The sequence below is a fragment of the Planctomycetota bacterium genome (assembly GCA_035384565.1).
Classification (GTDB): Bacteria; Planctomycetota; PUPC01; order DSUN01; family DSUN01; genus DAOOIT01.
Genome location: DAOOIT010000010.1, coordinates 1 through 57,671, shown reverse-complemented (window position 1 = coordinate 57,671; position 57,671 = coordinate 1). Strand labels below are relative to the sequence as shown.

Here is a 57,671-nt window from a genome sequence, read left to right as displayed (position 1 = left end):
CGCACCCAGCTCGGCGAGCCGCCCCCCTCCTTGTACGCCGGCTCCAGCGACACCACGCTCTGGCACTCGCTGCCCAGGTTGCAGTCGTACTGCTCGATCGGGTCGCTGCCCAGCATGCGGAAGACGGGGATGGGAATCTGCTCGGCCGCCGTCTGCGCCGGCATGAAGGCGTTGCGCCGGCTCGGGTAATACGCCTGATTCCAGTAGCCGCCCCAGGCCGTGTAGCCGTCGGTGCCTACCTGGTCCTTGCAGTTGCACGACGCCACCACACCGTAGCGGTCGGCCAGATAGCCCAGTGAGTGGGCGTCAATGAACCACGAGCCGACCGAACGCGGCAGCCGCCCGAATGTCGCCTTGAAGTCGCGCAGGAAAACGTCAATCAACCGCTCGCGTTCGGTCGGCGTGTAACCGAACGCGAAGTCAACCTCCGCGTGCCAGTCCCACGGAAATCGCCCGCGCCACTCGAGGCCGGCCGCCTCGACGAGGGGTTGGACGATCTCCAGCCACGCCCCGACCTCATGGCGTTCATCGAGCCCCTCCTTCAGCACCTTGACGAACCGCTCCTCCCGCATCGCATCGTATTGAATGAGGAAGGTCGCGGGCAGCCCGTGCTCGCGCACGAGGCGCACCTGGTTCACCACCGGCTCCAGCAGGTCGGGCGCAGGCTCCCGCGGCTCCACGGCCCGGATGAAGTTGATCACATTCACAATCCGCCGCCCATCGCCCACGGCATCGCTCCTCTCCTCCCGTCCGCATAGCGTATCTTCTGAGGGCGTCGTGTCAAGTTGGCCGGCGACCCTCGACCGTGCTGGCGGAGTCGGCCTCCTCGGCCCGGGCAGTGCGCTGCGCTCCCCCGCGGCAGAGGGTGGAGTCCCCGCGCCAACCGGTGCCGAGGGCACGGCGCCCAATGGCGGCGCCTGCGCCCCCATTGTCTTGGAAACCAGACACGCCGCCGCCATACTCGCTCATCTATGCCGCCGCCGGGCACTGAGCAAGTATGGCGCTTTGGCGATCCGGGCGGCTTTACGGCCTCTCCCGCCATACTTGCTCAATTTCCTCCCCCTCGAGGTTGAGCAAGTATGGCGCATGAGCAGCCGGGGCTCTCCATGGCCGTTCCTGTCCATCTGCATCGCTCTCGGTCGCATGGGGCTGATGCGGGCGAGGAGCGGGCAGGGCTCGCATGCCTCCCTGGCGAGGGCGGCCAGCGCCGGGGGCCATGCTCGGGGTCCACGCCTTGTTGCACGCGAGGGGCGCTTGTCGTACAATCAAGTGTCTTGTTGCGTGAATCCGCGGCCAGTCTCTTCCGCCAACGGGCCAGTGTGGCTCGCTGCACTCCGGCCGCGCACGCAGCGGGGCGCTCTCTTGAGGTAGGCCATCGTGAGGAAGCTCGTGGTCGCGTTGTCTGTCGCGGGGTGTCTGGCAGCCGCTGTGGCGGGGGAGGAGCTCCAGTTGGACAGCCTGAAGGACAAGGTGAGCTACGCCATCGGCCTGAGCATTGGCAAGAACATGAAGCAGGACAATGTGGAGCTGGACCCCGACCTCCTGCTTCGCGGGCTCAAGGACGCGCTGTCGGGCGCAAAGCCGCTCCTGACCGAGGCCCAGATTCAGGAGGCGATGGTGGCGTTCCAGAAGGAGATGCAGGCGAAGGCCGCCGAGGCCCGCAAGGCGTCGGGGGAGAAGTCCAAGAAGGAGGGTGAAGAGTTCCTCGCGGCCAATAAGAAGGCGGCGGGCGTGGTCACCCTGCCCAGCGGGCTCCAGTACAAGATCATCAAGAAGGGGAACGGCAAGGTGAGCCCCAAGGCCACCGACACGGTGGTCACCCACTACCGCGGCACGCTGCTCGACGGCACCGAGTTCGACAGCTCGATCAAGCGCGGCGAGCCGGCCGAGTTCGAGGTCGGCGGCGTCATCCCCGGGTGGACCGAGGCCCTTCAGCTCATGAAAGTGGGCGACAAGTGGGAGCTCTACGTTCCTGCCGAGTTGGCCTATGGCGAGCGCGGCGCGGGGCGCGCCATCGGCCCGAACGCCACGCTGGTCTTCGAGGTGGAACTCCTCGAGATCAAGCCCGCCGAGAAAGAAAAGTAACCCGCCCTCACACGTGCGCGCGGAATCCGGGGCCAGGCAGTCTCAGGCTGCCTGGCCCCTTTGCGATTCCCGCGCTCCTGCCCTCTGAACTCGGTGTAACTGCATTCGAGCTAAGCAGTTAGAATCCCACAGGAACATCTGGTCTGGACTACGTGACGATTTTCACAAATCTCTTGACAGCGTACTAGGAATCTGCTAGACTTTGCGCCGCTTTTGCATGGACTAGCGTGGTCGGGCGGACCACGGGACCAAGTTTCCCAGGCCGGAGGAACTGCCTGTGTCCAGAGCGCGCTTCTTCGTCTGCATGGCTGCCTTGCTCGCGTCGGCCCTCCTCGCTGCCGAGGCGCCCGCCGAGAAACCCCCAGAGAAGCCCGCCGCCAAGGCCGCCGCGCCCCCGCTCCCGCTTCACACGCTCGAAGGCCCCTCCGGCGTCTACCTCACCCAGACGGCCTACATCGCCAACCTGCCTGACGACGACAGCGTGATGGGCAAGCCGGCCTTCGCCTTCTCCGGCGTCAAGATCGGCCGCAAAGACCTCGAGTCGTTCACGATGAGCACGAACTTCGCCAAGCGGTTCGAGCTCTCCTACTCGTTCCAGCGTCTGGGCCTGGGCGACTTCCCCCGCGCGGTCAAGAACGCCACGGGCGTGCAGATTGACCACTCGTCGCTCCTCCACACGCTGGGCCTGCGGGCCATGGTCATCCGCGAGGGCGAGGGGATGCCCGGCATGCCCGCCGTCACGATCGGCGTCCTCGGCAAGAAGAACACCTTCGTTGACGAGGCCGATGATGACCTGGGCGGCGCCCTGAAGACCCTGGGCTACAACGAGGACGCCGGGGTGGACTTCACGATGATGGCCAGCAAGACCATTGTCGGCGTCCTGCCCAAGCCGTTCATCGTGTCGGCCGGCTTCCGCAACACCTCGGCCATCCACGGCGGCTTCGTGGGCTTCGGCAACGAGCGCCACACGGTGTTCGAGGGCAACGCCATCTTCTTCCTCACCGGCCGCCTTGTGTTCGCCGCCGAATACCGCCAGATGCCCAACGAGCTCAAGAAGCTCGGCAAAGTGGTGCGCGAGGAAGACGACTGGTGGTCCATGGCCTTCGCCTACGTGTTCAACAACAACCTCACCGGCACCCTGGGCTTCGCCCACCTGGGCAGCGTGCTCAACCACAACGAGGAGTTCTGCCCCCTCGCCCAGCTCAAGTGGGAGTTCTGAGGCCCCCGCCAAGGCCTGCCCGACACTTCGCGACGCCCTCGGCCTCGCACGGCCGGGGGCGTCGCCGTTCTGGCCCAGGCTTGATCGCCGCGTGGCTTTGCCTACACTACACGGTGAAGTGGCCGGGCGATGGCACCTCATGGCCGCGCGCACAGAGGGGGTGGCTCATGCACACAGCGAAGCGGGCGGGCCGCGCATTCGTCCTCCTGTTCCTCGGGCTTCTCGCCAGCGGCGCCCAGGCCCAGATGGCCACGCGGCGCTGGGGCAGGCCGCCCGCGGGCGAGCCCGCACGAGCGCAGGCGCAACGCGCCAAGCCCCCAACGGGCTATGTCGCCGAGACGCCCGCCGCACCCGTCCTTGACGGCAAGCTCGACGACGCTTGCTGGGCCAAGGCCCACCCGCTGGCTATCGCCAGCACCCTCGACGGCGGCAGCGCCGCCTCGGTGCCCACCGAGGTCCGCCTGCTCCACGACGCCTCGCATCTCTACCTCGCCATCAAGTGCGACGAGCCCTTCCTCGACCGCCTCAAGGGCGCGCCCCGCGGCCACGACGGCGATTTCTGGAACGACGACTCGGTCGAGGTCTTCCTCGGCGCGGCCGACACGGGCACGTACTTCCACTTCGGCTTCACCGCCTTCGGCAGCACCTACGACGGGCAGGTGAAGGACGGCTCGTGGAACTCGGGCGCCGCGGCGGCCGCGGGCAAGGGCAAGGAGTTCTGGGCCGTCGAGGCGGCCATCCCCTTCGAGCGCCTCGTCGGCAAGGGCAAGCCGCCGACGCGCTGGATCGCCAACTTCACCCGCAACCGCTACACGCGCGGCCGCTGGGAGGAACTGGCCTGGTCGCCCACCTTCAGCGGCGACAGCCACGTGCCCGCCCGCTTCGGCGTCCTCCTCTTCGGCGACCCGCCCGCGGGCGGGGCCTCCGCGCCCCGCGAACTGCCGGCGGCCAAGACCCCGCCCGAACTCGAGCTGCTTACGGTCGAGGGCGGCGAGGGGGTCGCCCGCTTCGACCTCTCGGCACTCAAGGGCGCCCGCATTTACCGCGCCGACCTCCTCCTCTTCCGCACCGCGGCGATCACAGGCGCGGATGAGCAGGCCCTCGTGGACATCGAGGTCTACCCGCTGGTGGCGGAGTTCGCTTCGGGGGCGAAGCCGCCGGCGGCGGAACGGCGCCTCGAGCTGCGCGCCCCGTGGTTCGACCGCTTCGACGCCACCGAGGCCGTGCGTGCCTGGGCCAGCGGCAAGCCCAACGGCGGCTTCTTCGTGAAGGTCTGCCCCCTCTGGAATGCCGCGGCCACCTGCCTGGATGTGGCCTACGAGGGGCGTCCCGAGAAGGTGCCCCTCCAGGCCAAAGGGGTCCAGGCCCTCCACCGCGCGGGCCAGACCTTCGTCACCTGGCACGAGATCGAGGACCGCGTGGGGAAGGACGAGGTGCGCTGGGCCGAGCTGAAGGCCATGCTCGACGGACTCGACCGCGACCGCGAGGTGCGCTACTGCGTCTATCGCAGCGAGGACGGCCCGATCACGGCGGAGACCTTGCCGCGGGCCGAGCTTCTCGCCGTCGTGAAGCCGCTCTCGTGCTGGAACACGAACGGCCGCAACATCGAGCGGCCGATTGACCACGTCATCGCCACCAGCGACGTGCTCCTGTGCGGCCAGTGGAACCCGTTCCGCGATGCGACGCCCGACGGCGACTACGGCCGCGACTGCCCCATTGACCGCCTGGTCATCCGCGACGGCGACCCGCCCCTCCCCCGCGGCACGGGGCTGTACGTGCACACACCGGTCGCCAACGCCCCCGTGGGCAGCAAGTCGCGGGCCTACTACACCGTCCTCACCTGCGTGGATGGCATTCAGAACACCCTCGAGGTCGAATCGGTAGGGCCGGTCGAGGAAAGCCTGGTTCCGCCCGAGCCCGTGCTCCAGCGCGAGTTGCCGAAGATGCCGCTCTTCAACTACGCCGAGAAACGCCTCCACTACGTGCAATGGGCGGCGCGCCCCATGGCGACCCACCTGCCGAACCAATACTACAACTGGTCGGTCGCCGTGCCAACGGGATTGGCGGAGGCGAAGATACGGCCTGAAGGCCGCACTACGAACCTTGTGCCATTGGAGTTGAGTCTGCACCGCGACGGCCATTCGTACTGGCGCACGCAGTACCGCATCGAGAGCGACAGCATCGTCGTCTCGCCCCACGACTTCCCCATCAAGTCGTGGTGGTACGGCTATCACGAATCGCTCGGCACCTTGCGCTCGTTCCGGCAGGGCCACGTGGCGCCGTTCACGGAGTTCCGCCTCCTCGCCTTCATCCAGTGGGCCTGCCGAAAGTGGCCGGTGGACCGCAATCGCCTCCTCGTGACCGGCTCGCGCGGCGGGGCGAGCGGCAGCGGCGCGCTCCACCTCGGCCTGCGCTACCCCGAGGTCTTCAGCCTGGTCCTCGCCGGCCACGGCATGCCCGCCTACGCCGGCTGGAGCCAGGCTGCCGAGGAACTCGAGCGGGTGTGGGGCAAGGTGGACTGGGCGCTCAAGACGCCCGAAGGCACGAACGTGTGGGAGGAGAACGACCTGCTCAAGCGTCTCGCCGCACTCCCCGCCAGCGCCGAGCTGCCGCTCGTGACCCTCACCGCCAGCTCGGGCACGGCGCAGACGCGCGACCTCTACCGGCGGATGCTCGAACGCGGCTGGCCCGTCATCGCCGAGTTCCAGTGGGGCGGCGGGCGCCTCATCCCTGTCTCGGTCACAGGCACCTACCAGAACAACGTCCGCCTCGACGTGCGGCGCAACCTCCCCATGCTCGCCTTCCGCACCCGCGAGGCCCTCGACATGATAGACGGGGGCAAGATGGGCGACTTCAATCGCGAACTCCTCTGGCGCGCCGACGACCTGGTGGACGAGGCCGACCGCTTCGAGGCTACGGTGCTCAACGTCGGGCGGCGCGACAAGGGGGCGAAGGCCGACATCACGCTCCGCCGCCTCCAGAAGTTCAAGGTCGAGGCCGGCAAGCCGTACGACTGGGAGGCCCGCGCGCCCGACGGCGGCGCGGTTCTCCAGAAGGGGCAGGCCACGCCGGCAGAAGGCGTCCTCACGCTCCAGGAGGTCCCCATCTCCCAGCCAGCCGTCCGCCTCGTCGTCCGGAGGGCCAACCCATGAGACTCCTCCTCCTCGCCATCGCTCTGGCTACAGTGGCGCGCGCCGAACTCGTCTCCGAGCGCTGGGGCGGGGCGGGCACCCCGTGCACCCACCCCGGCACGATGAAGGTGGACCGCGGGGAGCAGGCGCCCCGCCTCGTCTTCGACCTCGCCGCCCTCCCCAAGGAGGCGAAGGTGCACCACGCGTCGCTCTTCTGTTCGACGAGCGGAGGCGGTCAGCCGCGCGAGCCGATCCGCATCACGGCCCACGGCAAGCCGCTTGCCCTCGAGCCGCCCCTCTACTGCTCGTTCGACGCCACCAAGGCGGTCCGACGCTGGGCCGCCGAGCCCGCGGCCAATCAGGGCTTCGCCATCGAGCGCTTCGACCGCTTCGACGCGCCGAAGTCGTACCTCGAGATCCGCTACGAAGGCACCCCGAAGGACCTGCCGCCGCAGGTCACCGACCTGCGCGCCATTCACCGCGATGGCCAGACATTTCTTGTCTGGAAAGAAGTGCCCGACTACCGTCCGAAGCCCGGGAGCGTCGTGTGGGTGGACGAGTGGAGCGAGGCGGGCGACAAGCTGGCCGACGGCCCGGGCGTCTGCCCCAGCGGCCTGCCGCGCGTGCCGGCGATCCGCCTCCGCGACCTGCGCGAGCTTCAGGGCCTCGGCCTGCGCGACCAGCCCAGCGGCTTCCAGGGCATCAAGCCGCTCCAGCGCGTGAGGGAGCGGCCCGCCGTGGCCTATCGCGTCTACCGCCACACGAAGGCCATCACCGCCGCGAACCTGCACGAGGCCGAGTTCCTCGGCGAGGCGCGGCCGTTGTGCGCCTACGACGAGAAGATGATGAAGATCGACTTCAAGGGCGAGTACCTCGACCAGCGCGAGATCGGCGACTCCCTGATCCCGACCTACTGCATCGAGGCCGGCAAGGCCGTGGCCCCGGGCGAGGCCCTCTACGTCTACACCCCGCAGAAGGCCGGAACGTGGTTCTACGCCGTGACCACGGCGCTGGCGGGCACCGAGAACGCCGCGCAGGTCGGCGCGGCCAACAGCCTCGCCCAGCCGGTGAACGAGACGCCCGCGCCGCCGAAGCCCGTACTCCAGTTCATCCAGCGCGACCACTACGTGGCTGAGACGCCCGAGCTGTGGCATATCTACTGGTGCGCTCCGCCCTACTACCACGAGCAGAACGAGCCGCTGCACGTCACCGTGGGCGTGCCGAAGGGCTTTCAAGGCCCCGGCCCGATGATCGTCAACGCCCCCTCGATGGGCGGCAGCTTCAACCTGCGGGGCGACATGAACGTACCCTCGCGCACCGCCGTCACCCTGATGGTCGAGCAGCACATCCCGTGGGGCACCGACCTGTGCTACAACGAGGGGCGCGGCACCCTGCGCTCGTTCGAGGAGTGCAAGGTGGACTACTTTTCCGAGCGCTACATGCTCCACATGATCAACTGGGCGCTCGGCCAGTGGAGCATAGACCGCACGAAGATCAACGGCAGCCAGCTCCACTTCGGGCTTCGGCATCCCGAGATCTTCGCCAAGATGTCCTTCGGCGCCTACACGGCCAGCTACGACGCGCGCTGGGCGCCCGGCAGCGGCAGCCTTGCGACGCTGCTCGGCCCCAAGGGCGAGGTGAAGACCGCCGACGGCGACGACGCCTGGGAGGTCTTCTTCATCGGCCACTGGCTCAAGAAGCACCCCGCGCGCGATATCCCGTTCCTCATCTGCATCTCGGCCGTGGGCAAGGACAGCGGCCACACCAGCGAGTTCGGCTGGCAGGACGACCCGCGCGGCTGGCGCGCGCTGCTCGATGCGCGGCAGACCTTTGTCGCAAGCTGGGGCTCCGAGCAGGGCCGCGCTCACGCCCTCCCGCCCGAGATGAACGAGCGTTTTGCCGCCATGCGATGGGACATCCCGCTGCCCGCCTTCTCCAACTGCTCGCTCGACAACAATCCCGGCAACGGCGACCCCGCCGATGGCGACCCCTGCGGCCAGATCAACGGTTACCTGCTGTGGGACGACAAGGACGCGGTGGACGAGGCGGGCCGTTGGGAGATGACGCTCTACCTCGTCGGCGACGCGCCGCGGCAGGTGTGCACGGTGGATGTCACCCCGCGCCACTGCCGCAACTTCCAGCCCAGGCCGGGCGCGAAGCTCCACTGGGCGAATAGATCGATCGCTGATGGCACGGAGATTCAGACGGGCGATGCCATCGCCGACAAGTGGGGCGTCGTCACCATCGAGCGGGTCAGCGTCAGCAAAGGGAGGAACCGCCTGAGCATCCGGCGGTAATCACGGCGTCGCGGTCGCCGGCCGCGGGTCAGTATCCGCTTCCTCCTTAGGCGCCGGTGCCGCGGCCTCGGGGTTGGAGGGGACGCGGATCTTGCGCCCGACGCGCAGATTGCGCTCGTTGAGGCCCGGGTTGGCCTCCATCACGCGGCGCCAGTAGCGCGTGGTGCCGTAGAAGTGCAGCGAAATCGCGCTCAGCGTGTCGCCCGGCTGAATGATGTAGTCGCACGGCGTCGGCGGATGAATGCCGGCGGGCGTGGGACTCTGCGTGCCGATGCCCTCCGCTGGCGTCGCCCCGCCTGGAACTTTGCTGGTCGGCTGTGGAACGGAACTCTGCCCGCCAGGGTTGCCCGCAACGTCGGGCTTCAGCCCGCCCGGCAACTCGGTGGGAATGCGGGTGAACGACTGGAGCTGCCAGATGCCGTCAATACGCGCGAAGTGGTACTCGGCCTTGGCGCCGTTGTTTGGGTACTCCACCCGGTATCGGGCCACGGGCAGTTCGGGGCCTGTGCCGTCGGTCACCGTGGCCAGGCGTATCTCGGGCAGCTCGCCGCCACAGTCGGGGTCGGCCATTCTGTGGAACATGCCGGCGAACTCGCCGAGCAGCACCTTCTCGCGGAAGCTGTCTCTCAGTCCGTTGTAGGCCTTCTGAACGGCATCGCCCACGGTCGCCATGCTCGCGGGAGGCGGCGGCGCTTGCGTGCGGCGGAAAAACGTCTCGCGCGCCAGATAGAGGACCACGAAGACGAGCAAGACGAAGACCACGTAGCCCCAGCCCGAGCGTCGTTTGCCCGTCATCATGATGTCGCCACGACTCATGACAAACCTCCGAGTGGGTGGCACTGCCTGGCGCGGATTCTAACCGGCGGCAAGCCACCTGTCAACACAAAATGTTGGGGACGGGGTAGTCGTCTCGTGCAGCGGGTAGGGGTTTGTGCGTCGCTGCACCCGAGCCGCGCCCGCTTAAGCGCCCGTGGGGAACCGGGCATCTTGAGCGGGGTATTCCAGCCCTACATGAGAAAAGCCGGGTCTGCTGCCCGACTTTTCTCCCGGCCACCGACCCGATGACCGTCGCCCTGTAAGGGCCTTCTTCCAACCACCCGTAGTATACCAGAGCATTCTTAACCCGCTGTTAACCCAGAATTAAAGGTGATTAATCTTCACGATTTTTCTCGCGGCACGGCCAAGTGGGCGACTCGTCGCCGGGGAACTCGGCATCTCAGTCCGCATCGTCAGGGATGGCAATGGGGTACCTTGCCCACCTCTTGACGAAGCGGACGAGGTCGCAGATGCCCTCGGGCGAGACTCCCACATAGGTTTCGCCGCCGATGGCCAGATGGAACCCGCCGCCGGGAGCGGCTAAACGCATGGCATCTATGGCCTTACGTCGCGTCTCCGCCGTCATCTTGCCCGGGGAGTAGAAGTCCCAGCACCTCAGCCCGCCGTAGATGACCACCTTGCCCTTCATGTCGCGGACCGCGTTCTCGAGCCGGCTGTAGCCGCCGATGTCCATCGAGGTCAGCTTCACCTCGTCGGCGAGGAGCTTGAAGTGCTGGTCGTTTGGCCCGTCGGTGTGGAGGCTGAAGCCCTCGGCCTGGTGCCGCTCGCGGAGCTTGAGGTAGTAGGGCATTTCGAAGCGGCGAAACATCTCGGGCGAAATCTGCGAGATGTTGTCGTCGGCCAGGCCCACACTCTGGCGCTTCCGCGGACGCCCGTAGAGGCGGTCGAAATAGTCCGAGTAGGCGCAGTAGGCGTCCCAGCACTTGTCCAGGAACCGGTGCAACAGGTCTGGCTCCGTGTACATCATCTCGTAGACTCTTGTGGGGCTCATCAGCGCGCAGGCGCACGACAGCGGCGGGTGGATGCCCAGCGTGGGCTTGTCGCTGAGGGCGAGCTTCGCGCCCAGTTTGCGCGCCGCGGCGTTGAACCGCTCGTGACGGCGGAAGAAGTCCTTCAGCCGCGGGTTCCGCCGCGGCTCGATGTGCCGCAGCCGCTCGAGGTCGCGGGCGTCGTGAACCATGTGCTCGATGCGCGGCGAGGTGTCCTCGGGCCGCGCAATGTCGGCCCCGAACACGATGGCCTCGGCGAGCGGCCCAATGTCGCAACGGAGGCCCGTTGCCGTCGAACTGTCGGCCCGCAGCGTCTCGTACTCCCACTCGATGCCCTTGAGCTGCACCTCGGGCTGGAGTTCGGGCGTGGCGTAATACTCGTGGATGCGGGTGCCGAAGAGCCAGCAGTAGTAGCTGCCGCCGATGCCGAAGCACACGGGCACGCGGTCCGGCTCGCGGAACTCGGCCGCGATGCGCAGCCGTTCCCAGCGCTCCCTGCGATCGGCCTCGTACCGACTCACGTCGAGGAGCAGGTGGTCGCCTCCTACGGCTTCTGGCGCTTGAGGATGACGAGGAAGCTCGGGCGCTTGGTCTCGAACTCGGTGGGCCGCGGGTTGTTGGGCGTGGAGACACACCACTTGAGGGTGTCGCCAGTCAGCTCGGCGATGCCCAGGAAGGTCTGGGCGCGGCCCCGCTGGTTCACCGACGTGCCGTCCATCTGCATCGGCTTGCCGGGCGTGAGCTTCACGGTGCCTTCGTCCATCGGCAGCTTCTGGCCATCGAGGCGTTCGGCGTCCACGTGGTCGCCCTTGATCGTCAGCTTCAGGTGCACGGGCCCGCGGTCAGGCGTCTCGCCCTTGCCTTCCACGGTGAAGCCCGTCCACACCCCGTCCAGCTTCGGCACGGCTTCGTCTTTCCTCCCGGGCTCCTCGCCGCCGGCGGCCGGAACGGCCAGAAGGGCCATCACCAACGACCACTTCGCCACTCGTCCGATCGTGCGCATGCCAGTTCCTCCGATCCACGTTTCGGGCAGCGGCCCTCCGCATTCCCCACAAGTTTAGCGGACTTCGCCCCCAATATCCAGCGGATCTTCCCGGCGAGGGGGCAGGCCGGACCGGAGTAGGGGAAGGCCCGGTGCAAAGGTAGCCGCGAGCGTCCCGCTTGCGGCTCGCTTCATCCGTTCGACAAGCGGGACGCTTGTCGCTACGAGAGTCCGCAACGGAAACTACCTACAGAAATGGCTCACCCCCTTCCCGGCGACAGGCTACAGGCCGCCAATTCCTCCTCCGCTGAGGCCGGAATCCCTCGCGTGTCAGGCCAGCGCCGGCGCGAAGTCAAGCAGCTCTCAGGCCCTTCCCCCTCCCCGCCCACAACGCCATGTCTACCAGAGGCACAGGGGGCTCGGCGAAGCCGGCGAGGTGTCTTGCGTGCTGATCGGCCAGTTGCCACGCGAACGGGATGTACTCCTTCAGGACGGCGAGTTCCTGGTTCGCCCCCTTCTGCCACGCGCCAACTGCTTTCAGCACCATCTGGTCGAAGATCGGCACAACACTCGGATACAGGAAATGCAGGGATGTTATGCGCACTGGGAGGGCGGCACGGGATCCCATGCCGAGTATGCGGAATCGGTCAATGACCCGCATCGTCTCGACCACCCCTGCCAGATCGCGTTCCATCGAGGCAGGCAACTCCTTGACGAGGCCGTCTAGACGGCATGCTATCTGATCACCATCGGCGCCAATCCTGGCGAGCAGACGGCGAGCGGCCGGTTGCGAATAGAGTTTCCAGTACAACATGGCCTCGTAGTCTCCCACGGCCACATGCCGCGGTCTGCCTTGCAAGGAACGGTTCTGGCCGATGAGATGGTAGTAGAGAAAGCGGTCTGAGCGCACGTGCGGCGCCACCGCGCGCAGGTGCGGCGAGCATGAATCAAAGCCCTTGCACATCCCGTCGTAACGGTCGTACAGCATTGGCCAGTCAAACCCGACCAAGGGATCGCGCATGGACTGCCCACTCCTCATTCGGTTTCCGGCGGCACGGTGCCGTATTCCCAGCCCTTCTTGAAGGGCGGGGCCTTGGGCGGCTCGGGGACCGAGCCGGGGGTGAGGGTCTTGGCGAGGGCGATGCAGGCGGCGACGATCGTGGGGCCGCCTCTGGGCTCGAGGTTGCTGTAGGCGGTCAGCCGCGTCTCGTAGCCGCCGCCGTGATCGCCCAATGCTTCCTCGGTGGGCACGTACCCGACACAGCCGTTCGCCAGCTCGACGGGGCACGTGAGGGGAAACGGGCTGCCCTTCTTGATGTCCAGCCCAAGCTGGCAGAAGAACTCGGCGGGGTTGGCCAGGAAGACAACGGGCCCGACCTGGATGGCCTGGACCTCGACTTCGGCGACCGGCTCCTTCTGGAGCAGGGCGTCGAGGAGTACGGTCTCCTTGGCGAAGGTCCAAACCGTGTGGCCGACCTCTTTCGGGTCTTTGGCGACGGTCTCGAGGGCGGCCTTGACCTTGTCGGGGGAGGGCTTGCGGCGGGGGATGCGGAGGACGTCGGTCTTGGCGGCGGTGGGGCCGATGTCGCCGGGCATGGCGTTGGCCAGCACTTTGAGGGCCTCCGCGCCGACGGTCTGGCCGATCTTGATGCCGGCCCGCTCGCCGAACTCGCCGGTGTAAGGGCTGAGATTATCCACCTGCGTCACGTCGCCGCAGGCGCCGTTGAGAAAGACGACGATGGCGTCCTGGCCCATGACGCCTCGGATGGTGCGTTCGAGGTAGTAAATCCAGTCGGCCGAGGTGCCGGCCACGCCCGCGGTGCCGTGGCAGGCGAAGTTGACGACGCAGCCGAGGAACTGCTCCTTGAGGTCCCAGGCGCCGATGACGCCGACCTCGGGGTCGGTCGGCCCCGCGTAGCCGAGAATGTCGGGGTTGCCTTTGCCGGCGTGGGAGTAGGTGAGGCCGTTCTTCATCCGCTGGCGGCGATTGAAAGCCACGCCCTCGGCGCGGCCCGAGCCGACACAGGCCCTGACTTCGACTCGCCGCTGGTCAGCCTCGACGACCGCCTCGATGAGCGCCTTCTTCACAAGCTCCAGGTACTTGGCGTCGGCGCAGGAGGACATCCCGTAGGCCAGCTTCTTCACGAGGTCGGAGGCGTGGTCGAACTCGCCGGGCTGCACCATGCAGGTGGGGCCGCCCGAGTGGGTGTGCGACGCGCCGATCATCACGGCCTCGGGCCGGATGCCGCACTGCTTGGCGATGCCGTCGCGGGCCTCCACGACAAGCTTGCGGGGCACAGCCAACACGTCAATGCCCACGAGGGCGACACGGGTCGTCCCGTCGTCGAACACAGCGGCCCGCACCTTGCACGGGTCGTGGGCGGGGCCCTTGTGGAACGCCTTGCCGTAGCCACCGGGACGTTCCATGCCTTCGGCGGGTGTGATGTCGCGTTCGGCGAAGCCGGCTTTCATCTTTGTGCCCCTGGAAGAGGGTTCGCCACTGAGACACGGAGAACACAGAGAAAGCAGCAGGAGGACCACCACGGAGGGACACGGATGGACACGGATGGAGAAAGCGAACGTCAGCATGGTGGGTCTCCTGTCAGTGGTTCTGATCCGTGTGATCCGTGCAATCCGTGGTTGTCTTCTTCAGGTCTTCATCTTCTCTCCGCCTGCGGCGATGGAGTGGCGGGCCGCCTCGCAGATGCGGCACAGGTCGGCGCCGACCTGGGCATCGGCCGAAGGCGCCCCGCCCGTGCGCACGCACTCGACGAACGACGCGACGCTCTCGAGCGAGCCGGGGAAACCGAACACCTTGTCGGCGGCGCGCTTCAGCGTGTACTCCTGCGGCTCGCCCCGCCCGCGCCAGAGGGCGACCTTGCCGCCGATGATGTCGCCCGCGAGCCGCCCTTCGGTGCCGATGGCCTCGACGGCGATCTCGTCGCGTGCGCCGGCGGCGAAGAGGCACATGCCGAAGGCCGCCACGGCGCCGCCCTCGAAGCCGAGGGTCGTGATCGCGTAGTCGAGGTCGCGCCCCGTGGCCTTCGCCCCGCCGGTCGCGGCGACCCACTGGAGCGGCTTGCCCGCGAGGAAACACAAGAGATCAATGTAGTGAACGCCCAGCTCGTGGAAGAGTCCGCCGCTCTGGGCCACATCCACGCGCCACGAGCCCGGGGCGCCCCACTGGCGCCAGATGTCGGTGCGGAGCAGGGCGGGCTCCCCGATGGCGCCCTGGCGGATGAGACGGCGAAGCGTTTGCGCCATCTCGGAGTAGCGCAGCTCGACGCCCACCTGAACGGTGAGCCGGCGCTCGGCGGCCTCGGCCACGATGGGCTGGCATTCGGCGGGGTCGAGGCCCAGCGGCTTTTCGACGAGCACGTGTTTGCCCGCCCACAGGGCAGCCAGCGCCATCGGAGCGTGCAGGTGGTTCGGGGTCGAGATCACCACGGCGTCCACCGCGTCGGACCCGAGGAGCCTCTCGTAGTCGTCGAAAACGAGCGGCTCGGGGGCGCGGCCCGCGAGGGCCTTGCGGCCGCGCTCGATGCTCGCCGGCGAGCGGCTGCACAGCGCAGCAACCTGGGCGCCCTCCACCCTGAGCAGGTTCGGGATATGCGTCTCGCACGCCCACCAGCCCAGCCCTACGATGCCGATGCGCACGGGCTTCATGCGGCCTCCTTCGACCAGGTATCTCCCTCGCGCCATTGTAGCCCGGGCGATAGGTGGGTCAAGCTCTTTGTGTGATTGACTGGGCCGGGCTGAGCCGGCTAGAATACGTGGCGATTCCTCCACGGTCGCACGGCTTGACGGGGGCACGGTATGCGCGAGGTACTCGACTTCGTCGAACGGTTCTCGCCCGAGATTCACGAGCGGGCGCTGGAGCTCTGGCGGCAGGGCGTGGTGGAGATTGACCGCGCGGGGCAACGGGTGGTCCTGCGCCAAGGGGCCACGCCGCCGCCCGAGGCGAGGGCGTTGTATGAGCGGCTGGCCGCGGCGCTCGAGACGATTCGCTCGTTCCCCGAGCCCTCGGCCGCCGTGGACCCGGCCGGCCCCGTGTCCGTCATCCTCTGCGGCGGACGCGGCACGCGCATGCGGTCGCGGGATAAACATAAGGTCTGCTTCCCCGTAGCCGGCCGCGCGGCCATCAACCGCGCCATCGAGGTCTACGAGCAGTGCGGCGTCCGCCGCCACGTCATCGTCGTGGGCGTCCTGGGCGAACAGGTGGCCGCCGAGGTGCTGCGCGAGCATCCGAGCGGCGTGGACTTCGTCTACCAGCTCAATCCCCTCGGCACGGGCAACGCGGCCAAGCAGGCGGCCCACCTGCTGGAGCACCAGTACTACCAGGGCGACGTACTGGTAGTCGCCGGCGACAAGGTGATAGACCCGCGGGCGATCCGCAAGCTGGTGCGCGAGTTCCACGAGCGGAACGCCGATCTGGCGGTGACTGTGGCGCCGAAGTCGCGCTGGGGCGATAGCGGCCGCATCGTGCTGCGCCGCGACGGCTCGCTCTACGGCACCGTGGAGGCCCGCGACATCGCCCGCGCCCGCGTTCTCGGCCGCATCCTCCGCGAGAAGGAGGCGTCGCCCGACCTCTCGAACGGCTACTTCCTCCGCCTCCTGCACGAGGCCGAACCTCGGCCCGACAAGGCGCGTCTGATGTTCGGCGAGTTGCTGGCCCGCCTGGAGGCCGAGCCCGACACGCCCCTGCCCGCCCTCCGCGCCCTCATCCGCCCCGAGGACACCCGGTTCGTGATCCGCGAAACCGATGGCTCGCAAACCGTCCTCTCCGCCGACCAGCTCGAGGAGACGGCCTCGAAGGTCAACGTGTCGGTCTACATGTTCAAAGCCCGCGCCCTCTATGACGCGCTCCGCCAGATCACTGCCGACAACGCGCAGAAGGAGGAATACCTCACCGACGCCGTAGCCGTGCTGGCCAATGCGCGCAACGCTGACGGCACGCTGCGCTACAAGCTGATCACAGTGGATGTGGACGACCCGAACTGGGTGCTGGCCTTCAACAACCCCGAGGAGTTGCTCGACATCGAGGACTATCTGCGGCGGCAGGAGGCCCTCGCCAGGGGCATCGAGCTGCACGAGGCCGCGCCGCGTCCCCGCCGCACCGTGGAGGAGTGGCTGAAGCTCCTCGACGGCGACGACCCGCGCCTGGCCAGGCGCTTCGCCGAAGTCTACGGCAGCGACCCCGCCCTCCACGAGGAGCGCCGCCGCGCCTATCGCGACACCCTGCTGGAGTTCGCCCGCGTCTATGGCCTCGAGAGCCGCGTCCTCCTTATCCGCTCGCCGGGGCGCGTGAACCTGATGGGCCGGCACGTGGACCACCGCGGCGGCCACAACAACCTCGTGGCCATCAACAAGGAGGTCCTGATGGTCGTCGAAGAGCGCCGGGACAACAACGTGGCGCTCCACAACCGCGACTTCCAGCAGTTCAAGTTCCGCACCTTCAACATCGGCGAGGAAGTGGCCAATCTCGACTGGGAGGACTGGCTCTCGACGATCAACTCCGACAAGGTGATGCGCATGGTGCGCGAGGCGGGGGGCGACTGGGCCAACTACATCAAGGCCGCCGCCCTGCGCCTCCAGGAGAAGTTCCGCAACCGCCGCATCCACGGCATGAACGTCATGGCCAGCGGCAACATCCCGATGGGCGCGGGGCTCAGCTCGTCGTCGGCCATGGTCGTGGCCGCCGCCGAGGCCATCGTCGAACTCAACGCCCTCCCCGTCAACCCCCAGCAGTTCGTCAACCTGTGCGGCGAGGGCGAGTGGTTCGTGGGCACCCGCGGCGGCTCGGGCGACCACGCGGCTATCAAGCTCTCGCGCCGCGGCGCCATCGCCCACGTGCGCTTCTACCCCTTCGAGGTCGAGAGCATCGTGCCCTTCCCCGAGGGCCATCGTGTGGTGGTGTGCGCCTCAGGCATCCAGGCCAAGAAGGCGGCCAACGCCCGCGACATCTTCAACCAGTGCATCGCCGCCTACGAGGCCGGCTGCCTGTTCCTGCGCAAACTCCTCCCCGACAAGGCCGCCCGCATCGAGTACCTGCGCGACGTGAGCCCTGCCACGCTCGAGTGCTCGGAGGCCGACATCCTGCGCCTCGTTCAGGCCCTCCCCGAGCGCATCAGCCGTGCCGAGATGCTCCGGCAGCTCGCGGGCCAGGACACGGCGAGGCTCGAGACCCTCTTCCTCAGCCACAACGACCCGGCCGACGGCTATCGCGTGCGCGGCGTCTCCCTCTTCGGCATTGCCGAGTGTCTGAGAAGCCGCCACTGCGTCCAACTCCTGGAGCAAGGCGACGTGGGCGGCTTCGGCCGCCTGATGACGGTGTCACACGACGGCGACCGCGTGAGCCGGCTCGACGCCGCGGGCCGTCGCCAGCCGTTGCCGCTTGATCTGCCCGAAGGGGAGTTCGACCGCCTCATCCGCGCCTGCGAGCGGGGCGAAGCGCCTCTGATGCTAGTGCCCGGCAGCTACGCCTGCTCGACGCCCGAGCTGGACTCGATGGTGGACATTGCGCTCGGCGTGGAGGGCGTGCTGGGCGCGCAACTCGCTGGCGCGGGCCTCGGCGGTTGCATCATGGTGCTCTGCCGCGACGAGGCGACCGAGCGCCTGCGCGAGACGATGACCCGCTCTTACTACGAGCCGGCTGGCCGCGAACCGCAGATCGAGCCGTGTGTACCAGTCGAGGGCTCCGGGGTTTTTGAGGTATGAGCCCGGCCTGGGCACGGGGGTTCGGAGCACGGGCGCCCTGCTAAGGGGGAGACCATGCGCGCCAGAGAAGTCGCGAGGCTTCTTCGGATGTTTGGGGACGGCACGCGCTTGCGGGTTCTTTTCCTGCTGGCGCAATCGCCGCTCAGTGTTGGCACACTGGCGAGGACGCTTGGGTGTCCCGCCAAACGTGTGTCGAGACACTTGCAGTATCTTGGCGCCCGTGGGGTGGTTGAGTCGCACACGGAGCGAGGTAGGACGGTCTATCATCTTTGCCCACCCGCCGGTGCCCTGCACGGTGCAGCGTTGGCATGGCTGGGTGCCATGAGAAATCTAGTTGAGGAAGTGGAGCCGGACAGGTCGCGCGCCGAGGCGATTGGGAAAGAGAAGGGATGAGGCAGGGGATGTGCTCTTTCGCGCGAAAGAGCCACACATCCTCCCTAATGCTGACGCCTTCGCCACCTGCCGGCAATTCTGGGCGCCCCCCTTGCGTCCGCCTTTCGCCTCCACCAACTTGAGCATGTTCCGGGCACACGGCGCGGTATAGGTTGTGTGAAGTATGGCTCTTTCGCGCGAAAGAGCGCCCCACTTCCTACCCCCCTCTCATGCACGGGTCGAGCCTGCCCAGGGACAAGCTCGGCCCGATCCGCATGCCGTTCTGCCGCTCAACCTACCCTTTGAACAGCGCCAGGAAGGCGATCGCGCACGCCACAGTCAGGATGCACGGCACCAGGAAGATCGGGCGCCAGCGGAACTTCCCCTCCTCCTTGAAGAAGTCCATGATCACGCCCGTGAACTGCGTGCCGAGGAAGTTGCCGAGGCCCAGCGTGGCCACGGTGATGAGGGCCTGAGCCGATGCCTTGATGTCGGGCGGAGCCACACTGTCCACGTACATCTGCCCCGCCGTGAAGAAGAAGGTGTAGCCGATACCGTGGAACGAGAGCGACGCGACCACGAGCCACACGGGCTTCATCAGGGCGAAGATCACGTAGCGGGCCGGCCACGCGATGACTCCGATGGCCAGCGTCCACTGGTAGCCGAAGTGGGTCACGGCCCAGCCGAGCGCCAGCACCATCGCCAGGATTTCAGCCATCTGCGCCACGGTCATCACGGCCGGTACGTTCTTGTTCTTGATGCCGATGTCTTCCAGATACTGGGCGGTGGGCACGTAGTAGAATTGCAGCTCGGTGGTCACCACGAACGAGATGATCAGAAAGACCAGGAACTGCGGGTCCTTGAGCAGGTCGAAGGCCTTGAGGAAGGCCAACGGGTCCGAAGACTTGGCCGGCGGCGTATGCGGCAGGAACACGCACGAGACCCCCATCAGCAGCGACAGGATGCCGGCGAGGGTCAGGGCGTCCGAAGTCTTCTTCGGCTCGGCGCGCATCCGCCGCCAGAAGGCGAGGATGAAACCGGCGACGATCCAGCCGATGGTGCCCCACACGCGAATCGTGCCGACATATTCGGCCGAGGCGTGTCGCATCATCAGCGAGAAGACAAGCGGCAGTGTCGGCGCATACAGGAGGCTGTAAAGCGCCATCAGCCCCACCAGCCCGCCGAACTTGCGCTGCCGCGCCGCCACCAGCAGCACGAGGCCGCCCAGGATGCTCACCGCGGCCAGGAACCACTGGGTCTCCAGATACCGATCGGCTAGCTGCCCGCCGATGAAGGGCGACACGATGCACGCCAACCACAGCATCGCATACACCCAGCCCGTCTGTTTGCCGCTGAATTTCAGGTCCCCGAGCAGGTAAGCGGCCAGCACGGGCGCCCAGGCGCCCCAGACGGCGAACTCCAGAAACATCATCAGACTCAACTGCCCATACAGCGTCCAACTCATCGCCGCTTCTCCTAGCGAGTGAACGGGGGCGCCTGGTTGCGTGGGATGGTTGTACCCTACCGCCCCGCGGGCTGTCAAGCGCGTTTTCGCCTTGCCGCCATCGCAGGGGGCGCTCAGCGTTCGACGCGGATGCGGATGTTGTCGAACTCGGCCTGTCCGCCGGTGACGCCCACGCCCGCCGGCCCGCGGTCAAGGCCCCGCAGTGACCAGGGCGGCGCGCCGGTGCGGATGTTGTCAATCACCACGCTGAGCTGATCGCCGCGGATGCCCACCTCAATCTCGTGCCACTGGTTGAATCGGGAGCCGAGCCCGTGCCGCGCGCGGCCAATCTCGCGGAACGCGCCGTTGCGGTAGTAGCCGATCTCGTAGATCCCCTCGATCGGGAAGCGCACGCAATAGAAGTTGCCGGGGTCCTGGTACCGCACAATAAGCAGGTAGTACTCGCCCTCGCGCGTCACGCGGTCGGCCCGCACAATGCGGCAGCGGGCGCGCAGCGTGTAGTCGGCCCACTCGGGGCTGCCGGCCACCGCCGACGCCACCGGCCCCACCGCGGCCCGGCCGACCAGGCAGCCGTTACGCACCTCCCAGGCGCCCGCCTGAACCCAGTCCTTCAGGTCGGTGCCGTTGAACAGGCGGTGCGCGCCGGGCCCCAGCCTCGCCCAGGGCGATTCCGGCGTCGGCGGCTCTGGAACGTCCTTCGGCACCGGCGGCTCAGGCTCTTCCTTCGGCTCCGGAGGCTCAACCTTCTCGGGCGGCACCACGACGATCGAGGTCTGCACCTTGGGCGACTCAGGCTGCCTGAACTCGGGAATGTGCACCGCCAGGCCGGTGGCGGCTTTCGGAGATGCGGGCGTTCGGACCCGCGTCGGGCGGCCGGTCTTCGTGCCGGTTTTCGGCGGCTCCGGGAACGGTGGGATGGCGTTCGCCGTGCCCGGGTCGGGCGGCGGCTCGATCTTCGGCGCCGGCTGGATGCCGCCCTGGAGTTTGTGGGCGAACTCCTGTATCTCGGGGAAGAAGACCACCACGGCTGCCAGCGCGGCCACCGACACCACCGCCGCGACAGCCTCGAACGTCGAGAGGCCCTTGCGACGGCGGGGCGCGGGCGGCGCAGCGGCCTCGCCTGGCGCGCCCACTAGCACCGGCTTCGGCAGCACCACCGCGGCCGGCGCGGGCGCCGCCTTCGCCAGCCGCTCGTCGAGCACCCGCTGCACGTCGTCCAGCGACTCGTCCAGGTGGCGGTAGTCCTCGAGCGACAGGCGGAACGTTTCGTCGAGCGTCAGCTCCGGCAGCACCGAAGTGATGAAGACGTGCCCCACGCTGCTCGCCGGTCCCGGCGGGCCGAGCAAGCCGTTGGCCAGCGTAGCCACGCGGTCGGCCTTCTCTCGGAAGCTCACGCGAGCGTCGTCGGTCACGCGCCCGCTCTCGTAGGCTTCGTGGATGGCCCGACGCACCGCCGGCCACAGTACGCGGAGCTCGCCCGCTGCCTCCGGCGTCGGAGGCGTTGCGGAAGGCCTGGGCGGCTCGGGCGCCGGGCACGCTGCCGCGGCGGTGGCTGCCGCCAGCACGGCGCCCGGCGAAGCGATGCCGGGCAGGTCCGGGGGCGCGGGGCGCGGGAGAGGCACGGTGACGTCGAGGCGAAACTTCTGCCCGCAGCCCGGGCAGCGCACCTTCTCGCCCGAGAGCGGCACCTTCACCCGGCCGTTGCAGCGCGGGCATGTGACCTCGTTCACCGCCACGGGCGGCGTCTCGGGCGGCGGCGTGGGCGCCTCGTCGCTCGACACAGCGGCGAGTGGCGGAGGCTGCGTGGGCTTGGTCTCGGGCGGCGCCAGCGGGGGCGGCGTGACGCCCGGCGACGCCGCCGCCTTCTCCGCAGGGGCCTCGAAGCGGAACTTCCGCCCGCAGCCGCAGAAGGCCTTCTCGCCGTTCACCGGCACTTGCACGCCCTTCCCGCACTCGGGGCATCGCACCTCGCGCGTGCCTTGTGGGGGCGGCGTGTCTTCGAGATCCAGTTCGTCCTGGGGCGGCGCGGGGCCGGGCGGCAACGGCGGCGGGGCGGCAGGGCGGGGGGCCTCGAAGCGGAACTTCTGCCCGCAGCCCGGGCAGAGCACCTTCTCGCCCGTCGTGGGCACGGCGACCCTCTGGCCGCAGCGCGGGCATTTCACCGACTGCTCGGGCACAGGCATCTCCGCAATGCAAAGGCAGGCGCCGTCAGGCGGCCCCTGCCCACGTGCAACATTCTACGCCCACTCCCCTGCCAAATCAAGGTCGGGCGACGCGCATCCGATGCTTCCTTGACTCTGCCCTTCCTTGCTTGTACCCTTTCGTCTGCCATGAACACCGCCCGCTGCCCGCTCATCGCCGTGCTCGCCTCCGCCGCCCTGGCTGCCCAGGCGCCCAAGCCGCCGGAGCAGCCGGCGGCCGGGCCGGGCGGGGCCGACTACCCCCACGCCAGGGTCGTCACCAACGTCTACGGCCAGGGCGTCGCACAATACTGGCTGCTCGAGCCGGCCGAGCCCAGCCCGAAGTCCGCGCCCCTCATCGTCTTCAGCCACGGTTGGCTGGCAATGGACCCGATGATCTATCGCGGCTGGTTGCATCACCTCGTGCGGCGGGGCAACCTCGTGGTGTTCCCGCGCTACCAGGCCCACGCCCTCACGCCCGCCTGGGAGTTCGCCCGCAATGCCGTCGGCGCCGTCAAGTCCGCCCTCGCCGAGTTGAAGCGGCCCGGCCACGTGGCGCCCGACATCGAGCGATTCGCCATCGCCGGCCACTCGGCGGGCGGAGCGATCTCGGCCGACATGGCCGCCCTCGCCGCCGCCGAGAACCTGCCCGTGCCCCGGGCCGTGATGATCGTGCAGCCGGGCCGCGGCCTGCGCGGCAACGACTCGCCATTCTTCCCCCCCGCCGACGCCGCCAAGGTGCCCAAGGAGACGCTCTGGCTCGTCGTCGTGGGCGACGAAGACCGCGTGGTGGGCGACGAGACGGCCAAGGGTATCTTCCGCAGCGTGCCGCACATTCCTCCCGACCGCAAGGACTACGTGATCGTGCGGTCCGACCGCCACGGCCGGCCCCCCCTGATCGCCGACCACATCAGCCCCTGCGCCCCCGTGAACCCCGCGCCGCTTCTCATGGGCCAGGGCTGCAATGCCCTCGACTACTACGCCTACTGGAAGCTGTTCGACGCCCTCACCGACTTCGCCTTCTTCGGCAAGAACAGGGAATACGCCCTCGGCAACACCCCCGAGCAACGCTTCATGGGCAACTGGAGCGACGGTACCCCGGTGAAGGAACTGATCGTGACCGACACGCCGTAGGAGCGCCCATGCCCTCGCCTTGGCGTAGAGCCCAACTCGTCGCGGCACTTGCCGGCCTCTCCGCTGTCACGGCATGCCGCACACTGCCGCGGCCCGCGCGCCAGGTCGCCACCGCGTCGGCCTCCGAGCACGACGCCGATTGGCATTGGGCGCGCCGCGAGGAGGCGACTCACCTCCGCACCGCCCTCGCCCTCTATCGGCAGCAATTTGATCGCGCGCCCTCCGTGACCCTCTGCCACCGCGTGTGCCGGGCCTCGTTTCTGCTGGCCGACTACTTCCTCGAGGACGACCCCGCCGCCCAGGACACCGTGTTCGCCGAGGCCGCCCACGTGGCGCTCGGCGCCCTGCGGCTTCAACCCGACGTGGCCGCGACCCTGGGCGACCGCGCCGACCTCACGACGGCCGCCATCGCCCGAGTGGACGCCGAGCATGGTTCCGCCCTCATCTGGTGGGTCGCCCACTTCGGCCGCTGGCTCGCCCACCGCGACCTCGTCACCCAGCTCGTCCACATGGGCCGCCTGCTCGCGGCCATGGACCGCGCGACGACGCTGCACGCCGAGATCGCCCCCGGCTCGATTGACCGCATGTGGGGCGCCTACTACGCCCGCCGGCGCAACTTCGCCAAGGCGCGCCTCCACCTCGACCAGGCCGTCCGCCTAGCCCCCCACATCCTCTACACCCGCATCCTCTACGCCACCGACTATGCTATTCCCGCACGCGACAAGGAGACCTTCATCGCCCAGCTTCGCCTCGCCCTTGCCGAGAGGGAGCCGGCCGACCCCGAATGGGCCGCCGACTTCCGCCTCGAGCGCGAGCGCGCCAAGCGCCTCCTGGCCAAGGCCGATGCCCTGTTCCCCAAGTGACCCGCCCCCCTTCACCCCGCGGAGACCGACCATGCCCGCACCGTGCCGACGACTGAAGCCGCTCGAGCTAGCCAATGTGACAATCGCCGACACTTTCTGGGCCCCCCGCCAGGAGACCAACCGCACCGTCGGCATCCGCCACCAGTACCAGCAATGCAAAGACACCGGGCGCCTCGACGCCTTCAAGCTCGACTGGAAGCCCGGCATGCCCAACGAGCCGCACATCTTCTGGGATTCCGACGTGGCCAAGTGGGTCGAGGCTGCCAGCTACAGCCTCGCCACCCACCCCGACCCCGAGCTTCGGAAGCTCGTGGACGACACGGCGGCCCTCATCGCCAGCGCCCAGCAGCCCGACGGCTATCTGAACTGCCACTTCACCGTCGTCGAACCCACGAAGCGCTGGACCAACCTCCGCGACCAGCACGAACTCTACTGCGCCGGCCACCTCATCGAGGGCGCCGTCGCCCACTTCCAGGCCACCGGCTCCCGCGTGCTGCTCGACGCCCTGTGTCGCTACGCCGATCACATCGCCCGCACTTTTGGCCCTGAGCCCGACAAGAAGAAGGGCTACCCGGGCCACGAGGAGATTGAGCTCGCCCTCATCAAACTCTTCCACGCCACGGGCGACGAGCGCTATCTCAGTCTGAGCAAGTACTTCATTGACCAGCGCGGCCAGCAGCCCCACTACTACGACGAGGAAGCCGTCGCCCGCGGCGACGACCCTAAGAAATACTGGGCACGCACCTACGAGTACAACCAGGCCCACAAACCCGTCCGCGAGCAGGACGAGGCGGTCGGCCACGCCGTCCGCGCCATGTACCTCTACTCCGGCATGGCCGACGTAGCGGCAGAGACGGGTGACGAAGCCCTCCTTGCCGCGTGCAGGAAACTCTGGGCCAGCGCCGCCGAACGCAAGATGTTCCTCACCGGCGGCGTCGGCTCCTCCCACTGGGGCGAGAAGTTCACCGGCGACTATGAGCTGCCCAACGAATCCGCCTACGCCGAAACCTGCGCCGCCATCGGCCTCGTCTTCTTCGCCCACCGCATGCTCCAGATCGAGGCCGACGCGAAGTACGCCGACGTGATGGAACAGGCCCTCTACAACGGCGTCATTTCCGGCGTGAACCTCGCGGGCACGAAGTTCTTCTACGTCAACCCCCTCGCCTCGAACGGCGGCCACCATCGCCAGGAGTGGTTTGGGTGTGCCTGCTGCCCGCCCAACCTCGCCCGCCTCGTCGCCTCGCTCGGCAGCTACGTCTACTCGGCGGCGCCCGACTCCCTCTACGTCCACCTCTACGTCGCCGGCTCCGCCACCACCCCCCTCCCGAAGGTTTCAATACCTTCGGGAGGTTGTGCCACGGTCACCCTCACCCAGGAAACTGGCTACCCCTGGAACGGCGACGTTAGGCTCACCGTCTCGGTCGCCCAGCCCTCGGAGTTCGACCTCTTCCTCCGCATCCCCGGCTGGTGCCGCAAGCACCTGCTCAAGGTCAACGGCAAGACGGTCGCGCACAAGATGGCCAAGGGCTACGCGAAGATCAGCCGCACGTGGGCCAACGGCGACCGCGTGGAGCTCTCGCTCGCCATGCCGGTCGAACGCGTGGTCGCCCACCCGCGCGTGGCGGAGGACGCCGGCAAGGTCGCCCTCCGCCGCGGCCCGATCGTCTACTGCCTCGAGCAGGCCGACAACTCGGCGCCCGTGCGCTCGCTGCTGCTGCCCGACAGGGCCAGGCTCACCGCCCGCTTCGACAAGAAGCTGCTCGGCGGCGTGGTCGTCATCGAGGGCGTCGGCCTTGCGCCCACCCAGGCCGGCTGGCGCGGCAAGCTCTACCAGCCCGCCAGCGCCCTCTCCCTCCGCCCCGCGAAGTTCAGGGCGATCCCCTATTGCCTGTGGGACAATCGCGAGCCCGGCGCGATGACCGTGTGGCTGCCACGCGCCTGAGGCCCCAACCTCCGGTCCGCAGCCTCCCGCGGGTCGGCAACCCGCGGGAGGTTGGGCACCGAATGAGCACCCTATCTGCTCCCCCTTGGGTCCCATCCGTCCCATCCCCCGCCACCCACCGGTATGCAAAGCCGCCAGTGGTCCGCCAATGGTTTCGGAACTCATGACGGTGGCCGCTGCCCGAAGCACTTGGCGTTGGGCTGCTTCTAACCGCCGTGTTGGACGCAGGATTCTTCGCGCAGTTGCTCGAAAAGCTATTTGTGGCTACTCCACGCCCCTCACCATCCATCGAGCTTGACGGCCCCCGCCCAGTGGTCTACCATGCGTGGCACAACCCTGGGAGCTATGATGGAATCCCGGCCGCTGACGAGCGACAGCAATCCTCGCGTGAAGCTGGCGCGCAAGTTGCACCAGCGGCGCGCGCGAGAGAAGGAAGGGCTCTTCCTCGTCGAGGGGCCCCACCTGCTCGAGGCAGCGCTGGAGGCCGGAGCACCCCTTCGCGAGGCATTCTGCACGCCTGCCTTCGCGGAGGGCCATGCGGTTCTGGCCGCCCGCCTCGCCGCCTCGCCGTGGCCCGTCTGGTCGGTACCGGACGCCCTGCTCGCCCGCCTGGCGGCCACCGAGGAGCCGCAAGGCGTGGTGGCCCTGGCCGAGCTGCTGCCCGATGCGCCCGAGCCGGTGGCCACGCCCGGCCTGCTGGCGCTGGCCCTCGAGGGAGTGAGCGACCCCGGCAATGTGGGCAGCGCGCTCCGGGCGGCCCACGCGGCGGGGGCCGCCTGCGTGGTGCTGGGACCCGGCTGCTGCGACCGCTTCAACCCCAAGGCCGTGCGGGCCTCGGCGGGTGCGCTCTTCGCCGCGCCCGCGCTCTTCACTCACAGCCTGGCGGGCCTGCTGCGGCGCCTGCGCGAGGCCGCCGTGCGGGTCGTTCTGGCCGACCCGAGAGCGGCGAAGCCCTGCTGGGCCGCCGATCTGTGTGGTCCCACGGCCCTGGTCATCGGCAGCGAGGCGCACGGGGCCAGCGGAGCCGTGCGCGCCGAGGCTACCGACCGTGTGGCGATCCCAATGCCCGGGGGGGCCGAGTCGCTCAACGCCGCCGCCGCTGCCAGCATCCTCCTCTATGAGGCTCTGCGGCAGCGCGCGGCGGCCAGCGGCTTGACTTCCGCACCCGAGCGGGTTAAATAGTCTAGTGATCTCCCCAGTCACCGAGTTCTGTTGCTTCAGGAGGACGAGATGGTGCATCGTTGGGTCCGCGTGGCGGCGGCCGCCGCGGCCGCCGCGGTCTGGTGCGGGTGCGGGGCCTCGCGCGAGGGCGGGCCGCCGCGTTTGACGGGCTCCTACCAGCTCGCCGACTCTGCCGAGAAGCTGGCCGTGGGCGCCAGCGGCCGGGTCTACTACACCACCTCCCCCCGAGGCGGCATGGGCATGATGGCTCCCGGCAGCAGCAATGAGTTGCGCGTGGCCGAGGCCAACAGCCGCCCCGGCTATCCGCTCAAGCTGGCGCCCAGCGCCGACATCAAGGCGGTGGTGGCCGATGGCCTCGGCGCGCTCTTCCTCGGCGTGCGTGAAGGCGGCAAAGACCAGGTGTGGGTCTTCGACGAAACCTGGGGCGGCGACCAGGTGGAACCCAAGGCCAAGCTCAGCCCCCCTCTGCCCGGCGACCTGAACAACCTGGTCCTCAACCGCCAGGCGGGCACGCTCTTCGCCCTCTGCGGCGATAAGTTTGTGGTGGAACTCAAGGCCGACGGCACGGTGGCCCGAACCGTGGAACTGCCCGGTACCAGCCGGCCCGAGGATGCCGGCATGGACCGCCAGGGGAACCTCTACGTGCGTCGGTCGAGCGGGCCCGTGGTGAAGGTGAAGCCCGATGGCTCGGTGGACACCGAGTGGGCCAAGAGCGCCGCCGCGGCGCTGGACTATGTGCGCTCGATGGCGGTGGACGGGCAAGACGGCATCTACATCGGCGCCTCAGAGGGCGACGTGTACCTGCGGCTCTTCGACCCGAGCGGGACGCTGGTGTGCAACGTGGTAGCCGAGCAGTTGAAGTACGCGCCCGACCGCCTGGTGGCCGCGCGCAGCGGCGCGGTCTACGCGCTCGACGGGCGCTCGGTCCTCGAATTCCGGCGATAGGCGGCCTACCAGCCGCGCGCGAAGTCGTAGAGGCGAATGCGCACGGTGCGATCGGGCGGATACGGATTCTCGTAACTCGTTACCGCCAGGGTGTGCCCGGCGGGTGACCACCTCGGCTCGATCGGAGCGGGGAAGAGCAGCGGCCGACGCAGAAACACGGCCCGTCCTGTGTCCAGCTCCACCACGCAGACCCTCGTGGCGTGCGCCTCGCGCAGCGTGAACGCGGCGAAGCGCCCGCCGTGGGACAGCGCCAGCGCGCCCAACTCACCGGCTGCCTCGACGGGCACGGTGTGTAAGGCGGCGGTAGCGAGCTCGTAGCGCGTGACGAGTGCTGCCCCGCCCTCGCAGAAGGCGTAGCCCAGCGCCGCTCCGTCGGGCGACCACACGAGCTGGTGGGGAAGGGGCCGACGCGGGAACTCCACGACGCGCGCCTCGCGCGTCCGCAAGTCTATCCGCACGTAGCGCTCCCAGAGCACTCCCCCGCGGAAGTGCGCGATCAGCGCCCACCGCGCATCCGGCGAGTAGCGGTCCCAGATGTCCTCCGAGCGGGCCTCGTAGAACGGCTGCGGCACGGCGGCGCCGGGGGCCAGATGCCAGAGGGCGATGCGCGCGGGGCGCCCCTCGATGCTCTCGGCCTTCTCGGTGAGCACCAGCCCGCCGTCGGGCGCCCACCGCACCTTCCCGAAGCGCGAGAAATCGAAGGCCGACTCCAGCCGCGTCACCGCCCCGTCCGCCAGTCGTACGAAGAGCACCTCCCACCGTCGCCGAGCCTCGTTCAGCCCCAGGAACACGGCCCGGGAGCCGTCGGGCGTCACAAGGCCCTCGGAAGCGACCCGCAAGCGTGGCGGCACGGCGGCCACGCGCGCGGCCTCGGCGGCCGCATCCCAGGCCCACAGGGTGCGCGTGGAGCCGAGCGAACGATCGGGGTTCCGGTGGAACCGGCAGGTGAGGTAGAGCGCCCGGCAGCCGTTGAGCAGGTGGAGTTGCTCGGCCAGGTCGCGCACCGGCAGCCGATGCGCGTCGAGCGAGGGCATATTGAGGACCAGGTACGCAGGGTCGCCGGCCTCGTCGGTCGCATGCACCCCGATGCGGCCGCCGTCGGGTGACCATGCGAGCGCCCCGTCGCCCAGGCGCAGTGGCTCCGTGGTGAGAACGGGCACCGGCTCGCGCACGCCTACGCGCCAGGCCAGGCCAAGCGACACCGTGAGAGCCGCGGCATATGTGGCGACCACCCTTGCTGCGCGCGGGCGGCCGGGCAGGCACGTGAGAAACGTTGCCACCGCCCACCCCAGGCAGCCCGCGAGCAGCAGCAACACCCAGGAGCTTCGCCCGTGGGCCATTCCCGGCGCGTACGAGAGAAACAGCCCAGCCGCCAGCGCCGTGTACGCAATGACGAGGGCCGACTTGGGGCGCCACTCGCGCCCCAGCGACTGGCCCGCCAGCCCGCAAGGCAGCGCCAGCGAAGCCGTTAGGACGCCCCACCCGGCCGTCACCACCCCGGCCGAGAGTGCGGCCGCGAGCGCCGCGGCCGCCAGCCCCACGGCCAGGGCCAGGAACGACAGCGCGGCAACCCGGTGCGAGAGCGGCACGCGGCGCGGGTCGGCCAGCCAGGCGCGCAGGCGCGCGTTGACGGCCGCGTGCGGGGCGCGGGCCACGATCTCGCGCACCAGCCGCGCGTGGCCCACCCAATGGCCGGGCAGCGCGAAGCCCGGCCGCCGCAGGCGCGCGAGCAACCCTCGGGGCCGGCCCCGCCGCACCAGCACCAGCGGCACGTCGGTGTAGAGGCCCAGCGGCGCCACAAGCGCGGCCACGTTCTCCCAGCGCAGCGTCGCCGTGCCCAGCAGGCGGCGGAGCGTGAGGGCTTCGTCGCCCACAACCAGCCGTTCACGCGCGACGCACAGCCAGCTCACGAGGACGAGCAGCGCGATTCCCCCGCACACGTACGCGCAGCCGACCCGCGCCATCGCCTGGTACTGGAGGGGAAACAGCCCGACGTACTGGGTCAACAACCCACCCAGCGCGGCCCCGCCCGCCGTGCCAGCCGCGGCGCGCAGGGTCGAACGGCGAAAGACCACGGGCTCTGGCATCCCCTGCCCCCGATCGCCGACGCGCGCCATGGTGCTCAGCGCCCGATGCCCAGCGCGAGACCGGCGAGGCAGGCGCCCGCGAAGATCACCATGAAGAGAACCTGCTGGGCGATCGTGCCTGCCATGGCGGGCACCAGGGCGAGCGGATGGGCGTAGCTCGCGCGAAGCTGCCTCACAATGTGCACCGACAGCGGCGCCAGGGCGAGAGTTGCCGCCGCAAGCCAGGGCATCCAGCCGAGCAGCACGCCCGCGGCAAGCGACCCGTAGACGGCCAGCAACATGCCCGTGTAGAGCCACACGGCGCGCCGCAGCCCCAGCCGCACCACGAGCGTGCGCTTGCCCACCGCCGCGTCGGCCTCGCAATCCGGGAACTCGTTGATGAGCAGGATGAGGGCGACGAGCAGCCCGGCCGGCACGCCCACCCAGGAGCCTTCGGGCGTCATCCGGCCCCGCAGCGCCCACTCGGTGCCCAGGGCCGGCAGCACGCCGAAGCCGAGCATCGTGGCCAGCTCGCCGAACCCGTGGTGGGCGAACTTCACCGGCGGCCCCACGTAGAGCCACGCGATGCCGACCCCTACGAGGCCGATGCCGAGCAGCACGTGGCCCGGCGTGCGGAGCCACAGGTAGATGCCGCACGCGGCGCCCACGGCCGAGCACAGCACGGCCGCGCGCAGCACGGCGCCCGGCGTGAACACCCCCTCCTGGATCACACGGCTGCCGCCCGAGAAGGCCGTGGGCAGGCGGTTCACCTCGTCGTTCCCGCTCAGGTGGTCGAAGTAGTCGTTCGACAGGTTGGCGCTCAGGTGCACGAAGGCGATGCCGACCACGGCCAGGATGGCGTGGACGGCGTTCACGTGGCCATCAAGCCGCCATGCCGCGGCGATGGTGGCCAGCACCGGCAGCACCGAGGCGGTGAGAAAGGGCAGGCGGCAGGCCACGGCCCACTTCTTGATCCATGGGTCCGACGGCAACAGCCGTTGCGCAGGCAGCAATGCAGCTTCCACGGGCGCACTCCTTCCGGCCTCCATGCTATTGTCCAGGCATGAGCGTCCCGAGTCAAGCGACGCTTGCGCGCCCGCCCTCCATGTGATAAAGAGGGAGCGGAGGCGCCAAGTGAAGAACCCAGCCGAACGGGTCCTCGTGCTGTTGCTGCGCGTGGTGGGGTGCGTCGAGCTGCTCGCCCTGCTTCCGACCGTGATGCCCCGGGCCTGGATGGCGTTGATTCACGAGCACATCGGCCTGGGCACGTTCCCCCCGGGGCCGATCGTCGAGTACCTGGCCCGCGCGCTCTCGGCGTTCTACGCGTTCCACGGGGGGCTGTTGCTGCTGCTCTCGACCGACGTGCGACGCTACGCCGTTGTGCTCACGTACGCGGCCGTGACGATCGTCGGCTTCGGCGTGCTGGCCATCGCGGTGGATGTGTGGGTGGGCATGCCGTGGTGGTGGACGGCAGGCGAGGGGCCGTTCCTCGTGCTCTTCGGCATCGTGCTGCTGGCGTTGCAGGCGCGGGTCAGGGGAGCATGCGGTAAATCCCCGGCGGAACCTTCTTGAACGAGCCGTCGCGCGAGCGGCGCAGGCGCAAGGCGTCGGTCTCCTCGACGAGCAGCTTCGTGTCGTGCCAGGGCTCGGGCAGACGGAGGGTGCGCGTGAGCTTCTCGCCCTCGGGCACCGACACGATCAGGCGGTCGCCGAGCACCGACAGGTCGCCGGGCAGGGCGGTGAAGGCGTCGCGGCAGCCCTTGTCGCGCAGCAGTTTGGCGAGGTAGCGGTTCCTCTCCTCGAAGCCGGGGCGCTCTTCGCGGCAGGTGAAGCCGGCAGCGGGGAAGAGGCGTGGCCCCTGGTCAATCACGAGCCGCTTCGGCGCCCAGCGGTTGAGCTGGAGGAAGAAGTCGCGCGGCCCCAGCCCGTCTATTGCTCGCACAGGGTTCGAGTGGATGGAGAAGACGTTCACGGGCGCGTCGAGTGGGGCGCCCTCCCCTAGCAGGATGGCCTCGGGGTCGCACGCCTTGATGCAGGCATAGACCTCCTCGATGAAGCAGTTCATCGTCAGGTTGGTGTCGCCTGGGAAGCGCATCCAGGGACGCGGGGTGTAGTCGGGCGGGCTGGCGAAGCCCATGCAGTCGAGGAAGATGCCCTTGGCCCCGCACTCGCCGATGTAGAAGCGAATCCACTTCTTTGTGTAGTCAATGTAGCCGGGGTGGCCGAAGTTCGGGTAGGCCATGCCGCCGTCAATGCTGCCCCACGAGCGGCACATGCGGCCGTCAATCCCGCGAATGAACCAGTCGTCGTCAACCTCTGGCGCGCCGGGCTGGAGGCCGGAGTGGGACATCCAGATGAGTAGGGGCACCCCCTTGTCGGCGAGGCGGCGGCACATGGCCTTGAACTCGGCCCGCGTGCCGTGATTGGGGTCGGGCTCGTAGCCCAGCGGCGTGGTGCCGCTGCACACGGGGCGGTTGGTGACGAGCGAGTAGCCGATGCCGCTGAGCTCGCCGCTCGCCAGCCGCTTTTCCCAGTATGCCGCTTGCTCGCGCCAGGTGGGCTGGTTGTTCCAGGCGAGGCCCTCGCCGAAGAGAGTCTTGAAGACCCACTCGGGCGGCTCCTCGTAGTAGAAGGTCACGTACCAGCCGAGCCAGCGCATCATTTCCTCCCGCGCCCTGCCATAGTAGAGCTTGATCTCGGGCATGTGGAGCGAATCGCCCAGGCGCCAGGGCGCGTGGAGGGTGAAGTCGTAGCCCACGCCGCGGCCCGCGTCCGCGATGTTCAGGATGTAGCCCACGTTCGGGCGCCGGCACGTGATGGCCAGCCAGTGCTCGGTCTTCGCGTTGTAGAAGAGCCCGCCGTGAATCGCCAAGACGCCTGGATAGAGTCGCCGCCAGACGTTCTGCATGAAGCGCTTGCAGTTCTCCGGCGTGTCGTGCTCATAGCCACAATGGCCGAACTCGTCGGTCGGACCGGTCGAGTGGGACGACGCGAAGATCATCCGCGTGTCGTCGCCCCAGAAGCGCCAGTTCCAGTTCATCAGCGAAAACGTGTCCACGTGCAACGGCGCCTCGACCACCGGGCCGCCGGGGCCGGGGCAGGGACACGTCTGGTCGGCCAGTTCGCGGCGGATGAGATAGTTCACACCGAAGCAGTTGAAGGGCGTGTTGTGGCGTCCGCCCATCGTGCGGGCGAGCACAAGACCCCAGCCCGAGAGCTGGTCCACAAACCGCTCGCCCTTGAGGTGTGCGATCTCCCGTGTCGGGTCATTGGGGTCCCGGTGCTTTCGGAGCGGGAGCGGCGAGCCGTTCACCCACAGCTCCGACCGGAGCGGCTGCTCCTGATCGAGCAGTTCCTCCCCGTACAGCTTCACCGAGCACACCTGCCCGGTTGCTTCACGGCAGGAAACGACGAAGTCTTGATCGGCCATGGCGCTTGCTCCTCTCCGTAATTCGCCATATCGTCGGGGTGGGCCCTGTAGATTGTATGCAGGCAGCGTGCGTGACGCAAAGGGGCGTCGGGACCCAGGAGACGCCCGTTTTCCATTGCACTCCCCGTCAAGCAGCACTATAATCCCGGAGGCTTCTGTGCAGGGACACGAGTAGGAGAGAAGACCCATGGCACACGATGGCCAGGCGATCAGCCGCCGCGCGCTGCTCAGGCAAACCGTCCTCGGGGCCGGGGCCGCGGCGCTCGCCCGCTCCGCCTTCGCTCTCGACGCGGCCCAGACGAAAGACTGGCTCGGGCGCTGGGAGAAGTACATCCTGGACTCCGCGCGGACCCGCTACTGCGACAAGGAGACGGGCGAGGAGATCGGCTGGCTCATCAGCCCCTTTCTCAACGGCTTCGCCTACGGCTACCTCGCCACCCGCGACACAAAGTGGCTCGATCTGCTTGTGGATTGGGCCGACGCCTGGATCAAGCGCGGCGTGAAGGAGCCCGACGGCTTCGTGGGCTGGCCCAAGGCGGGCACAGGCGGCGCTTTCACGAAGGACCTGCTCACCGACAGCCAGCTCGGCGAGGCGATGGGCCTGCTGCCCCTCGCCATCGCCGCCGACGCGATTCGCAGGGCCCCGGCTCTCAAGGGCAAGTACGGCGCCAAGGCCGAAGAGTGGCTCACGCTCAACGAGAAGACGTTCGCAAAATGGGACTCCCGCGGCGCCTGGCGCGAGGCCAAGCCGGGCGGCGTGTGGGTGGTGCCCCCCTTCGGCATAGACCCCAAGACGAACCAGTGGACCGAAGGCTATGCGACGCGCAAGACCGACGGCTTCTCGCACCCCGCCAATAAGCAGAACCTCATCGCCTGCTGGCTCATCGCCCTCCACGATGCCACGGGCAAGGCCGCCTACCGCGACCGGGCGGGGAAGTGGTGGCAACAGATGAAGGCGCGCATGCGGCTCCGCGACGACGGCAAGTTCTATGTGTGGAACTACTGGGACCCCGCCGGGCCGTGGGATTACAAGCCCGACGGCTCTCCGAAGCACTGGGTGGGCGTGCACCCGAACGGTGGCTATTACGGCATTGACCTCGAGGGCATCGTGGCCGCCTACGAGCACAAGCTCGTTTTCGCGAAGGACGACATTGCCCGCCTCATCGCCACGAACCGCGACTTCATGTGGAACCAGCAGGTGCAGGGCGCGAAGTTCCAGCGGATTGACGGCGGCGCGCCTGACAAACGCTGGGAGAGGACCCCCGGCGTCCTCTGGCTCGCCCTCACGCCCTACGACGACACGCTCCGCAAGGTCTTCGAGGCCAACCACAATCCCGCGAGTTGGGGCGGCCTGGCGGCCACGCCGCGATACATCGCGCGAGAAGCCCATGGCAAGGAGACCGAAACCCGATGAGACCCCTGCCCCTTCGCCTCTTTGCAGCGGCTCTCGCGGCAGGTCCTTTCGTCTATGGAGGACAACCCGTGCAGCGGAAGACCGAGGTCTCGATTCGCGGGGATGCCTTCTTCATCAACGGCAAGCCGACCTATGCGGGCCGCACGTGGCAAGGCAGGAAAATCGAAGGCCTGTTGCTCAACTCACGGATGGTCCAGGGCATCTTCGACGACTTGAACCCCGAGACGGTGTCGAGGTGGGCCTATCCCGACACAGGGAAGTGGGACCCCGAGCGCAACACCCGCGAGTTCGTCGCCGCCATGCCCGAGTGGCGGCGTCACGGCCTCCTGGCCTTCACCATCAACCTCCAGGGCGGCAGTCCCCAGGGCTACTCGCGCGAGCAGCCGTGGCACAACTCCGCCCTCACCGAGGCGGGCGATCTTCGGCCCGCCTACATGGCCCGCCTCGAACGTATCCTCGACAAGGCCGATGAGCTGGGCATGGTCGCCATCCTCGGCATCTTCTACTTCGGCCAGGACCAGCGGGTGAAAGACGAGGTCGCGGTCAAGCGCGCCCTTGACAACGCCCTCGACTGGCTCTTCGACCGCGGCTACCGCAACGTGCTCATCGAGGTCAACAACGAGTGCAACGTCCGCTACGACCACGCCATCCTTCAGCCGGGCCGCGTGCACGAACTGATCGAGCGGGCGAAGGCCCGCGAGCGCGACGGCCGCCGATTCCTCGCCGGCACCAGCTACGGCGGCGGCACGATTCCGAGGGAAAACGTCGTCCGCGCCTCCGACTTCCTGCTCATTCACGGCAACGGCGTGGGCGACCCCGCCCGCATCGCCGACATGGTCCGCAAGACCCGCCAGGTGCCCGGTTATCGTCCCATGCCCATCCTCTTCAACGAGGACGACCATTTCGACTTCGAGAAGCCCATGAACAACTTCGTCGCGGCGGTCGGCGAATACGCTTCGTGGGGGTACTTCGACCCCGGCCAGAGCAACTACGCCGACGGCTACCAATGCCCGCCCGTCCAGTGGGGCATCAACACCCCCCGCAAGCGGGCGTTCTTCGCGAAGGTGAAGGAGATCGCGGGCGAATAAGTGAGCGGTTCGGCAACGGTTCTGACTTGCTTTCCGCCTCTTGCTGCGGCATGATGGGGCACGTGCAAGGCACCGAGGTACGGCTTTGTGCGAGGCCAGGCGAGACGAGACAGATCAAGATCGTGATCGAGAAGCACCCCGATGGCTACGTGGCCTATCCCGTGGGCATCCAGGGGGTAGTCGTGGGCGAGGGCGACACCTATGAGGAAGCCCTCCGGGACGTGCAGTCGGCCATCAAGTTCCACGTGGAGACCTTCGGCCCTGGCGTCCTTGAAGGCGAAGAAGGACCGGTGCTGGAGGCCTTCGTGGCCGAGGCCACGGTGTAGGCCATGCCCAAGTTCCCCGTGGACGCACCCGAAGCCCGTGTGTTGCGCGCACTCCGCGCGCTGGGCTTCGCAGTTGTCAGGGAACGCGAGCATATTGCCCCTCAGCGCCGCAACACCGACGGCACGCTCACGCCTCTCACCATGCCGAACCACCCGCGCATCAAGGCATCCACCTTGCGTACCCTTTGCCGTCAGTTCGACATCTCGCGTGACGACTTCCTCAAAGCCTATGATAACGCCTGATCACCGGCGCTGAGGGGGGTGACCGGCGTGATGCAAGACCTCCCTGCGACCAGCCAGCCGCTCTTCACCGACACCTATCGCCGCCTCGTAAGCGAGGCGGGGGTGTCGGAGCCGCGCGCACACTATCGTGCCGCGCCGCCCACGGTGCGCGAGCGCATCGTGCGCTGCCTCTGGTTCGACCAGAGCCTGGCCACCGACCGCCTGCGCACCGACGACGGCCAACGCCTTCGCGTGCTGTCGCCCGGCTGGTGGAACCTGGAGGCGGGGCCGGACTTCCGCAACGCCGCGCTCCGCATCGGCGCCGGCCCCGTGGTGAAGGGCGATGTCGAGGTCCACCTCAACTCCAGCCTCTGGCACGCCCACGGCCACGATGCCGACCCCAGCTACAACGGGGTGGTGCTGCACGTGGCGCTGTGGAACGACGCGGGCAGCTCCTCGGTGAACACCGCGGCGGGCGCCACGGTGCCGCAGCTCACCCTCGAGCCCTACCTGCGCACGCCGCTGGCCGAGCTGGCCGACAGCGTGGACCCCGCCGAATACCCCGAGGCGGGCGAGGCCAGCCGAGGCCGCTGCCACGCACTGCTCGAGCAGGGCAAGGTCACGCTCGAGTGGCTCGCGCTCTTCCTCGACCACGCGGGCGACCAGCGGATCGCCGACAAGGCCCGCCGCCTCGCGGCCCGCGCCGCCGCGGCCGGCGACGATCAACTCCTCTACGAGGCCATCGCAGCCGGCCTCGGCTACAAGCGCAACAAGGCCCCTGCCCTCGAACTCGCCCGCCGCCTGCCCCTCGCCGCCATTCGCGAGCGCACCGCCGCCCGGCCCGACGGCGCGCCCGCCGCCCTGGCCGCGGAGGCGCTGCTGTTCGGCGTGGCCGGCCTGCTGCCGCCTTCGCCCGGCGCCGCCGACGCCGAGGCTGTCGAGCACGTCGCCCAACTGCTCCGGCTGTGGGACGCCCTGGGCGTCGGCCTCGCCGACGACGCGCTGGCCCCCGAGCAGTGGAGCTTCGACGGCACGCGGCCCACCAACTTCCCCACGCGCCGCATCGCGGCCATGGCCCGCCTGGCCGCCCGCCACCTCGAAGGCGGCCTCAACCGCGCCATTCGCCAGGCCGTCGGCCCCACGGGCGGCGGGCGTCTCGCTCCGCGCGAGCTGGCTCGTCGCCGGGCGCAACTGCTCGACTTCTTTCTCTCGCTGCGCGACCCGTTCTGGGATGCGCGGACGGGGTTCACGGGCAAGCCCATGCCCCGCGGCGCGCGGCTCGTGGGCGCCGACCGCGCGCACACGATCATCATTGACGGCCTGCTCCCCGCCCTCCTCTACCAGGCCCGCCGCGACAGCGACCGTCCGTTCGAGGAGTTGCTCCACCAGGTGTTCGCCGCGTATCCGAAGCTGCCGAGCACCAGCGTCACACGCTTCACCACGCAGCGCCTCTTCGGGCGGCCCGAGGGCGCGTTGAAGCTCCTGCGCAGCGCCCGCCGCCAGCAGGGCCTCTACCAACTCTACGCCGACTTCTGCGACTCCGAGCGCGCCACCTGCGACCGCTGCCCGCTCGTGCGGCTGCTCGAGGCGTGAGGCGGCGCCCGCTCACTTCGCAGCGGCGGGCTGTTGTCGGGGCACGGTGAAGGGGAAGTGGGCCCACTGGCCGGGCTGGCTCTCGGCCCGGACGCGGCCGCGGTGCTCACTCAGGGGCTTTCTCGGTCCTGGCGACGCGCCCGATGCGGTCCTTGTCATCGGCATACTCGTAATGGCGGATCGTGTCGCCCAGCTTCTGCTGAAGCACGCGGTTGATGCGCTCGCCGCCTTCGGTGACGTAGGCCACCGTGCGGGCCTCGAGGGCGCGGCCAAGAGCGTCCTTCTTGGTGATAAGGGCGCCGTCCGCCGTGAACTCCTTGGCCTCGGTGCCCTCGGTGCGGGTCCAGCCGGTGAGGCGGCCCTGGCCGTCGTAGTGGTAGAGGTCGCGCCAGGTCTTCGGGGTGGCGAGGAACACGCACACGAAGTTGCGCTGGGGCCGGCGGTTGAGCGTGCCCGGGTAGAGCAGGTGCTGCAAGATGGCGATGTTGAGCCATTCGAGCTTGCTGCGCTCGAAGCGGGTGAGGCGCTCGGCGGGCGGCTTTGGGCCGGCGATGGCGGGGCTGAGGACGAAGCCGTCGCCCTCGGGCCTGAGGAGGCCGAGCTTGACCAGCTCGTCGCGCGCGCCGAGGAAGGCGCGTTTGGCCGCGGCGTCCTGGCAGGCATCCGCCAGCGCGTGGATGGCCCGGGCGTGGGTGGGGTAAAGGGCGACATCGTCCTTGAGGGCGTTGAGGGCAGCCTCGACGCGGAACTTCACGGGCGCCCCGAGGGCGGGGGGCTCGGCCACGAGCGCCTTGTGCTCTCCCTGCCGGGCCTCGTCGAGCTTGCGGCGGAGGTCCCTGGCCTGGTCCTCGGCCTTCTGCTGCTCGGCCTGAAGGGCCTTGAGCTTGGCCTCTGCGTCGGCAAGGGCGGCTTTGGCGGCGTCGGTGGGCTCCTTCTCCTGCGCCTTGCGGGCCTCCTCGGCCTTCTTCTTCGCGTCGTCGGCGGCCTCACGGGCCTTCTTCGCGGCGGCGTCGGCTTCGTCGAGCTGGCGCTGAGGCTCGGCGTTCGCCGCGACGGCGGCCTCGAGGTCCTTGGCGGCCTGCTGGAGGGCGGCGAGTTGGTCGGGCTTGAACTGGCGGCGGAGCAGACCGGAGGCGAGGTCGCCGCCTTTCTCGCGGGACGGAGAGGTCCCGCCCACGATGACGGCGAGGAGGGCGGGCCAATCGGTGACGTCGTAGCCCTTGTCGCGTGCGCGGAGCTGGCCGTGGGGATAGCCGATGGATGAGTCGCCGTAACCGTAGTACATCTCGCGGATGCGGCCCTGGTCGTCGTAGGTGCGCGCCTCGTCGTCCAGCGAGTAGAAGCAAACGAAGGCGGGGGGCGAGTAGTAGACGCCGTTGTGCACGAACACGCCGATGTCCACGCGGTTCGATTCGAGCGGGGAGCCGGGTGCGACGGGCCTGCGCTCGTGATAGGGCACGAGCAGCTCGGCCACCGAGCCGTCCTTCTCGACGGGCGTGATCTTGATGCGGCTCGCGTCGCCTCGCAGGACGACCCAGTGGTAGGTGAGCGGGCGGTTATTCGCGTCGAAGCTGCCCTTGGCGCTCACGACCATCCGGCGGGTGTGCTTCGCGGAGCGCACGAGACGGGCGATGACCACGGGCGTCTCGAAAAACCGCTCGCCCAGCCTCGGGTCGTCGAAGTAGTCCACGCCGTTGAGGGCCAGGTCTTCTTCGACGGCGGCGATTTGGGCCAGGGGAGGCACGTTGTCGCGCTGGATCTCGTGGGCGAGTTGCACCATGCGGAGGGCGCTGACCTCGGACCCCTCGAACACGGTGGGATGGGCGGCGCCGGTGAGGTAGTCCTCGGGCTTGTTGACGCCCTTGCCGCAGCGGCGCAGGATCATCTGCACGGTGGGCATCAGGAGGCCGCGCTGAATGAGCAGCGCCTTGACCTCGGGCCGGAAGGCGGCCAGGGTGTACGGCACGGCGCGCATGAACGGCTGGTCCGAGCCGGACGAGCCCTGGGAGATGATGAAGTAGGGGGTGTTGGCGGGGAAGAGGTCGCCGTAGCCGCCGCCACGGCCGTTGTGGCCGGGGTCGTGGTCGCGGTGTTCGGGGTAGATGTAGAGGTGGCTGCGCAGGTAGTGGGTGTGGAGCACTTGCGCGGCGCCGGGGTTGAGGAGCGCGTGGCGCGGGTTGCTGCCCAGGTTCGGGTCGCCCGAGGCGGTGGAGGAGTTGCCGAACGTGACGTGGGGATAGAGGAAGCGGAGTTGGAGCGCCCAATCCATCCGCCGGTCGAGTTGCTCCTTCGAGTACTCGACCCTGTCGAGCTGGGGGTAGGGCTGGGTGTTGAGGAGCGAGTGGCCGCGGTCGCGGTTGTCGTAGAAGTCGCCGAGGTTGCCCGCGGCCGTGCCCTCGGCGGCCCACTGGCGCAGGAGTTTGGCGATCTCGCTCGAGTCGCCCGGGGGCACGATGGGCGGCGTCTCGACGGCCACGAGGCGGGTCGTGCGCGTGTTCTCGCCGTTGGCGTTCCGGACGAGGAAGTGGATTTCGTACTCGCCGCACTGGCTCTCGGTGGGGGTCCAGGCGAAGGCGCCCGTCTTAGGGTCGAGTTTCATGTTGGCGGGGGGAGGAAGCTCGACGCCGCCCCGCTGGACGCGGGTGAGGCCATACTCGCGTCCCTCGGCGTTGGGGAACTCGGCGGCGAGGGAGAAGGCGACCTCGGTGCGCACCTTGCCGCGAATCGTCTTCTCCGGCGGCGCCTCCGGCGCTTCCGCGGCGGCACACCAGGTGGCGGCGAGCAGGGCGAGGGCCAGGGGCGGGGCGAGCAGCGTGCGCTTCATCAGGCTCTCCAAGGGGTTCGGCTGTGGGACCGTGGAGCATCCTATCCCGCATCGCGTGGCGCGTCAAGCGAGGGTCCGGCTCAGGGTGCGAGCAGGGGAAACGGGCGGCCTTGCGGCCCGGACGCCCTTCCCTGTGGCGGGTCGTGTGGGCGACGTGTCCCCACGCCGCGAACCGCGGAACGGACCCTGGCCCGAGCGAAGCCGAGGGCATATCCCGCCCACAAGCCCGGCCGCGGGCGGCGGTGCCACGATTCTGAACAACCGGTGACTGTCCCTATTTATGCTATTTATGAAGACCCGTCCCCACGCGGAGCGTAGGGACGAGGAAGGTGGATGGCTGCTACGCGGGCGGGGCGAGACGGGCCTTGAGTTCGACGACGATGCGCTCGAGGTCGGCGACGATGCGGGGAAGGTCCACCGCGTCGTCGGGCTGGCGCGGGATGCGGACGGTGTATTTGTTGGGGTAGACGGCGATGCGGGCGCCCTGCTGAAGGGCGATGATGTTCCTGGAGGTGGCGGGACGGCGGTCGAGCGGGGCGAGGGCGGCGTCCACGCGGGCGCGTAGTTCGCGCGAGGAGAGGCCGCGCTCGACGATGAGCATGTAGAGGGCGTGCTGTGCGTCGCCGGGGCGCAGGCGGGCCAGTTCCTCGAGGTGGCTGAGGGACACGGCGCCGGCCGGCTGGCCGCTGACGTGCTCTTGGATGCGATGGTCGAGGTTGAGGAGGCGCAGCTTGTGGTTGACGCGGGTGCGGTGGACGCCGACGAGGGCGGCGATCTCGCCCTGGTTGGCGGCGAAGCCGTGGTCGAGCATGCGGCGGTAGGCGGCGGCCTCGTCAATGGGGTTGAGGTCGTCGCGGGCGACGTTTTCGGCGACGGAGAGGATGAAGGCTTCGCGGTCGTCGAGCTTGCGCACGAGGCAGGGCACGGTGGCGAGGCCGGCGCGGCCGGCGGCGATGAAGCGGCGTTCGCCGACCACGATTTCGAGGGCTTCGGGGTCGTCGGGGGCGGGCCGTGCGACGAGCGGCTGGATGATGCCGCGGGCGCGGATGGACTCGATGAGTTCGGCGAGGGCGTCCTCGTCGAGGGTGCGGCGCGGCTGGTGGGGGTTGGGGCGGAGCTGGGCGAGGGGGACCTGTCGCACGTCGGCCTCGGCGGGCCGGGCGGGCGGGGCTTTGCGGTTGAGGTTGAGCAGGCGCTCCATGGCGGTGAGTTCGCGGTCGGAGGCGGCGGCGACGGCGGCTTTGGCAGGCATGGCGTTCACTTGCTCCTAAGCAGGGCACGGCTGGGGACGGAGGATGAGTGGATGGCGGGATGATTGGATGAACGAGAGAAAGGAACCTGGCGGGCTCTGGCAATCATCCATTCCTCCACCCATCCACTCGTCGCCTCCTGGGCTCAGGCCACGGGGGCGGCCGCGAAGGCGGCCTCGCGCTCGACGCAGCGTTCTACCACCTCGGCGTCCACGGCCTCGCGCTCGTTGAGGATGAGGTATTCGAGGGCGTTGTGGCAGAGCATGGTGATGGGCCGGGGCAATCCGCCCGTGGCTTCGTAGATGGCGTGGATGGCATCGTCGGTGAAGAGCGCCCGCTCGCCCTGGTAGCCGGCGACGCCGAGGCGGAAGGCGATCATTTCGGCCACCTCGTGTTCCTGGAGCGGGTTGAGGATGTAGCGCAGGGCGATGCGGTCCATGAAGTTCCGGCGCGCCCGCAGGCGCTCGAGCAGTTCGAGCTGGGCGAAGATCACCAGTTGGAGGAGCTTGAACTTGTCGGTTTCGAAGTTCAGGAACATGCGGATCATTTCGAGGATGGCGGGCGAGAGGATCTGCCCCTCGTCAATGAGGAGGATGGGGGTCTGGCCTTTCTCGACCATGTCGAGGAGGAACTTGCGGAAGCATTCTTTGAAGTCGTAGCCTGAGCGCCCCTGGCGCGGGACGCCGAAGGTGTGGAGCAGGTAGTTCATGAACTGGAATTCGCTGCGGAAGGACGGGTCGTCCACCACGCGAATCACGTAGCCGTCCTCGCGTGCGATCTCGTCGTAGAGCTTTCGGCAGAGGGTGGTCTTGCCGACGCCGATGTCGCCGATGACGACGTTGAGGCCGCGGCGCTGGCGGAGCGAGAGTTGGAGGCGCAGCAGCGCCTCGCGGTGCTCGTGCGAGGCGTACATGAACGCAGGGTCGGCCGTGGTGGAGAACGGCTCCTGCGCCAGCCCGAGCGCAGCGTAGAGGTCCACGGTAGGCGGTGTCCTTTGACGGGGAGAGCACCACAGCGGGGATGTTTCTAGTATAGCGTCTTATTTCCGGGTGTCAAGCGAAATGGGGGTGCGAATTCTGCGGCCGCCTCCGCGCGGCGGGGGGCTGCCGCCGGCGGCCTCGGGGCAGGGAAAATCTCCGTCCGGTGAAAAATGCCAGTTGACAAGCGGGCGTCTCTGCGCTTCATTGTCTGAACACCAGGCCCGCTTGACGGGGTTAGCGCAAACTCAAGCTGACGAACGGCCGCCTCTGGCGGCCTGCTGGAAAGGAGCCGAGACGATGAGCAAGTGGCGTTGCACACTGTGCGGCTACATCTACGACCCCGATGAGGGCGACCCCGATAACAACGTGGCACCCGGCACCCCCTTCGAGGATCTGCCGGAGGATTGGGTCTGCCCCGACTGTGGCGCGAGCAAAGAGGACTTCGAAGAGCTGGAGGTGGACGAGGAGGAGTGAGCGCGCCGCCGCTCGCAGACAGCCTTCCGCCCCGTGACTGAGCCTGCCCGTGGGGCGCTGGCCGCCCGCTGCGGCCCGCCGAGGAGAAGGGTGCGCGGGGCGCCGGCGCGGGGCCGTTGGTGCGCGCGGACCGGCGGCGGGGCCGTTGCCGCGCGGGCGTGTTTCCCGCCCAATCACTGGCTTGCCAGGAGGTCCGCGGCGCGCTTGCGGAACTGCTCGAGGGCGCGCTCCTGTTCGGGGCTGAAGTGGCCCTGGCGCTGTGCGTAGGTGTCGAGCCAGGTGATGAGGCGGGCAAGGGCGTCGGCGTCGAGCGTCACGTCGTTGTGCCCCTTGCGCAGCATGGCGAGGAGCGGGCTCGAGCGCGCCACGCCGAAGCCCACCTGCGAGTAGCCGCCACTGTAGTCGCGCGTCACGAGGCCCGCGAGCTGGAGGGGCGGGTGCTTCAGGAGCGCGTCGTAGGCGCCGGGGGCGGTGAGGACGATCTTCTTCGCGGCCTCGGGCTTGCCTTGCGGGCTGTGGCACGCGACGCAGTGTTTGTCGAGCACGGGTTGCACCAGGCGGTCGAAGCGCAGGGGCCACGAGCCGTCGGGGCCGGGCGTGAGTTTGGACGGGGCGCGCGTGACGGCCGAGGCGAGGACGTTTTGTGGCGTCTCGCCGCGGTGTTCGTGGCAGCCGATGCAGGCGAGGGTCTGGCCGGGCTGCACGTAGGTGATGGTGCGCATGGTCTGAAGGGCCATGCCCTGAGCGTCGAGGGCCTGGAAGAAGACGTTGACGCCGGCGGGCACGCGGAAGTGGGCCGAGCCGTCGGCCTCGACGGGCGCGGTGCCGAGCACCAGCTTGCCGGGGTCCTCGCTCGTGACGCCGAGATTGGGGCTGTTCATCTCGGGCTGGGTCTTGGCGGGGACGGCGATGACGCGGAGGGCCTTCACGGTGCCGCGTGCGATGCCGGGCAGGCCGCGGTAGACGTCGAGGACCGCGAAGCTCCCCTCGTCGGTGCGGCCGTCGGCGGCCACCTGAGGGAGCTGGTGGGGGCGGGGCGTGGGCCGCAGGGGGAGCGGCCACTCCGACGAGATCTCGGGGTCGCGGTGCAGGAGCTCGAGGTTGCCGAAGGCGTCGGCCAGGTAGAGGCCGAGGCAGTTGGTGTTGTTGCGGCTGCCCTCGCCCTGGATGGGGTAGGGGCTCCAGGCGACGAGATAGTGATTCTCGTCGAGGGGGTAAGGGCTGTTGTAGTAGGTGGCGGGCCAGCCCTCGGTTTCGGGGAAGCAGACCTCGGGCGTGTAGCGGGTGAGGGGGTCCTGGGACTCGGTGGCGCGGGCGGCGTCGAGCAGGCAGATGGAGCCGGCGGTGAAGGCGTGGTGGGCGCTGGCGGTGAAGAGCAGCTTGTGCGAGCCGGGCACCTGGCGGGCTTCGAACACGCAGTGGGGGCTGCGGGTGAAGTTCTTGTAGACGAGGTTGGGCATCGTGCCGTCGGGGCGGGTGGACCACAGGCTCATGAAGGCGTTGTTGTGGCGGTCCACGTAGTCCCAGCGGGCGAAGAGAATGCGGCCGTCGGGGGCGACGGCGGGCGTCCACTCGAAGTTCTCGAAGGCCGAGATGGCTTTCAGGTTGCCGCCGTCGGGGTCCATGATGTGGAGGGTGTAGACGGCGACGGGGCGGCTCTTGCCGCCGCCGCAGCGCACGTAGCTGTCGGGCAGGAAGTGGTCGGCGAGGGTCTTCGCGGCGCTCTCGACGCCGCAGGCGAGGTCCTGGCCTCGGCGGGTGGAGAGGAAGACGATCCGCCCGTCGGGCAGGTAGCGCGGGTCGAAGTCGTCGTAGCGCCCCTTCGTGAGCTGGCGCAGACCTGAGCCGTCCACGTTCATCTCGTAGATGTGGTACTTGAGGTCGTCGGGCAGGTTCTTCTTGTCGGTCTTGTCGCCGAGGCCGTGGCTGTTGGGGTAGTAGCGGCAGTAGGCGAAGACGAGTTTCGAGGCGTCGTGCGACAGGTCGGGGCGGAGGAAGCTGCCAGGGGGCAGGTCGGGCGTGATGCTGGCGACCTGCGGCTCGCCGCCCCTGTAGCCGCTGAGGATGAAGAGCCCGCCGCCGGGGCGCGACCAGTGGCCGTAGTTCTGGTCGGACATGTGGCTGTAGACGCCCGGCGCCCGCTTGGCGAAGAGGATGCGGTCGAAGCTCAGCAGCGGGTTGGCCAGGGCCAGGCGGCGGACGGCCCAGCGGAGCTCGAGGTAGGCGGCCTTGGCGGCTTCGGGCGTGGCGTTCTTGGGCAGGGCCTCGGCCTTCGTCGCGGCGGCCTCGAGCTCCTTCACCTGCGCCTCGACGGGCGCGCCGCGGGCCAACAGGTCGGCGGCGAGGTTGCGGCCGCGCTCGATCACCACGGCAAAGGGGTAGACACGCGGCGGCTCGGCCTCGGCCGTCACGACAGCCTTGGGGTCGTGGATGGCCGACCACTGGCTCACGGACGACTGGTCGGCCGGCTTCCCCAGGGCGATGTTCTTCTTCGGGTCGGCCGCGGCGAAGACCTCGACCTCATCGAGATGGAAGTAGCTGGTGCCTTGAAGGGCAAGGCGGACGAAACGGGCCGCCTTGCCATCGAGCTTCACCTCGAGCGGCTTCTTGTCGGAGAAGCCCTGGAACGGCGTGCCGTTGTGCTGATAGGCCTGCTGCCAGGCCTTGCCGTCGTCCGAGAGCAGCACGAGGATGCGGTTATTGCGGTCGCCGCAGTTGTCGCAGCGGTTCCACAGTGTTACGCGGTCGAGGGCCGTCTTCTCGCCCAGGTCCACCTGCCACCAGGGGTTCGGCTCGTTCTCCGTGTGGAAGCCCCATTTGCCGTCCTTCACGCCGTCCACGCCGCCGAGGGCGTCCTGCTTCGTCGTCACGTTGCCGGCCGCCTTGGGAGCCAGGCGCTGCGTGCCCGTGCGCACGGTGTCCTGGAGCAGCCAGTCGGCCTCGACGGCATCGCGGAAGCTGGGTGGGTTCGCTTTCCCCTCGCCTGCGGCAGCGATCGCGAGCAGCGGCACACACAGGAGGAGGGCAGTGAGACGCATTGCATGTCCTCGGATAGCTTTGTGAGCGCACACCCCATCGGCAAGCAAACCACAAAGCGGCCCGCGTGTCAACTGACCTGGCACCCGCGGCTCAGGCCTTCAGTCCCTCCAGCTTCGGGTCCACCTGGCGGGCCTCTTTCATCATCTCGGCCCAGGTGAGGGGGGCCTTCTTGTAGGCGGCTTCGCGGCCGAGGATGCAGGTGAGATTGCTCCGAACGCTCGGCGCGACGGTCTCGTTGGCGAAGTTGCCCTCGGTGATGTTCCTGTGGAAGTCCCGGATGTTCTGCACGCAGCCCTCGGTGAAGATGGGGCCGGTGTTGCCGCCGCGGTAGCTCTTGTCGCCGCGGACGACTACGTTGCCGCCGTAGTGGGTGTCGGCCGTGCCGTTGCGGGCGAAGACGCGGCAGCCGATGTCGTCGTAGCCCTTCGTGCACTGGCTCGAGCTGAAGTCAATGATCACATCGCCCGGGCAGTGGTAGAGCACGGCGAAGTGGTCCCAGCACGTGCCTTTGTGGGTGTGCAGGGCATTGCCGCCCTTGCCCACGGCGCTGATGGGGTCGGCGTTGAGGAACCACGTGGCGATGTCGAGCGCGTGGATGTTCTGCTCGACGATGATGTCGCCGGAGAAGTCCTTGTCGGAGAACCAGGCTCGCAGGCGCGCCTCGGCCGAGTCATCCGCCGGGCTGGGCGCGAAGGGGCCGGTGAAGTAGTTGGCCTGGATGAGCACCACCTGGCCCACGTTGCCGTCGTGCACCCACTTCACCGCCTCGCGGAAGAAGGTGTTGGCGCGCGACTGGAAGTCCACCAGGAACGCCAGCTTCTTCTCCGTGGCCTTCCTGCCCGCCTCGGCGATGGTGAGGCAGCCGGGCACGTCCACTGCGATCGGCTTGGCCACGAGCACATGCTTGCCCGCGTCAATCGCGTCGGCGGCCTGCTGGGGGTGGAAGAAGGGCGGGGTCTCGATGGCCACGGCATCGAGCTTGCCCTCGAGCAGCTTCTTGTGGCCGTTGAGGCCGCTGAAGCGCCGGTCGGCGTCCACCTTCAGCCGTTCGCCCGTGCCGTTGGCCCGGTCGGCGAAGTAGTCGGCCACGGCCACCACCTTCCACCCATTGGCCTGGAACAGGTTGGCGATCCAGTTGCCGCGTCCGCCCGCGCCGATGAGGCCCAGCTCGAGCGTCCTGGCCGCCTCCGCGCCGTGAACCGACCCCGGCTTCACAATCGTCAGCGCCGCGGCCGCCGCCGCGCCCGCCAGAAAATCCCGTCGCCCCACACCCGCCTTCAGCACGTTCATGGGCTTCTCCTTCCTCTCCGCGGTCTCTGTGTCTCCGTGGCCAATCTTGTTCCCGACCTCGCCAGTATAGCATTCTTCCGTTCCGCATCCAGTGCGACCGCGCGTGGCATCGCCATTCGCCGATTCTCCGCCATCCGGCGCAGAGTCGCACGGGTTCCTCCACTCTCGGAGCGCCCGTTTGGCCATTCTCGCCCGTCCGGCTCAGAGTCTCCCAGACTCCCCAGACTCTCCCGCTTTGGCGCGCGGCAGTGCCAGAGTGAGTTCGGGTGAATTCGGGGACGTGAATTCGTGAATTCGGGTCTTTGAATTCTGAATTCGGGGCCACCTTACTGATCTTCGTTTGCGGTGGCCGGAACCACGCTGCGTCGGCCAGGGCCTCAAGCGTAGCCGCAAGCGTCCCGCTTGCGGTGGTTTTCGACAAGCGGGACGCTTGTCGCTACGAGAATCCGCAGCAGAAGCTACCTACAGAAATGGCCCACACCCGAGCGAGGCCGTTCACTCCTTCACGAACACCATCACCTCGCCCCGCAGCCGGCTGCGGGCGATGCGGGCGTCGCGGTAGGCGGCGTAAGCATCCCTGGGCGCGGCGAGGGCCGACCGCTCCCACGTTTCGCGGAAGCGCACGGTGCCCTTGGCGGCAGCATCGGTAGCGAACTCGGCGGCGAGGGTCCAGCCCTGCCCCTTCAACTCGCTCTTGCCGCCGACGGCGTAGACGGCGTAGCCGAGGGGCGCCTGGACGACGAAGGCGGTCTCCTCGCGCTCGACGCCCTGCCAGAACAGGTCGCGCTCGCGGCTGGTGCGGCCCACCTCCGTCGCCGACACGGCGGCGTTGGGCAGGCGCAGCACCAGGAAGTCCCCCGCCCTCTCCGCCGCCGCGGGCAGGCGGTAGGTGAACTGGAGCCGCTCCTCGGGGTTGGCATTCGCAAAGTCCGAGTGGGTGAACTCCACCAGGTCCACGCCCGTGGTCTGGCCGCCCACGTAGCGGGCGGCCCACTTGGCGAGCTGGTCCCGCGTGAGGTCCTTCAGGCCGCGGAACTCGGCGGCAGAGCGGCCGCGGAGGGTGTAGCGGTCGTTCACCGTCGCCGCCCCGTCGGGCGCCAGGGCCACCTCCACGGTGCGCGTGGTGGCCTCGGCCGCGGGCGCGGGCACGGGGAGGGCAATGATCTTGCCGGCCGCGAGATCGAGCGCCTCCGCGCCCTGGACCTCGGGGGCGAGCTCGCCGAAGCCGCGGTCCTCGTCGTCCGTCTGGAGCCAGGTCACGGCGCCGTCGGGCGCCGTGAGGCGCACGAGGGCGTCGGAGAACCCCTCGAGCCGCGCCACAGCGTCGAGGAGCGGCCCATCTTGCCGCGGGCGGGCGAGCACGACGTCGGCCCTGTGCCCCGCGCCGCGCAGCAGGGCGGCCAGGAGGAGCGCGCGCTCGACCTCGGTGCCGTAGCCGCGCACCAGCACGGCGTCGGGCCGGGCCGGGCCGTCGGGCAGCGCCTCGAGCGGCACGGGCTCGAGGCGCACGCCGAGGCGCACCTGGTCGAAGAGCGCGCGGGGCGGCACGCCCTTGGTCGGCAACGCGGCGGCCCCGCCGGCGCGCTCGAGGAACGCCTGGGCCACGTCGGGCCACTCCGCCTTGGGATAGGCGAGCAGCAGGCGCGGGGCGAAGCTTTCCACGGGCGCCATCATCGGCTCGCGGAAGAGCTGCGGCGCGTCCCGGATCTCCCACAGGCCGTCCCGGCCCCAGTCCTTCGGGCCGTTCGCCGTGGCCGTGGCGACGAGGGCCTTCGCGCCGTCCTCGGCGGCCAGTTGCACGGAGCGCCGGAGGATCGGCTCGGTCTCCCAGAAGACCTGGTCGAGGACCAGCGGCTCGCGCAGGCTGGCCCTGCCGCGGTGCGCCGTGGCCAGGAACAGCGTGGCCCCCGGCACGGCGCCCTTCAGGGTGAAGCGCAGGCGATGCTGGAAGTTGTAGGCCGGCAGCCGCGCGTAGAGGGCCTCGTCCTTCATCGCCATGTCCGACAGGTGCGCCACCGAGCCGTCGGGCGCCACCGTGAGGCCGAAGAGCACTTCGGCCTGCTCGCGGTCGGGGAAATAGGCGATGGAACGCATCGCCGAATCGGCGCCGCGGTCCTCCAGGATGCGCCAGGCCTCGAAGCGTTTGAGCTCCCAGGCCCCGTTCGCGCGGATCATCACCACGGTCTCGTCGGCCAGCACGACGATGCCGGCCTGGGGGAAGCGCTTGCGCAACTCGTCGGTGCTCGGCCTCAGCGCCTCGGCGAAGAACGGCACCCCGCGCGGCAGGTCGGCCGCCTTCGCCACGTCATCCAGCAGGCGCGGGCGCTGGAACTCGATGCGGTGCACCTGGTCGAGGGGGAACACCTGCTCGCGTCCCTCGATCACTGCATAGAGCCGGCCCCTGGCGATCCGGCCGATCGTGCCAAAGTACTCCTCGCCGCTCTGGAGGTAGACCCCCTCGCCGGCGAGCGGGGAGGAGGATGATAGAGCCGACAGGACCAATAGGACCCACAGGACCAACGGAGGATTGCGGAATGCGGACTGCGGACCGCGGATCGGCATCGGGAATCTGGAATGCGGGGTCTGGAATCGAGAGCGCATAGGCTGTCTCATTTCTCCGCCCTCCTCGGGCCCGGCCCTTCACGGAAGACGAGCTTCAGCTCCGACCAGGCGGCAATCTTCGTGGCCTGGCCGCGGTACTCGGCATAGTCTTCGGGCGGGACCAGGCGGGTGAGGTACTTGAGCGTCTGGCGCAGCGTGAGCGACTTGCCGTCGGGCGCGGGCTCGACCCTGCCCTCGTACCACAGGTGCTTGCCGTGGATGGCGAGCGGCTCGGGCGCGCCCACGAGCGTGCACCGCGGCGGGCACACGATCTGGAGCGTCGTGCGCATCTCCTGCGTGGTGGCCCGCTCGATGGCGAACTGGCGGGTCTGAAGGCTGGCCTCGGGGAAGTCGTGGCTGAAGCCGGGCGGCGAGAGGATGTAGAGGTCGCGCGTCTGGGTGGCCAGCGACGGGATGCGGTAGCTCACCGCCATCGTGAGCGGCTTCGAGAGGTCGTCGGCATCGCCCAGCTCGAAGCCGGTGCACACGGCGCCGGGCGAGCGGCGCTGGAGGTACTGCTGCATCATGTGGGCGCGGATGCCGGGCGGCACGCTGCGCCAGAAGGCGCGGATGGTGGCCTCGTAGTCGCCCGTGTAGGTGTTTCTCTCGGTCGCGTCGGCCCCCCCGTCGGGCTTGAGCACCAGCTCCTGCACGCTCTCGCGCAGGTTGTCCTCCGGCGGCGGCACGGGCACGTCGAGGATCTGCCCGGTCATGTGGATGATCGCCTTCACGCCGTGGTCGTCCGAGCGGAAGTAGGGGTAGCGGTGGTCGGTGGCCGTGCTGTCGAGGAAGCGCGGCTTGCCGTTGGGCAGCACCAGGTTGATGCAGTGGTTGGCGTCGGGGATCGGAATGTCCACCACGGCGCGCCCGGCGTCGTTCGTCTGCACGATGGCCGGGTAGGCCTCGATCCCCACGGCCTTGGCGAGGCTGGCCAGCACGATCGCCTTGTCGGTGCAGTCGCCGTAGCCGTTCTTGAGCGTCTCGGTGGCGGGATGGCCGGCCCAACTGCTCGAGAGCGAGCCCTTGATCGACATGTAGTTGACGTTGCGCTGGACCCAGTGGTAGATGGCCGCGAGTTTCGCGTCGTCAGTCTTCGCCTCGCCCACGATCTTCGCCGCGAGGGCGGCGATCTCGGGCGTCACCTGCACGCGCTCGCGCTGGTAGCCGCCCGTGCGCCGGTGCAACTCGTCCCAGTCGAAGAACAGCGAGCAGTGGACGGCCGGGACGACGTCCGACTTGTGCGGCATCATCGGCTCGGGGCAGTAGGGCGGCACGTCGTGCATGGCCCACCGGTAGGCGTCGTAGGCGCCGCGGGACGTGCGCTGCGGCGTGCGGGCCGCCTCGGGCATGTTGCGCGTCGTCCAGTTCAGCTTCCGCCCCTTCGGCACCAGAACGTCGAGGATCGAGTCGAGGAACGGCTCGTCGCCCTGGAAATAGAAGCTCGGGAAGAAGTAGTCGGGCACGTCGGGATTGTAGTTCAGATACTCATAGGCGTACTCCACCAGCGAGTCCACCTCCACCCCCGGGATGCGGCCCGAGAGCACGCGGCCGCGGGTATCGAGGAACTGCGCCTCCTGCGACGGCACGGCCACCTCGAGCGTCGCGGGGTCGAACCACTGCGTGCGCCCGTCGGGCGCGATGGAGCGCGCGAAGAACACCGTCTGGCGGCTGCGGCCCTCCTCGAAGCCGAGCTGAAGGTCCGCCGCCTTGCGGCCCCCCTCTTTCAGCACCAGGTGCAGCGCGTGGTAGCGGTAGATGTGCTTGCCATCCGCCGTGAGCACCTCCTGGCCGTGGTCGAGGCACAGCACCGAATCAATGCCCGGCGTCCGGGCGGCGAAGGCCCTGGCGCGGTCGCGGTACTGGGCCAGGGCCGCACTGCTCAGGGGCGCACAGCCCTCGGCGTACTTCCCGGAGGCCCTGGCGCCCTCCCCCGTCTCCTGCACCGCGAGGGCCACGTCGGCGCGGGCCAGCCTGCGGCGTCCGACGCTCAGCGTGTCGCCCTCCAGGTTCAGCGCGCCCTTGAGCTTCTTGCCCTCCCACGTTTCGACCTCGAACGTGGGCCCCGACGGCTGGCAGGCCGTCAGCACGCACAACGCCAAGACAAGGTACGTGGCCACTCGCCTCATGGGAATCTCCGCGCGTTCCACACCTTCGGTCGCAGGCACTGCCCCAATCCTAGCATGCGCGCCGCTCAGGCTCAAGGCGCCATGCGGTTTATGCAGCCCAGCGGTTCTTGGGATGGGGGGGCGCGGGGGGAAGCCCTTCTTGCCCAAGAAGGGCTTCCCCCCGCACTCTCCCCTCTTCTCATTCCACGTCGCGGCCGTGGATGCCGTGGCGGGTGAGGCAGGGGTTGGGCTTGCCATCGTTGGCGCGGCGCAGGGCCGTGGCGGCCACGAAGGCCGTGTGGCCGTCGGCGAACAGGAAGTTCCGCGTGCCCTCCCACACCCACCAGCCCGTGTCGCCCGTCACGCGTTCGTGGTTGCTCGTCCACTCCCCCGCGAGCACCTTCTGCACCGGATTGCTCACCTGGGACCCCCGCTGGCCCAGCGAGGGCTGGGGGCTCGAATAGGTGAGCTTCGTGGTGGTCATCGCGTCAATCTGCGCGGCGCTGTGGTAGAAGGCCATCGAGTAGGCGTAGCTGGTGGACTCGTACTTGTTCTCGGCCTGGTCGTCGTCCTTGCAGAACAGCACTGAGGGGTTCTGCGGGTCAATCTTCTGGCCGAAGAAGGGCGCGAGCAAGCCGCGCCAGCCGCGGCCCATCCACAGCCAGTAGAGCGGGCTGGCCGAGATGGGGTCCTGTGCGCACGGGTAGAAATCATCGTGCGCGTTCAGGTAGGTGGCGAACGCCACGCCGATCTGCTTGAGGTTGTTCGAGCAGAAGGTCCTGTGCGCCGTGCCGCGGGCCCGGGCGATGACGGGCATGAGCATGCCCATCAACGCGCCCAGGACGGCGACGACGACCAGCAACTCGATGAGTGTGAAGCCCCGCCGCGCGGCGCGTGCGGTCATGTGGTCCCCATGCCGGCCCCGGGGCGGCCCTTGACGCTCCTCATGCTAGCGATTCGCGCGAGCCTGTCAAGCGTCGCTAGTTGGCCGCGCCCAGACCCGTCCACAGCGCGTTGTCGCCTGTGCCATCCACCAGCCAGGGCTCGTCGGCGTTGTAGCCCGCCTCGCGCATCGTGAGTGGGGCCGCGTGGCCGTCGGCGAACACCACGTTGCCGCGTCCCGAGTGGCGGTTGTCCATCGGCGTCATCCCCGTGCCGCTCGTGGCGCCCCAGCGGGTGTGGCCGTGCACGGGGCGGGGCGGGTCGAGGGTGTAGGCGTGGCAGTCGGTGAGGTCGGCGTTGCCGAAGCTGTCGGCGACGAGGACGGTCGAGGCCGGCTTCTCGATGCAGGTGTACGACGCGGGGTAGCGCCACGACGGCGAGATGCCGTCGCCCGCCGTATTCGGGTAGAATGGCCCGAAGGTGCCCCAGTTGTAGCCGTAGGAGCCCTCGCGGAAGAAGACGCGCTGGCCCTTGGTCTGGTTCTTCGAGGCGCGCACGGAGGGGCACAGGAAGAGGGGATTGATGATGCGGTTGCCGTTGGCGGCCGTGCTCTCGAGAGCGTCGTTGTCGGTGAGCGGGGCGCCCACGAAGGGGCGCAGGGCGAACGGCCAGCGCTGCTTCGAGCCGCCGCTCCAGCGCGTGGCGGGGTAGCAGCCGTCCCACTGCATCGTGTACATCACCATGGCCTTGCCGATCTGGGCCAGGTTGCTGCGGCACTTGACCGCTTCGGCCCCGATGCGCGCCTTCAGGGCCGTGGGCACCAGCACGCTCGCCAGCACCCCGAGGATGGCCGTCACCACCAGCATCTCGATCAGCGTCACCGCGCGGCGGCTCGCCCGCGCGCCCCACCGTCCATTCGTGGCACTCATGTCGCACGTCCTTTCCTTGCGAAAAAGGCTTGAAGAAGCAACACCGCGCGCCCGGCACGGCCGGGAGCGGCTCGAGTTGCGTCCTCGCTGTGCGGCCCGAGTCCACACCGCAGAACGCCCCGCGTCGGGCTCGGCGGGTCAGCCGCCCGACAGCACATCGGTCAGCTTCTTGCGCATCACCTCCAATCGGTGCGACTTGAAGGCGCCCCGCGTGGCCTCCAGGACTTCGATGGCCTCGCGCACGGCGGCGCGCAGGCGGGCAAGGCGGGGGCAGTCCACCAGCGGGCAGTAGGCGTGGCCCCGGGCCTGGGCGTCCACGAGGCGCTGGATGGCGCGCCGCTGCTGCTCGACCCGCTCGTGCAGTTCGGCGGCCAGGGCGTCCACCACCTGGGCGAGAGGCAGGGCGCCCGGATCGGCGGCTGGGGTGCGCGGGGTGCTCATAGGGCGGCATCCTCGGCCGTCGGGGCCATGTGGCACATGTGAACAGATGTTTGTTCTATGGGTATGAAAAAATCAGCCGCCCCGCACGTGCCGCACCCCCTCAGCCAGGAGGTTCCGCAGATGCTCGTCGTCCAGGGCATAGAATGCGGCCTTTCCATCGCGTCGGTACCGCACCAGGCCCTGGCCCCGCAGCAGCCGGAGCTGGTGCGACACGGCCGAGCCTGTGAGGCCTAACAGGTGCGCTAGATCCCCCACGCATAACTCGCGCTCGCCGAGCGCCAGCACGATGCGCACACGGGTGGGGTCACTGAGCGCCCGAAACGTCTCCGCGAGCGCGTGCACCATCGCATCGTCCGGCATCGCCCGGCGGGCGGCCTGCACTTCGGCAGGCTTGCGAGCCTTGTCCACTGCCCCGGCCACGGCGTCCCTCACACGGGGGCCTCATTCGCCAACAGATGAACAATAGTTTACCTGAGCTGCGACCGAATGTCAAGCGCTTTTTCCGCAGCATGCTCCGCGCTTGACTTTGCCCCCCGATTGCTTATCGTCTTCTCTGTGTCCTCTGCGCCCCTGTGGCTTCTTTTCGGGAGACTGCGCCGTGGCTAACGAAACCGTGCTGCGCCGCTACGAGGGCAACCCCATCATCGTCCCGCAGCAGATTCGGGGCGTCAACAGCGTCTTCAACTCGGCCGTCGTGCCCTTCAAGGGCGCCTACGCCGGCGTCTTCCGCTGCGACGAGCAGGACCGCGCAATGACCCTCCACCCCGGCTTCTCGAAGGACGGCATTCACTGGGACATCTCGCCCGAACGGATCAATCTGGTCTGCGACGACCCCGAGATCGCCACCCACGGCTACGGCTACGACCCCCGCGTCATCCCGCTCGAGGGCACCTACTACGTCTGCTGGTGCAACGACTACCACGGCCCCACCATCGGCCTCGCCCGCACCGACGATTTCAAGACGTTCTACCAGATGGAGAACATGCTGCCGCCCTACAACCGCAACGGCGTCCTCTTCCCCCGCAGGATCGGCGGCAAGTACGCCATGCTCCACCGCCCCTCGGACCGCGGCCACACCCCCTTCGGCGACATGTACTACGCCGAAAGCCCCGACCTCATCCACTGGGGCAAACAGCGCTTCGTCTTCGGCACCCGCGGCGGCTGGCAGAGCACCAAGGTCGGCCCCGGCCCCGTCCCCATCGAAACCCCCGAGGGCTGGCTCTGCTTCTACCACGGCGTGCTCACGAGCTGCAACGGCTTCGTCTACAGCTTCGGCGCCTGCCTCCTCGACCTCGACCAGCCCTGGAAGTGCCGCTACCGCACCCGCCGCTACCTCCTCGCCCCCACCGAGCCGTACGAGCGCACCGGCGACGTGCCCAACGTCACCTTCCCCTGCGCCGCCATCGTCTTCCCCGACAAGACGGTGTGGATTTACTACGGCTGTGCCGACACCTGCACCGGCCTGGCCATCGGCAACCTCGACGAGATCATCGCCTTCACCAAGGCCAACAGCTTCTGAGGGAGCCGTGGCTCCTTGTCGGCCATCGGTTCTCGGGCATGGAGACGGAACGTGGGCGGAGCCTCCGCGCCCCGCGGCGAAGGCGAGCGAAGCCGAACCGTAGGAGAACGTGACACCCCTCGCCAGACGGGATAGCCATAGGCTGGGCGCTGCGCTTTCCTCCCGTCCACTTGCCGCGCCTTTCAACCGGCGTTCAGTCTAGTTCAACCCCGAGGCTGATGCGGTCAGAGCGTTCGTAAAACAGGTTCGGCTCGACCCCCACACTCACGAGGGCCGAGCCGAGATCTTCGCCCTTCCGGACTTTGAGGCCGTGACCCGCTACCAAGCCACGGCCTCAAAATCTTCTTTAAGGGTGGTAGCGGGGGCGCCCGTCGTAGTCGAAAAGAAGAACCCCGGCTTCGTCATCGACTTCACCTGGCGCATTGATGCGGCCAAGCCCACACGGCTTGAGCATCGGGTGCTCGGCGTAAGCCGCTGTGCTGCATAGCCTTCCGCTCAGCCTGCCTGACCTCCCTCCACTCGTCATCCCCCACATCCCTTCCCGTCGTCTCAGTGTGGCTCCACCCAACCGGCCACGGCCCTGCGGGCCGAAACAGGCCGAGATCGCGGGTTCGAATCCAGGTGTGCGCTCCAGGATCGCGGGTTCGAAGCGGGGTGCATGGAGTCGAAGCCGTGGCCGGTCCATGGCTCACCCGAGCGTCTCCCCGCGGGGGCTTGATCGTCCTCTCTGGAACCGGGGTTTCCGTGGACTGGCCCCCTGGCGGATTCGTCGGCTTGATGGGCGGCCCTTCGGACCCGTTCGCCCAAGGTTCCGGGCGCCGGCAGACAGGCGGCCCCTGGGCCGACATGCGCTTGGCC

General features: G+C 68.8%; 41 protein-coding genes (1 of these 41 running past the window's edge). 18 read left to right on the top strand and 23 right to left on the bottom strand.

Features of this window, described 5'->3' with window-relative positions:
• On the bottom strand, positions 1-728 hold the start of the coding sequence (locus PLE19_05645; protein HPD14411.1) for a hypothetical protein. Its footprint begins 847 nt before the window's first position; only the first 728 of its 1,575 coding nucleotides appear in the window; the start codon lies at positions 726-728; the stop codon falls past the left edge of the window.
• Between the two features lie 721 nt (positions 729-1,449).
• On the opposite strand from PLE19_05645, the gene PLE19_05640 reads away from it, so the two are divergent.
• From PLE19_05640 to PLE19_05625, 4 genes are all read left to right on the top strand, one after another.
• The gene (locus PLE19_05640) at positions 1,450-2,085 is read left to right on the top strand and encodes an FKBP-type peptidyl-prolyl cis-trans isomerase (GenBank protein ID HPD14410.1); all 636 of its coding nucleotides are present in this window, start codon (positions 1,450-1,452) and stop codon (positions 2,083-2,085) included.
• A gap of 277 nt (positions 2,086-2,362) precedes the next feature.
• Positions 2,363-3,304, top strand: coding sequence for a DUF3034 family protein (locus tag PLE19_05635; GenBank protein HPD14409.1), 942 nt, complete (start codon positions 2,363-2,365; stop codon positions 3,302-3,304).
• Positions 3,305-3,471: 167 nt separating this feature from the next.
• Positions 3,472-6,456, top strand: a complete 2,985-nt coding sequence (locus PLE19_05630) for a sugar-binding protein (protein HPD14408.1) — start codon at positions 3,472-3,474, stop codon at positions 6,454-6,456.
• Complete coding sequence (locus tag PLE19_05625; protein HPD14407.1) at positions 6,453-8,732, top strand: hypothetical protein; 2,280 nt, start codon at positions 6,453-6,455, stop codon at positions 8,730-8,732. Before PLE19_05630 ends, PLE19_05625 begins: the two co-directional genes overlap by 4 nt.
• On the opposite strand, the gene PLE19_05620 is transcribed toward PLE19_05625, so the two are convergent.
• The 6 genes from PLE19_05620 to PLE19_05595 all read right to left on the bottom strand — a co-directional run bounded on the left by PLE19_05620 (position 8,733) and on the right by PLE19_05595 (position 15,206).
• Complete coding sequence (locus PLE19_05620; GenBank protein HPD14406.1) at positions 8,733-9,548, bottom strand: LysM peptidoglycan-binding domain-containing protein; 816 nt, start codon at positions 9,546-9,548, stop codon at positions 8,733-8,735.
• 400 nt (positions 9,549-9,948) lie between these two features.
• Complete coding sequence (locus PLE19_05615; GenBank protein ID HPD14405.1) at positions 9,949-11,079, bottom strand: uroporphyrinogen decarboxylase family protein; 1,131 nt, start codon at positions 11,077-11,079, stop codon at positions 9,949-9,951.
• A gap of 23 nt (positions 11,080-11,102) precedes the next feature.
• Positions 11,103-11,561, bottom strand: coding sequence for a TIGR03067 domain-containing protein (locus PLE19_05610; GenBank protein ID HPD14404.1), 459 nt, complete (start codon positions 11,559-11,561; stop codon positions 11,103-11,105).
• A gap of 331 nt (positions 11,562-11,892) precedes the next feature.
• Positions 11,893-12,561 (bottom strand): hypothetical protein, encoded by a 669-nt coding sequence (locus PLE19_05605; GenBank protein HPD14403.1) that lies wholly within the window; start codon positions 12,559-12,561, stop codon positions 11,893-11,895.
• 14 nt (positions 12,562-12,575) lie between these two features.
• The gene (locus tag PLE19_05600; protein ID HPD14402.1) at positions 12,576-14,012 is read right to left on the bottom strand and encodes a hypothetical protein; all 1,437 of its coding nucleotides are present in this window, start codon (positions 14,010-14,012) and stop codon (positions 12,576-12,578) included.
• A gap of 177 nt (positions 14,013-14,189) precedes the next feature.
• The gene (locus PLE19_05595; protein ID HPD14401.1) at positions 14,190-15,206 is read right to left on the bottom strand and encodes a Gfo/Idh/MocA family oxidoreductase; all 1,017 of its coding nucleotides are present in this window, start codon (positions 15,204-15,206) and stop codon (positions 14,190-14,192) included.
• A 150-nt stretch (positions 15,207-15,356) separates the two neighbouring features.
• On the opposite strand from PLE19_05595, the gene PLE19_05590 reads away from it, so the two are divergent.
• Positions 15,357-18,257 (top strand): NTP transferase domain-containing protein, encoded by a 2,901-nt coding sequence (locus PLE19_05590; GenBank protein ID HPD14400.1) that lies wholly within the window; start codon positions 15,357-15,359, stop codon positions 18,255-18,257.
• A 667-nt stretch (positions 18,258-18,924) separates the two neighbouring features.
• Here PLE19_05590 and PLE19_05585 read toward each other — a convergent pair.
• Together PLE19_05585 and PLE19_05580 are read right to left on the bottom strand one after the other, a co-directional pair.
• Positions 18,925-20,094 carry an MFS transporter gene (locus PLE19_05585; GenBank protein HPD14399.1) on the bottom strand — a complete coding sequence of 390 codons (1,170 nt, stop codon included), beginning with the start codon at positions 20,092-20,094 and terminating at the stop codon, positions 18,925-18,927.
• 113 nt (positions 20,095-20,207) lie between these two features.
• Complete coding sequence (locus PLE19_05580; protein ID HPD14398.1) at positions 20,208-22,271, bottom strand: DUF1080 domain-containing protein; 2,064 nt, start codon at positions 22,269-22,271, stop codon at positions 20,208-20,210.
• Positions 22,272-22,424: 153 nt separating this feature from the next.
• On the opposite strand from PLE19_05580, the gene PLE19_05575 reads away from it, so the two are divergent.
• The 5 genes from PLE19_05575 (at position 22,425) to PLE19_05555 (ending at position 28,340) form a co-directional block, all read left to right on the top strand.
• Complete coding sequence (locus PLE19_05575; GenBank protein HPD14397.1) at positions 22,425-23,408, top strand: alpha/beta hydrolase fold domain-containing protein; 984 nt, start codon at positions 22,425-22,427, stop codon at positions 23,406-23,408.
• A gap of 8 nt (positions 23,409-23,416) precedes the next feature.
• Positions 23,417-24,271, top strand: a complete 855-nt coding sequence (locus tag PLE19_05570; GenBank protein ID HPD14396.1) for a TRAP transporter TatT component family protein — start codon at positions 23,417-23,419, stop codon at positions 24,269-24,271.
• Between the two features lie 31 nt (positions 24,272-24,302).
• A complete protein-coding gene (locus PLE19_05565; GenBank protein HPD14395.1) occupies positions 24,303-26,213 on the top strand; it encodes a glycoside hydrolase family 127 protein in 1,911 nt (636 codons plus the stop codon).
• 348 nt (positions 26,214-26,561) lie between these two features.
• Positions 26,562-27,395: an RNA methyltransferase gene (locus PLE19_05560; GenBank protein HPD14394.1), complete on the top strand. Its 834-nt coding sequence runs from the start codon at positions 26,562-26,564 to the stop codon at positions 27,393-27,395.
• 48 nt (positions 27,396-27,443) lie between these two features.
• Positions 27,444-28,340 (top strand): hypothetical protein, encoded by an 897-nt coding sequence (locus tag PLE19_05555; protein ID HPD14393.1) that lies wholly within the window; start codon positions 27,444-27,446, stop codon positions 28,338-28,340.
• A gap of 5 nt (positions 28,341-28,345) precedes the next feature.
• Here PLE19_05555 and PLE19_05550 read toward each other — a convergent pair whose 3' ends face one another.
• Both PLE19_05550 and PLE19_05545 read right to left on the bottom strand, forming a co-directional pair.
• Complete coding sequence (locus tag PLE19_05550) at positions 28,346-30,427, bottom strand: hypothetical protein (GenBank protein ID HPD14392.1); 2,082 nt, start codon at positions 30,425-30,427, stop codon at positions 28,346-28,348.
• Between the two features lie 35 nt (positions 30,428-30,462).
• Entirely contained in the window at positions 30,463-31,431 is a 969-nt protein-coding gene (locus tag PLE19_05545) for a prenyltransferase (GenBank protein HPD14391.1), read from the bottom strand.
• Positions 31,432-31,540: 109 nt separating this feature from the next.
• On the opposite strand from PLE19_05545, the gene PLE19_05540 reads away from it, so the two are divergent.
• Entirely contained in the window at positions 31,541-31,978 is a 438-nt protein-coding gene (locus tag PLE19_05540) for a hypothetical protein (protein ID HPD14390.1), read from the top strand.
• On the opposite strand, the gene PLE19_05535 is transcribed toward PLE19_05540, so the two are convergent.
• Complete coding sequence (locus tag PLE19_05535) at positions 31,938-33,836, bottom strand: hypothetical protein (GenBank protein HPD14389.1); 1,899 nt, start codon at positions 33,834-33,836, stop codon at positions 31,938-31,940. The two genes, PLE19_05540 and PLE19_05535, sit on opposite strands and share 41 nt — an antisense overlap.
• Before the next feature lie 187 nt (positions 33,837-34,023).
• Between PLE19_05535 and PLE19_05530 the strand changes: the two genes are divergently transcribed.
• The 5 genes from PLE19_05530 (at position 34,024) to PLE19_05510 (ending at position 38,479) form a co-directional block, all read left to right on the top strand.
• Positions 34,024-35,250, top strand: coding sequence for a hypothetical protein (locus tag PLE19_05530; GenBank protein ID HPD14388.1), 1,227 nt, complete (start codon positions 34,024-34,026; stop codon positions 35,248-35,250).
• Positions 35,251-35,318: 68 nt separating this feature from the next.
• Positions 35,319-36,338: a hypothetical protein gene (locus PLE19_05525; protein ID HPD14387.1), complete on the top strand. Its 1,020-nt coding sequence runs from the start codon at positions 35,319-35,321 to the stop codon at positions 36,336-36,338.
• 53 nt (positions 36,339-36,391) lie between these two features.
• A complete protein-coding gene (locus PLE19_05520) occupies positions 36,392-36,664 on the top strand; it encodes a hypothetical protein (GenBank protein HPD14386.1) in 273 nt (90 codons plus the stop codon).
• 3 nt (positions 36,665-36,667) lie between these two features.
• Positions 36,668-36,907, top strand: coding sequence for a type II toxin-antitoxin system HicA family toxin (locus PLE19_05515; protein ID HPD14385.1), 240 nt, complete (start codon positions 36,668-36,670; stop codon positions 36,905-36,907).
• Between the two features lie 30 nt (positions 36,908-36,937).
• Complete coding sequence (locus tag PLE19_05510; GenBank protein ID HPD14384.1) at positions 36,938-38,479, top strand: DUF2851 family protein; 1,542 nt, start codon at positions 36,938-36,940, stop codon at positions 38,477-38,479.
• Positions 38,480-38,585: 106 nt separating this feature from the next.
• Here PLE19_05510 and PLE19_05505 read toward each other — a convergent pair whose 3' ends face one another.
• The 3 genes from PLE19_05505 to PLE19_05495 form a co-directional block, all read right to left on the bottom strand.
• Entirely contained in the window at positions 38,586-41,303 is a 2,718-nt protein-coding gene (locus tag PLE19_05505; GenBank protein HPD14383.1) for a putative Ig domain-containing protein, read from the bottom strand.
• 340 nt (positions 41,304-41,643) lie between these two features.
• Positions 41,644-42,555 carry a ParB/RepB/Spo0J family partition protein gene (locus tag PLE19_05500; GenBank protein ID HPD14382.1) on the bottom strand — a complete coding sequence of 304 codons (912 nt, stop codon included), beginning with the start codon at positions 42,553-42,555 and terminating at the stop codon, positions 41,644-41,646.
• A gap of 143 nt (positions 42,556-42,698) precedes the next feature.
• Positions 42,699-43,532 (bottom strand): AAA family ATPase, encoded by an 834-nt coding sequence (locus PLE19_05495; GenBank protein HPD14381.1) that lies wholly within the window; start codon positions 43,530-43,532, stop codon positions 42,699-42,701.
• Between the two features lie 298 nt (positions 43,533-43,830).
• Between PLE19_05495 and PLE19_05490 the strand changes: the two genes are divergently transcribed.
• The gene (locus PLE19_05490; protein HPD14380.1) at positions 43,831-44,007 is read left to right on the top strand and encodes a rubredoxin; all 177 of its coding nucleotides are present in this window, start codon (positions 43,831-43,833) and stop codon (positions 44,005-44,007) included.
• A gap of 173 nt (positions 44,008-44,180) precedes the next feature.
• On the opposite strand, the gene PLE19_05485 is transcribed toward PLE19_05490, so the two are convergent.
• The 8 genes from PLE19_05485 to PLE19_05450 form a co-directional block, all read right to left on the bottom strand.
• Positions 44,181-47,045 carry a discoidin domain-containing protein gene (locus PLE19_05485; protein ID HPD14379.1) on the bottom strand — a complete coding sequence of 955 codons (2,865 nt, stop codon included), beginning with the start codon at positions 47,043-47,045 and terminating at the stop codon, positions 44,181-44,183.
• 91 nt (positions 47,046-47,136) lie between these two features.
• Complete coding sequence (locus PLE19_05480; GenBank protein HPD14378.1) at positions 47,137-48,336, bottom strand: Gfo/Idh/MocA family oxidoreductase; 1,200 nt, start codon at positions 48,334-48,336, stop codon at positions 47,137-47,139.
• 495 nt (positions 48,337-48,831) lie between these two features.
• Positions 48,832-50,856, bottom strand: coding sequence for a DUF3857 domain-containing protein (locus PLE19_05475; protein ID HPD14377.1), 2,025 nt, complete (start codon positions 50,854-50,856; stop codon positions 48,832-48,834).
• 89 nt (positions 50,857-50,945) lie between these two features.
• Complete coding sequence (locus PLE19_05470) at positions 50,946-53,063, bottom strand: DUF3857 domain-containing protein (GenBank protein ID HPD14376.1); 2,118 nt, start codon at positions 53,061-53,063, stop codon at positions 50,946-50,948.
• A 178-nt stretch (positions 53,064-53,241) separates the two neighbouring features.
• Positions 53,242-53,946, bottom strand: coding sequence for a DUF1559 domain-containing protein (locus tag PLE19_05465; GenBank protein HPD14375.1), 705 nt, complete (start codon positions 53,944-53,946; stop codon positions 53,242-53,244).
• Between the two features lie 76 nt (positions 53,947-54,022).
• Entirely contained in the window at positions 54,023-54,853 is an 831-nt protein-coding gene (locus PLE19_05460; GenBank protein ID HPD14374.1) for a prepilin-type N-terminal cleavage/methylation domain-containing protein, read from the bottom strand.
• A gap of 138 nt (positions 54,854-54,991) precedes the next feature.
• Positions 54,992-55,294, bottom strand: a complete 303-nt coding sequence (locus PLE19_05455; protein ID HPD14373.1) for a hypothetical protein — start codon at positions 55,292-55,294, stop codon at positions 54,992-54,994.
• A 72-nt stretch (positions 55,295-55,366) separates the two neighbouring features.
• Entirely contained in the window at positions 55,367-55,726 is a 360-nt protein-coding gene (locus PLE19_05450; GenBank protein HPD14372.1) for a metalloregulator ArsR/SmtB family transcription factor, read from the bottom strand.
• A gap of 181 nt (positions 55,727-55,907) precedes the next feature.
• Between PLE19_05450 and PLE19_05445 the strand changes: the two genes are divergently transcribed.
• A complete protein-coding gene (locus PLE19_05445; GenBank protein ID HPD14371.1) occupies positions 55,908-56,813 on the top strand; it encodes a glycoside hydrolase family 130 protein in 906 nt (301 codons plus the stop codon).
• Positions 56,814-57,671: the final 858 nt, after the last annotated feature.

What these genes read in the sequence shown, in the direction of transcription:
- PLE19_05555 (HPD14393.1), top strand. Translation starts at nt 27,444, where the DNA reads ATGGTGCATCGTTGGGTCCGCGTGGCGGCGGCCGCCGCGGCCGCCGCG.
- PLE19_05625 (HPD14407.1), top strand. Translation starts at nt 6,453, where the DNA reads ATGAGACTCCTCCTCCTCGCCATCGCTCTGGCTACAGTGGCGCGCGCC.
- PLE19_05465 (HPD14375.1), bottom strand. Translation starts at nt 53,946, where the DNA reads ATGACCGCACGCGCCGCGCGGCGGGGCTTCACACTCATCGAGTTGCTG.
- PLE19_05510 (HPD14384.1), top strand. Translation starts at nt 36,938, where the DNA reads ATGCAAGACCTCCCTGCGACCAGCCAGCCGCTCTTCACCGACACCTAT.
- PLE19_05605 (HPD14403.1), bottom strand. Translation starts at nt 12,561, where the DNA reads ATGCGCGATCCCTTGGTCGGGTTTGACTGGCCAATGCTGTACGACCGT.
- PLE19_05575 (HPD14397.1), top strand. Translation starts at nt 22,425, where the DNA reads ATGAACACCGCCCGCTGCCCGCTCATCGCCGTGCTCGCCTCCGCCGCC.
- PLE19_05515 (HPD14385.1), top strand. Translation starts at nt 36,668, where the DNA reads ATGCCCAAGTTCCCCGTGGACGCACCCGAAGCCCGTGTGTTGCGCGCA.
- PLE19_05620 (HPD14406.1), bottom strand. Translation starts at nt 9,548, where the DNA reads ATGAGTCGTGGCGACATCATGATGACGGGCAAACGACGCTCGGGCTGG.
- PLE19_05485 (HPD14379.1), bottom strand. Translation starts at nt 47,045, where the DNA reads ATGCGTCTCACTGCCCTCCTCCTGTGTGTGCCGCTGCTCGCGATCGCT.
- PLE19_05560 (HPD14394.1), top strand. Translation starts at nt 26,562, where the DNA reads ATGGAATCCCGGCCGCTGACGAGCGACAGCAATCCTCGCGTGAAGCTG.
- PLE19_05585 (HPD14399.1), bottom strand. Translation starts at nt 20,094, where the DNA reads ATGAGTTGGACGCTGTATGGGCAGTTGAGTCTGATGATGTTTCTGGAG.
- PLE19_05530 (HPD14388.1), top strand. Translation starts at nt 34,024, where the DNA reads ATGGCACACGATGGCCAGGCGATCAGCCGCCGCGCGCTGCTCAGGCAA.
- PLE19_05570 (HPD14396.1), top strand. Translation starts at nt 23,417, where the DNA reads ATGCCCTCGCCTTGGCGTAGAGCCCAACTCGTCGCGGCACTTGCCGGC.
- PLE19_05590 (HPD14400.1), top strand. Translation starts at nt 15,357, where the DNA reads ATGCGCGAGGTACTCGACTTCGTCGAACGGTTCTCGCCCGAGATTCAC.
- PLE19_05610 (HPD14404.1), bottom strand. Translation starts at nt 11,561, where the DNA reads ATGCGCACGATCGGACGAGTGGCGAAGTGGTCGTTGGTGATGGCCCTT.
- PLE19_05595 (HPD14401.1), bottom strand. Translation starts at nt 15,206, where the DNA reads ATGAAGCCCGTGCGCATCGGCATCGTAGGGCTGGGCTGGTGGGCGTGC.
- PLE19_05550 (HPD14392.1), bottom strand. Translation starts at nt 30,427, where the DNA reads ATGCCAGAGCCCGTGGTCTTTCGCCGTTCGACCCTGCGCGCCGCGGCT.
- PLE19_05565 (HPD14395.1), top strand. Translation starts at nt 24,303, where the DNA reads ATGCCCGCACCGTGCCGACGACTGAAGCCGCTCGAGCTAGCCAATGTG.
- PLE19_05455 (HPD14373.1), bottom strand. Translation starts at nt 55,294, where the DNA reads ATGAGCACCCCGCGCACCCCAGCCGCCGATCCGGGCGCCCTGCCTCTC.
- PLE19_05480 (HPD14378.1), bottom strand. Translation starts at nt 48,336, where the DNA reads ATGAACGTGCTGAAGGCGGGTGTGGGGCGACGGGATTTTCTGGCGGGC.
- PLE19_05470 (HPD14376.1), bottom strand. Translation starts at nt 53,063, where the DNA reads ATGAGGCGAGTGGCCACGTACCTTGTCTTGGCGTTGTGCGTGCTGACG.
- PLE19_05490 (HPD14380.1), top strand. Translation starts at nt 43,831, where the DNA reads ATGAGCAAGTGGCGTTGCACACTGTGCGGCTACATCTACGACCCCGAT.
- PLE19_05500 (HPD14382.1), bottom strand. Translation starts at nt 42,555, where the DNA reads ATGCCTGCCAAAGCCGCCGTCGCCGCCGCCTCCGACCGCGAACTCACC.
- PLE19_05630 (HPD14408.1), top strand. Translation starts at nt 3,472, where the DNA reads ATGCACACAGCGAAGCGGGCGGGCCGCGCATTCGTCCTCCTGTTCCTC.
- PLE19_05520 (HPD14386.1), top strand. Translation starts at nt 36,392, where the DNA reads ATGGGGCACGTGCAAGGCACCGAGGTACGGCTTTGTGCGAGGCCAGGC.
- PLE19_05600 (HPD14402.1), bottom strand. Translation starts at nt 14,012, where the DNA reads ATGAAAGCCGGCTTCGCCGAACGCGACATCACACCCGCCGAAGGCATG.
- PLE19_05535 (HPD14389.1), bottom strand. Translation starts at nt 33,836, where the DNA reads ATGGCCGATCAAGACTTCGTCGTTTCCTGCCGTGAAGCAACCGGGCAG.
- PLE19_05505 (HPD14383.1), bottom strand. Translation starts at nt 41,303, where the DNA reads ATGAAGCGCACGCTGCTCGCCCCGCCCCTGGCCCTCGCCCTGCTCGCC.
- PLE19_05460 (HPD14374.1), bottom strand. Translation starts at nt 54,853, where the DNA reads ATGAGTGCCACGAATGGACGGTGGGGCGCGCGGGCGAGCCGCCGCGCG.